This is a genomic window from Nocardia sp. Tas62D01, assembly GCF_055232035.1.
In genome coordinates this window covers 461,374-516,714 of record NZ_JBUYUZ010000001.1, presented here as the reverse complement: position 1 = coordinate 516,714, position 55,341 = coordinate 461,374, and the positions used below count along the sequence as shown (strand labels likewise).

58 protein-coding genes (1 of these 58 only partly in view) are annotated in these 55,341 nt (G+C 67.8%); 42 read left to right on the top strand and 16 right to left on the bottom strand.

Translation table 11 applies throughout. The features are described 5' to 3' along the window. Together ilvA and ACV7NQ_RS02635 are read right to left on the bottom strand one after the other, a co-directional pair. On the bottom strand, positions 1–544 hold the 5' end (the start) of the coding sequence (gene ilvA / locus ACV7NQ_RS02640) for a threonine ammonia-lyase IlvA (protein WP_463358130.1). 812 nt of this gene lie to the left of the window's left edge; the window shows 544 of its 1,356 coding nt (coding positions 1–544); the start codon lies at positions 542–544; the stop codon falls past the left edge of the window. A gap of 125 nt (positions 545–669) precedes the next feature. Next, positions 670–1,104 (bottom strand): nitroreductase family deazaflavin-dependent oxidoreductase, encoded by a 435-nt coding sequence (locus ACV7NQ_RS02635; protein WP_463358129.1) that lies wholly within the window; start codon positions 1,102–1,104, stop codon positions 670–672. Positions 1,105–1,190: 86 nt separating this feature from the next. Here ACV7NQ_RS02635 and ACV7NQ_RS02630 point away from each other — a divergent pair, with 86 nt between their 5' ends. From ACV7NQ_RS02630 to ACV7NQ_RS02620, 3 genes are all read left to right on the top strand, one after another. Next, positions 1,191–1,433, top strand: coding sequence for a hypothetical protein (locus ACV7NQ_RS02630; RefSeq protein WP_463358128.1), 243 nt, complete (start codon positions 1,191–1,193; stop codon positions 1,431–1,433). A gap of 80 nt (positions 1,434–1,513) precedes the next feature. Then, positions 1,514–2,350 carry a methyltransferase domain-containing protein gene (locus ACV7NQ_RS02625; protein WP_463358127.1) on the top strand — a complete coding sequence of 279 codons (837 nt, stop codon included), beginning with the start codon at positions 1,514–1,516 and terminating at the stop codon, positions 2,348–2,350. A 257-nt stretch (positions 2,351–2,607) separates the two neighbouring features. After that, positions 2,608–3,843 carry a DUF2235 domain-containing protein gene (locus ACV7NQ_RS02620; RefSeq protein WP_463358126.1) on the top strand — a complete coding sequence of 412 codons (1,236 nt, stop codon included), beginning with the start codon at positions 2,608–2,610 and terminating at the stop codon, positions 3,841–3,843. On the opposite strand, the gene treY is transcribed toward ACV7NQ_RS02620, so the two are convergent. The 3 genes from treY to ACV7NQ_RS02605 form a co-directional block, all read right to left on the bottom strand. After that, complete coding sequence (gene treY / locus ACV7NQ_RS02615) at positions 3,763–6,123, bottom strand: malto-oligosyltrehalose synthase (RefSeq protein WP_463365507.1); 2,361 nt, start codon at positions 6,121–6,123, stop codon at positions 3,763–3,765. The genes ACV7NQ_RS02620 and treY overlap by 81 nt on opposite strands. 74 nt (positions 6,124–6,197) lie before the next feature. Further along, positions 6,198–8,318 carry a glycogen debranching protein GlgX gene (glgX, locus tag ACV7NQ_RS02610; protein WP_463358125.1) on the bottom strand — a complete coding sequence of 707 codons (2,121 nt, stop codon included), beginning with the start codon at positions 8,316–8,318 and terminating at the stop codon, positions 6,198–6,200. 10 nt (positions 8,319–8,328) lie between these two features. Further along, a complete protein-coding gene (locus tag ACV7NQ_RS02605; protein WP_463358124.1) occupies positions 8,329–8,928 on the bottom strand; it encodes a cupin domain-containing protein in 600 nt (199 codons plus the stop codon). On the opposite strand from ACV7NQ_RS02605, the gene ACV7NQ_RS02600 reads away from it, so the two are divergent. From ACV7NQ_RS02600 to bioD, 4 genes are all read left to right on the top strand, one after another. Next, entirely contained in the window at positions 8,910–9,329 is a 420-nt protein-coding gene (locus ACV7NQ_RS02600) for a MarR family winged helix-turn-helix transcriptional regulator (protein ID WP_463358123.1), read from the top strand. The two genes, ACV7NQ_RS02605 and ACV7NQ_RS02600, sit on opposite strands and share 19 nt — an antisense overlap. A gap of 193 nt (positions 9,330–9,522) precedes the next feature. Beyond that, positions 9,523–10,791: an adenosylmethionine--8-amino-7-oxononanoate transaminase gene (locus tag ACV7NQ_RS02595; protein ID WP_463358122.1), complete on the top strand. Its 1,269-nt coding sequence runs from the start codon at positions 9,523–9,525 to the stop codon at positions 10,789–10,791. A gap of 176 nt (positions 10,792–10,967) precedes the next feature. Then, complete coding sequence (locus ACV7NQ_RS02590; RefSeq protein WP_463358121.1) at positions 10,968–12,122, top strand: 8-amino-7-oxononanoate synthase; 1,155 nt, start codon at positions 10,968–10,970, stop codon at positions 12,120–12,122. Next, positions 12,119–12,793, top strand: a complete 675-nt coding sequence (bioD, locus tag ACV7NQ_RS02585; RefSeq protein ID WP_463358120.1) for a dethiobiotin synthase — start codon at positions 12,119–12,121, stop codon at positions 12,791–12,793. Before ACV7NQ_RS02590 ends, bioD begins: the two co-directional genes overlap by 4 nt. Positions 12,794–12,918: 125 nt before the next feature. Here bioD and ACV7NQ_RS02580 read toward each other — a convergent pair whose 3' ends face one another. Further along, positions 12,919–13,431 (bottom strand): DinB family protein, encoded by a 513-nt coding sequence (locus tag ACV7NQ_RS02580; protein WP_463358119.1) that lies wholly within the window; start codon positions 13,429–13,431, stop codon positions 12,919–12,921. Between the two features lie 51 nt (positions 13,432–13,482). On the opposite strand from ACV7NQ_RS02580, the gene ACV7NQ_RS02575 reads away from it, so the two are divergent. Then, positions 13,483–13,950: an SRPBCC family protein gene (locus ACV7NQ_RS02575; RefSeq protein WP_463358118.1), complete on the top strand. Its 468-nt coding sequence runs from the start codon at positions 13,483–13,485 to the stop codon at positions 13,948–13,950. A gap of 172 nt (positions 13,951–14,122) precedes the next feature. Here the strand turns inward: ACV7NQ_RS02575 and ACV7NQ_RS02570 are convergent, their stop codons facing one another. Beyond that, the gene (locus ACV7NQ_RS02570) at positions 14,123–14,350 is read right to left on the bottom strand and encodes a hypothetical protein (protein ID WP_463358117.1); all 228 of its coding nucleotides are present in this window, start codon (positions 14,348–14,350) and stop codon (positions 14,123–14,125) included. A 117-nt stretch (positions 14,351–14,467) separates the two neighbouring features. Further along, positions 14,468–14,590: a hypothetical protein gene (locus ACV7NQ_RS02565; protein ID WP_463358116.1), complete on the bottom strand. Its 123-nt coding sequence runs from the start codon at positions 14,588–14,590 to the stop codon at positions 14,468–14,470. A 209-nt stretch (positions 14,591–14,799) separates the two neighbouring features. Here ACV7NQ_RS02565 and ACV7NQ_RS02560 point away from each other — a divergent pair, with 209 nt between their 5' ends. The 5 genes from ACV7NQ_RS02560 (at position 14,800) to ACV7NQ_RS02540 (ending at position 20,152) form a co-directional block, all read left to right on the top strand. After that, on the top strand, positions 14,800–15,960 hold the full coding sequence (locus ACV7NQ_RS02560) for an alpha/beta fold hydrolase (protein WP_463358115.1): 1,161 nt from the start codon (positions 14,800–14,802) through the stop codon (positions 15,958–15,960). Between the two features lie 76 nt (positions 15,961–16,036). Then, positions 16,037–17,131 (top strand): ABC transporter substrate-binding protein, encoded by a 1,095-nt coding sequence (locus ACV7NQ_RS02555; protein WP_463358114.1) that lies wholly within the window; start codon positions 16,037–16,039, stop codon positions 17,129–17,131. Beyond that, positions 17,131–17,997 carry an ABC transporter permease gene (locus ACV7NQ_RS02550; RefSeq protein WP_463358113.1) on the top strand — a complete coding sequence of 289 codons (867 nt, stop codon included), beginning with the start codon at positions 17,131–17,133 and terminating at the stop codon, positions 17,995–17,997. Before ACV7NQ_RS02555 ends, ACV7NQ_RS02550 begins: the two co-directional genes overlap by 1 nt. Continuing rightward, positions 17,973–18,806, top strand: coding sequence for an ABC transporter ATP-binding protein (locus tag ACV7NQ_RS02545; RefSeq protein ID WP_463358112.1), 834 nt, complete (start codon positions 17,973–17,975; stop codon positions 18,804–18,806). Before ACV7NQ_RS02550 ends, ACV7NQ_RS02545 begins: the two co-directional genes overlap by 25 nt. After that, positions 18,803–20,152, top strand: a complete 1,350-nt coding sequence (locus tag ACV7NQ_RS02540) for an LLM class flavin-dependent oxidoreductase (RefSeq protein ID WP_463358111.1) — start codon at positions 18,803–18,805, stop codon at positions 20,150–20,152. Before ACV7NQ_RS02545 ends, ACV7NQ_RS02540 begins: the two co-directional genes overlap by 4 nt. A 43-nt stretch (positions 20,153–20,195) precedes the next feature. Here ACV7NQ_RS02540 and ACV7NQ_RS02535 read toward each other — a convergent pair whose 3' ends face one another. Next, positions 20,196–20,780, bottom strand: a complete 585-nt coding sequence (locus tag ACV7NQ_RS02535; protein ID WP_463358110.1) for a TetR/AcrR family transcriptional regulator C-terminal domain-containing protein — start codon at positions 20,778–20,780, stop codon at positions 20,196–20,198. A 138-nt stretch (positions 20,781–20,918) separates the two neighbouring features. Between ACV7NQ_RS02535 and bioB the strand changes: the two genes are divergently transcribed. The 5 genes from bioB (at position 20,919) to ACV7NQ_RS02510 (ending at position 24,178) form a co-directional block, all read left to right on the top strand. Further along, positions 20,919–21,932 (top strand): biotin synthase BioB, encoded by a 1,014-nt coding sequence (bioB, locus tag ACV7NQ_RS02530; protein ID WP_463358109.1) that lies wholly within the window; start codon positions 20,919–20,921, stop codon positions 21,930–21,932. Positions 21,933–21,966: 34 nt separating this feature from the next. After that, entirely contained in the window at positions 21,967–22,194 is a 228-nt protein-coding gene (gene bsaP, locus ACV7NQ_RS02525; RefSeq protein WP_463358108.1) for a biotin synthase auxiliary protein BsaP, read from the top strand. Positions 22,195–22,247: 53 nt separating this feature from the next. Further along, positions 22,248–22,892: a DUF2567 domain-containing protein gene (locus tag ACV7NQ_RS02520; RefSeq protein ID WP_463358107.1), complete on the top strand. Its 645-nt coding sequence runs from the start codon at positions 22,248–22,250 to the stop codon at positions 22,890–22,892. Between the two features lie 108 nt (positions 22,893–23,000). Beyond that, positions 23,001–23,537: a DUF1353 domain-containing protein gene (locus ACV7NQ_RS02515; protein ID WP_463358106.1), complete on the top strand. Its 537-nt coding sequence runs from the start codon at positions 23,001–23,003 to the stop codon at positions 23,535–23,537. A gap of 455 nt (positions 23,538–23,992) precedes the next feature. Beyond that, entirely contained in the window at positions 23,993–24,178 is a 186-nt protein-coding gene (locus tag ACV7NQ_RS02510; protein WP_463358105.1) for a hypothetical protein, read from the top strand. Between the two features lie 271 nt (positions 24,179–24,449). Here ACV7NQ_RS02510 and ACV7NQ_RS02505 read toward each other — a convergent pair whose 3' ends face one another. Beyond that, positions 24,450–25,208 carry an NUDIX hydrolase gene (locus tag ACV7NQ_RS02505; RefSeq protein ID WP_463358104.1) on the bottom strand — a complete coding sequence of 253 codons (759 nt, stop codon included), beginning with the start codon at positions 25,206–25,208 and terminating at the stop codon, positions 24,450–24,452. Positions 25,209–25,332: 124 nt separating this feature from the next. Between ACV7NQ_RS02505 and nadA the strand changes: the two genes are divergently transcribed. The 4 genes from nadA to nadC all read left to right on the top strand — a co-directional run bounded on the left by nadA (position 25,333) and on the right by nadC (position 29,366). Further along, on the top strand, positions 25,333–26,340 hold the full coding sequence (gene nadA / locus ACV7NQ_RS02500; RefSeq protein ID WP_463365506.1) for a quinolinate synthase NadA: 1,008 nt from the start codon (positions 25,333–25,335) through the stop codon (positions 26,338–26,340). Beyond that, positions 26,337–26,525, top strand: coding sequence for a hypothetical protein (locus ACV7NQ_RS02495; protein ID WP_463358103.1), 189 nt, complete (start codon positions 26,337–26,339; stop codon positions 26,523–26,525). Before nadA ends, ACV7NQ_RS02495 begins: the two co-directional genes overlap by 4 nt. Beyond that, on the top strand, positions 26,522–28,207 hold the full coding sequence (locus tag ACV7NQ_RS02490) for an L-aspartate oxidase (RefSeq protein WP_463358102.1): 1,686 nt from the start codon (positions 26,522–26,524) through the stop codon (positions 28,205–28,207). Before ACV7NQ_RS02495 ends, ACV7NQ_RS02490 begins: the two co-directional genes overlap by 4 nt. Positions 28,208–28,505: 298 nt before the next feature. Beyond that, entirely contained in the window at positions 28,506–29,366 is an 861-nt protein-coding gene (nadC, locus tag ACV7NQ_RS02485) for a carboxylating nicotinate-nucleotide diphosphorylase (RefSeq protein WP_463358101.1), read from the top strand. Between the two features lie 468 nt (positions 29,367–29,834). Here nadC and ACV7NQ_RS02480 read toward each other — a convergent pair whose 3' ends face one another. Then, the gene (locus ACV7NQ_RS02480) at positions 29,835–31,013 is read right to left on the bottom strand and encodes a winged helix DNA-binding domain-containing protein (protein ID WP_463358100.1); all 1,179 of its coding nucleotides are present in this window, start codon (positions 31,011–31,013) and stop codon (positions 29,835–29,837) included. 339 nt (positions 31,014–31,352) lie between these two features. On the opposite strand from ACV7NQ_RS02480, the gene ACV7NQ_RS02475 reads away from it, so the two are divergent. The 3 genes from ACV7NQ_RS02475 to ACV7NQ_RS02465 all read left to right on the top strand — a co-directional run bounded on the left by ACV7NQ_RS02475 (position 31,353) and on the right by ACV7NQ_RS02465 (position 35,786). Next, the gene (locus ACV7NQ_RS02475) at positions 31,353–32,219 is read left to right on the top strand and encodes an arylamine N-acetyltransferase family protein (RefSeq protein WP_463358099.1); all 867 of its coding nucleotides are present in this window, start codon (positions 31,353–31,355) and stop codon (positions 32,217–32,219) included. 114 nt (positions 32,220–32,333) lie between these two features. Next, positions 32,334–34,070, top strand: a complete 1,737-nt coding sequence (locus ACV7NQ_RS02470; protein ID WP_463365505.1) for a penicillin-binding transpeptidase domain-containing protein — start codon at positions 32,334–32,336, stop codon at positions 34,068–34,070. 87 nt (positions 34,071–34,157) lie between these two features. Beyond that, complete coding sequence (locus ACV7NQ_RS02465; RefSeq protein WP_463358098.1) at positions 34,158–35,786, top strand: serine/threonine-protein kinase; 1,629 nt, start codon at positions 34,158–34,160, stop codon at positions 35,784–35,786. A gap of 116 nt (positions 35,787–35,902) precedes the next feature. On the opposite strand, the gene ACV7NQ_RS02460 is transcribed toward ACV7NQ_RS02465, so the two are convergent. Further along, the gene (locus ACV7NQ_RS02460) at positions 35,903–36,139 is read right to left on the bottom strand and encodes an MmyB family transcriptional regulator (RefSeq protein ID WP_463358097.1); all 237 of its coding nucleotides are present in this window, start codon (positions 36,137–36,139) and stop codon (positions 35,903–35,905) included. 79 nt (positions 36,140–36,218) lie between these two features. On the opposite strand from ACV7NQ_RS02460, the gene ACV7NQ_RS02455 reads away from it, so the two are divergent. The 5 genes from ACV7NQ_RS02455 to hisH all read left to right on the top strand — a co-directional run bounded on the left by ACV7NQ_RS02455 (position 36,219) and on the right by hisH (position 40,566). After that, positions 36,219–36,641, top strand: coding sequence for a hypothetical protein (locus ACV7NQ_RS02455; protein ID WP_463358096.1), 423 nt, complete (start codon positions 36,219–36,221; stop codon positions 36,639–36,641). A 111-nt stretch (positions 36,642–36,752) separates the two neighbouring features. Next, the gene (gene hisD, locus ACV7NQ_RS02450) at positions 36,753–38,090 is read left to right on the top strand and encodes a histidinol dehydrogenase (RefSeq protein WP_463358095.1); all 1,338 of its coding nucleotides are present in this window, start codon (positions 36,753–36,755) and stop codon (positions 38,088–38,090) included. Continuing rightward, positions 38,087–39,220 carry a histidinol-phosphate transaminase gene (locus ACV7NQ_RS02445; protein ID WP_463358094.1) on the top strand — a complete coding sequence of 378 codons (1,134 nt, stop codon included), beginning with the start codon at positions 38,087–38,089 and terminating at the stop codon, positions 39,218–39,220. Before hisD ends, ACV7NQ_RS02445 begins: the two co-directional genes overlap by 4 nt. An 81-nt stretch (positions 39,221–39,301) precedes the next feature. After that, on the top strand, positions 39,302–39,934 hold the full coding sequence (gene hisB / locus ACV7NQ_RS02440; protein ID WP_463358093.1) for an imidazoleglycerol-phosphate dehydratase HisB: 633 nt from the start codon (positions 39,302–39,304) through the stop codon (positions 39,932–39,934). Then, entirely contained in the window at positions 39,931–40,566 is a 636-nt protein-coding gene (hisH, locus tag ACV7NQ_RS02435) for an imidazole glycerol phosphate synthase subunit HisH (protein WP_463358092.1), read from the top strand. Before hisB ends, hisH begins: the two co-directional genes overlap by 4 nt. An 84-nt stretch (positions 40,567–40,650) precedes the next feature. Here hisH and ACV7NQ_RS02430 read toward each other — a convergent pair whose 3' ends face one another. Continuing rightward, positions 40,651–40,860, bottom strand: a complete 210-nt coding sequence (locus tag ACV7NQ_RS02430; protein ID WP_463358091.1) for a nuclear transport factor 2 family protein — start codon at positions 40,858–40,860, stop codon at positions 40,651–40,653. Between the two features lie 484 nt (positions 40,861–41,344). On the opposite strand from ACV7NQ_RS02430, the gene priA reads away from it, so the two are divergent. The 5 genes from priA to hisI all read left to right on the top strand — a co-directional run bounded on the left by priA (position 41,345) and on the right by hisI (position 45,282). Continuing rightward, positions 41,345–42,076: a bifunctional 1-(5-phosphoribosyl)-5-((5-phosphoribosylamino)methylideneamino)imidazole-4-carboxamide isomerase/phosphoribosylanthranilate isomerase PriA gene (gene priA / locus ACV7NQ_RS02425; RefSeq protein ID WP_463358090.1), complete on the top strand. Its 732-nt coding sequence runs from the start codon at positions 41,345–41,347 to the stop codon at positions 42,074–42,076. Between the two features lie 6 nt (positions 42,077–42,082). Continuing rightward, complete coding sequence (locus ACV7NQ_RS02420; RefSeq protein ID WP_463358089.1) at positions 42,083–42,892, top strand: inositol monophosphatase family protein; 810 nt, start codon at positions 42,083–42,085, stop codon at positions 42,890–42,892. 37 nt (positions 42,893–42,929) lie between these two features. Next, entirely contained in the window at positions 42,930–43,703 is a 774-nt protein-coding gene (gene hisF, locus ACV7NQ_RS02415) for an imidazole glycerol phosphate synthase subunit HisF (RefSeq protein ID WP_463358088.1), read from the top strand. A gap of 234 nt (positions 43,704–43,937) precedes the next feature. Continuing rightward, positions 43,938–44,882, top strand: coding sequence for a TIGR03564 family F420-dependent LLM class oxidoreductase (locus ACV7NQ_RS02410; RefSeq protein WP_463358087.1), 945 nt, complete (start codon positions 43,938–43,940; stop codon positions 44,880–44,882). A 52-nt stretch (positions 44,883–44,934) separates the two neighbouring features. Next, complete coding sequence (gene hisI, locus ACV7NQ_RS02405; RefSeq protein ID WP_463358086.1) at positions 44,935–45,282, top strand: phosphoribosyl-AMP cyclohydrolase; 348 nt, start codon at positions 44,935–44,937, stop codon at positions 45,280–45,282. Between the two features lie 65 nt (positions 45,283–45,347). Here the strand turns inward: hisI and ACV7NQ_RS02400 are convergent, their stop codons facing one another. The 3 genes from ACV7NQ_RS02400 to ACV7NQ_RS02390 form a co-directional block, all read right to left on the bottom strand. Further along, a complete protein-coding gene (locus ACV7NQ_RS02400) occupies positions 45,348–45,857 on the bottom strand; it encodes a MarR family winged helix-turn-helix transcriptional regulator (protein ID WP_463358085.1) in 510 nt (169 codons plus the stop codon). 146 nt (positions 45,858–46,003) lie between these two features. Further along, a complete protein-coding gene (locus ACV7NQ_RS02395; protein WP_463358084.1) occupies positions 46,004–46,612 on the bottom strand; it encodes a permease in 609 nt (202 codons plus the stop codon). 78 nt (positions 46,613–46,690) lie between these two features. After that, the gene (locus tag ACV7NQ_RS02390) at positions 46,691–47,152 is read right to left on the bottom strand and encodes a peroxiredoxin (protein ID WP_463365504.1); all 462 of its coding nucleotides are present in this window, start codon (positions 47,150–47,152) and stop codon (positions 46,691–46,693) included. A 367-nt stretch (positions 47,153–47,519) separates the two neighbouring features. Here ACV7NQ_RS02390 and ACV7NQ_RS02385 point away from each other — a divergent pair, with 367 nt between their 5' ends. From ACV7NQ_RS02385 to ACV7NQ_RS02355, 7 genes are all read left to right on the top strand, one after another. Beyond that, positions 47,520–49,079 carry an anthranilate synthase component I gene (locus ACV7NQ_RS02385; protein WP_463358083.1) on the top strand — a complete coding sequence of 520 codons (1,560 nt, stop codon included), beginning with the start codon at positions 47,520–47,522 and terminating at the stop codon, positions 49,077–49,079. Next, positions 49,076–49,876, top strand: coding sequence for a TIGR02234 family membrane protein (locus ACV7NQ_RS02380; RefSeq protein WP_463358082.1), 801 nt, complete (start codon positions 49,076–49,078; stop codon positions 49,874–49,876). Before ACV7NQ_RS02385 ends, ACV7NQ_RS02380 begins: the two co-directional genes overlap by 4 nt. A gap of 139 nt (positions 49,877–50,015) precedes the next feature. Then, positions 50,016–50,834, top strand: coding sequence for an indole-3-glycerol phosphate synthase TrpC (trpC, locus tag ACV7NQ_RS02375; RefSeq protein WP_463358081.1), 819 nt, complete (start codon positions 50,016–50,018; stop codon positions 50,832–50,834). 5 nt (positions 50,835–50,839) lie between these two features. Beyond that, positions 50,840–52,105: a tryptophan synthase subunit beta gene (trpB, locus tag ACV7NQ_RS02370; RefSeq protein WP_463358080.1), complete on the top strand. Its 1,266-nt coding sequence runs from the start codon at positions 50,840–50,842 to the stop codon at positions 52,103–52,105. After that, positions 52,102–52,902 carry a tryptophan synthase subunit alpha gene (trpA, locus tag ACV7NQ_RS02365; RefSeq protein ID WP_463358079.1) on the top strand — a complete coding sequence of 267 codons (801 nt, stop codon included), beginning with the start codon at positions 52,102–52,104 and terminating at the stop codon, positions 52,900–52,902. Before trpB ends, trpA begins: the two co-directional genes overlap by 4 nt. A gap of 242 nt (positions 52,903–53,144) precedes the next feature. Further along, positions 53,145–54,335 carry a prolipoprotein diacylglyceryl transferase gene (lgt, locus tag ACV7NQ_RS02360; protein ID WP_463365503.1) on the top strand — a complete coding sequence of 397 codons (1,191 nt, stop codon included), beginning with the start codon at positions 53,145–53,147 and terminating at the stop codon, positions 54,333–54,335. Positions 54,336–54,675: 340 nt separating this feature from the next. Further along, positions 54,676–55,182 carry a TM2 domain-containing protein gene (locus tag ACV7NQ_RS02355; protein WP_463358078.1) on the top strand — a complete coding sequence of 169 codons (507 nt, stop codon included), beginning with the start codon at positions 54,676–54,678 and terminating at the stop codon, positions 55,180–55,182. Positions 55,183–55,341: the final 159 nt, after the last annotated feature.

The window sequence follows — 55,341 nt, the reverse complement described above, 5'->3', positions numbered from 1 at the left end:
GGATTTCGGCGGCGATGGTGCCCTGTCCGGCGGCGGTGCGCGCATCGTCGAACGGCGGCACCATGGTCGCGCCGGTGCGTTCGACATCGGCCGCGGCCGCCGCAGCTGCGGCGTCGTAGGTTTCGCCGACCGCGATCAGTTCCACGAATTCGCCGCCGTGCACCCGGATGCGGTCGCGCTTCTGGTTCGGCGTGGTAGTCGGAACGTAGATGCGGCCGGTGATCCCCATGGCTTTGCAGGCGAAGGCGACGCCCTGTGCGTGATTGCCCGCGCTGGCCGCGACCACGCCCGCGGCCCGCTCGACCTCGGTGAGCTGCACGATCAGGTTGTAGGCGCCGCGCAGCTTATAGGAACGGACGGCGGTGAGGTCCTCGCGCTTGAGGTAGACCTCCGCGCCGGTCAGTGCCGAAAGCCGGGCACTGAGCTGCAGCGGGGTCGGCTCGATAATGTCGGCAATTCGCTTGGCGGCAGCGTCGATCTCGTCCGCGCTCAGCACGGGACGAGAAGCGGACAGTTCGTCGAGAACATCAAGCGGATTGGACACCCGAAATATGCTGCCATCCGCTGCGTCGGCGCGACGCGGCGGGTAGGCCGCTGCGTGGAAATGGCCCCGCCTGCGCACGGCGAGCAAACGGCAGACAACCGAGCGCTCGGCCGCCGCGGTGTTGTCTACTGCGGTGTCAGGACGAAGACCGGGATTTGCCGGTCGGTTTTCGTCTGGTAGTTCGCGTAGTCCGGCCACGCCGCGACCGCGCGCTCCCACCACGGCGCCTTCTCGTCACCGAAGACCTCGCGCGCGATGTAGTCCTTGGTTTCGGTGCCGTCGCGCAGTTCGACATGCGGATCGGCCTTGATGTTGTAGTACCAGACGGGGTTCTTCGGCGCGCCGCCCAGCGAGGCGACGACCGCGTACTCACCGTCGTGCTCGATTCGCATCAACGGGGTCTTGCGCAGCTTGCCGGTCTTCGCGCCCCGCGTGGTGAGCAGGATGATCGGCTTGCCCTGCAGTGAGGTACCGTCGGTGCCGCCGGAGGACTCGTAGGTCTCCGCTTGCTTGCGGGCCCAGTCGGATGTGCTGGGTGCATATTCTCCTGTGAGTGGCATACCCCGGGTAACGCGGCAGGCTTCGGCGGTGTTCCCGACCGAAGTGTTCGGTAGACCGAACTTCGTTGTCCGTATATCCTGACGAGATGGCAATGGTTCACCCCATCACCGTCGACATCGCGGGTACCGCGTGGCCGACCTATAAGCTCGAGGCACTCGCCGCCGGGCTGGTGACCTGCCTGATCCTGGCCCTGATCACCGGCTCGCTGCAGATGGCGGTGCTGGTCGCCGCAACGGTGGGCGGCGCCCGCTGGATCATCGGCCGAGTCGGCACGCAGCGTCGGTCGGACTCGACGCGTCGAGCGGATCGGTTGCTCTCCGCAGGCTGATCGCGGTGACCGTTCCGGTGTCTTCATCGGCTCGCCAATGATCAGACCGGCGGTGCCGTGGCGCAGGTATCGTCGGGCCTATGGCACACGGAGATACCACCGACCAGGCGCCGTCGTTTCACGCGCCGTCGTTTCACGCTGACCAGGTCGATTCCGCACAGATCGACCTGCTCGTCGCCATTCTCGACATGCAGGCAGCGCTACCCGGGATTGAGCGCATGCGGCAGTGGGCGCACGAGGCGCTCGCGGTCGCGGCAGGGGAGCGCGCCCTCGATATCGGGTCGGGCACCGGCTCGGAGGTCATGGCTTTCGCGGAGCGGGTCGGGACCGATGGTGAGGCGGTCGGGATCGATCCGAATCCCGCCATGCTGACCATCGCGCAGCGTCGCGCCGAGGCAGCCGGGTCGCCCGCGCGGTTCGTGCACGGCTCGGTCTACCAATTGCCGTTCCCGGACGGACATTTCGATGCGCTCCGCTGCGAGCGGGTATTTCAGCATCTCGACGATCCGGCCGCGGCCACCGCCGAGATCGCCAGGGTGCTGCGCCCCGGGGCCCGCGTGCTGCTCATCGACAGCGACTGGCACACCGCGGTCACCCATCCGGGCGATCCGGCGGTGGTCCAGGCGATGTCGGCGTCGCTGCTGAGGGCCACACCCAATCCGGGATCCGGCCGCCGGCTGCGCGGCTTGCTGGTGGGCGCTGGGTTCGCGATCGATGACATGGGCTCGCAGGCGGTGATCTGGGACCCGGAAACGGCACGACCGCTTTTCGGCCAGATGACCAAGCAGGCCATGTACAACGGGGCGATCACCGAACAGGAGCACGACGCGTTTCACGCCGACCTGGACGCCGGGTTCGCCTCGGGTGACTACCACCTGTCGGTGACGATGTTCGCGGTGCTGGCGCATAAGCGGTAACCGCTGGGCACGACACACAGTGCGGCGGGGTCTCAGCCGCTGTCGTAGCCGTGTACCGAAGATAGCTCTGGTGCTGGCGCGGACCCTGTCTCGCCGCCTTCCCCTCGGCGTCCCGCGCCACTGCTGACGTCCCCAACCTGGTGGCGGTTCCGCTACTGAAATGCGCTATGTTCATTAACATCCCGGGTCTGGACGTCGATGATTCGAGTAGTCCAGTACGCAGGTTTCGAACGGGGATGTGGCGGGAGAATTTGCCCATGAAACGCCTGGTGGTTTGTTGTGACGGCACCTGGAAAGCCGAGTCGAGCAGCACGGTATCGAACATCATCAAGATTGCGCAGACGATCAGCTTCGAAGCGAAGGGACCGTCCGGCGAGACGATCCAGCAGTGGGTGAGCTACGTGTCCGGGCCGGGCGCTCGCGGATTCCTTGCCGACCGCCTGATGGGTGGCGCATTCGGGCTCGGACTCGAGGCGAATCTGTCGTCGGCCTATTGGCATCTGGCACTGAACTGGGAGCCGGGCGACGAAATTTATATCTTCGGCTTCAGTCGCGGCGCGTTCACCGCCCGCAGCCTGGCCGGGCTGATCAGCCGTATCGGCATCATGACGCCCGATGCGATGATCGCCGGTAAGTATCCGGACGCCTTGCGGATTCATCAGGAACCCGCGCCGGAGAAGACGAAGGAGAATCCGGATCCGCCGGATCCGCAGGAATGGATCGACTTCCGCCACGAGTACTGTCGGCATCCTGCCAAGATCGACTTCCTCGGCGTGTTCGATACCGTCGGCGCTCTCGGGGTACCCGGGTTGACCTCACTGCGGCACCGGTTCCACGATGTGAAGCTCTCGGCGAATGTGCATTGCGCGCGCCAGGCATTGGCGATCGACGAGCGGCGCCGCGCCTTCGAGCCGTGCCTCTGGGAGGTGCCGATCGAACCGAATGTTAAGTACCGCCCCAACTTCCAGCGGGTCAAGCAGGTCTGGTTCGAGGGCGTGCACAGCGATATCGGCGGCGGCTACGTGGAATGCGGGCTGTCGGATATCACTCTGCAATGGATGGTGGCCGAGGCCGAGTCGGTCGGTCTCAGCTTCGATCGGCAACGGCTGGAACGGCTTTCGCAGCTCTGTCGGACCGCGGGCGGCGCCGAGCACATGGAGCTGCACAAGTCGCTGACCCTCGGCTACCGAATCCTGAATCTGCTTCGGGCGCTGCGCCATCCGCGCAACCCCCGCTTCCTGTGGAACTCCTGGCGGCGGCTGGAAACGCCGATCGACCAGTGTGTCCGGTTGGCCTCCAGCACCCAGGACGCGCTCGCCTATCAGCCCTCGAACCTGCGGCGCTGGCGCGAGGAGTTCGGCGGGATGTTCCCGGAATTCCTCTTCGAGAAGACCGGCGCGGGGACCGCGCTGTCACCGGACGAGCAGGGCGACGGGCAGGCGGGCGAAGAGCTTCTCCGGCCGGGCGCGACCCTGGAAGGTGTGGCCGGTTAGCCGGTCGGTCCAGCTGCCCTGCGGCAGCTCCAATGCAGTGTCGCCCCAGCCGGATTCGGCGAGTCCCACGCTGTGCCGGGTGGCGGCCACGATCACCTCGGGGGCCTCGCCCGCCCGGCCGCGGGCGTAGCTCACCAGCCTGCCTGCCTGGTCGCCGGTGGCGAACAGCGGCAGGTAGGTGCCGCCGACGAAGCAGTCCGGCCGCTCCCTGCGCAGCCACAGCGCATAGGCGACGATCCACATCTTCGCCGCGCCGTTGGTGTTCAAAGCCGGTGTGCCGGTGAGCGATTGCAGCAGCCCGGCGCGGGCCGCGAAATCCACCGGGCGCCGGTTGTCCGGGTCGACCAGGGAGTCCTCCCACAGCTCGCAGCCCTGGTAGATGTCCGGGATGCCCGGACCGCACAGTTGCAGCAGCTTCTGCGACAACGAGTCCGACCAGGCGTGCGGGGCCAGTTCATGGACGAGGTCGCCGATTTCGGAGCCGACCGGTCCGTCGATCACCGCGTCCAGCCAGCCGTGCACCTTCGTCTCGAACTCGGCGTCCGGCTCCTCCCATGAGGTGTGCACACCCGCCTCGCGAATCGCCTTCTCCGCGAACCGATGCAGCCGCTCACGCAGCCCGGACACCGACGAGGCGGGGCGGCCGTCGGCGGGCCACACGCCGAACATGTTCTGCAGCAGGAACAGTGTCGTCGCGCCGTCGGGACCCGGGGTGGACTCCTGCCAGGACTCGACCGCGCGCGCCCAGGTCTCAGCGACCTGCGACAGCACCCCGATCCGGGCGCGAACGTCCTCGCCGCGTTTGGTGTCGTGGGTGGACAGCGTGGTCATGGTGGCGGGCCAGCGCTGGGCGCGTTCGCTGTTGGACAGGTGGAATTCGTTGAGCGAGTGGCCGAATCGGGCCGGGTTGCCGCCGACGTCCTGCAGCGAGACCAGCCGCGCCGCCTGATAGAACATGGTGTCCTCGACGGACTTGGCGGTCAGCGCACCGCAGACCTGGCTGAACCGCACGGTGGCTTCGCCGTTGACGGCCAGCGCGGCCACCAGGACCGCCAGCGGCGCGGTGAGTTCGGTGTTGCGCTTTTCCACCTCGGCGACCACCGCGCCGGTCATGCCGGCCAGCGGAGCGTAGTCGACCCGGTATACCGGCATGAACGCCAGCACCTCGATGGCGGCGTTGGTCAGCGCCATGGTGTCGAAACTCTCGGCCCGCGCGTCGCATTTGATGGCGGCGACCAGCCGCCGGATCTCCGGCGCCAGAATGCTTTCCGCCACCGCGCGTTTGATCCGGTGTTCGGTCTCACCGATCCAGGCGCGGTCGCTGCCGTGCCCGGCGATATGCCGAGACAGTTCGGTGAGCGTGGCCTCGCCGTCCGGGTCGATCAGTACGCCGCCGATATCGGCGAGCGCGTCGTAGCCGGTGGTGCCGTCGATCGGCAGTGTCGCGTCCAGTGGCTCGCGATTGGCCAGGATCTTCTCCACCAGCAGCAGCCGCTGCGGGCCGATGAGCCTGCGCAGCTTCGCCAGATAGGCCGCAGGATAGGACAATCCGTCCGGATGGTCGACCCGGACGCCGTCGATGAGATCGTGCTCGCACCAGGCGGCGAGTTCGCGATGGGTGATTTCGAAAACCTCGGGGTCCTCCTGGCGCACCGAGGCCAGGCTGCTGACCGCGAAGAACCGGCGATAGGTGCACAGCCCGGCCTTCCAGCTGACCAGGCGATAGTGCTGCTTGTCGTGGATGCGCAGTGCATTGTCGCCGTCGGTGCCCGCGGCGATGGGGAAGCGCAGATCGTGCAGCGCCAGCATGGGTTCCGCGCCGGACCGATCGACGGTCAGTGCGGCCGGGTCGTTCTCACTCTGCAGCACCGGCAGCGCCAACCGCCCACCCGCCCCGTTGGCCGAACTCCAGTCGATGTCGAAGAAGTGCGCGAACTTCGATTCGCGGCCATTGCGCAGCACATCCCACCACCACGGGTTCTGCTGCGGATCGGCGACGCCGACATGGTTGGGCACCAGGTCGACGATCAAACCCATACCGCGGCTGTGGACCTCGTCCGCGAGCGCCTTGAGTCCGGCCGGGCCGCCGAGTGCCGCCGACACCGTGGTGGGGTCGGTGACGTCGTAGCCGTGCGTCGAACCGTGCGCCGCGGTGAGGATCGGCGACAGGTAGAGATGCGAGATACCCAGTTGCTGTAAGTATTCCGCGACGGTGCGGGCGTCGGCGAAGGTCAGTGCGTCGGGTCGCAACTGGAGCCGATAGGTGCTGCGGATCGTCATCTGCCGGGCCGGCGGGCGGCCGCGGGAGATGGGATCAGTGAAGTGTGTCTGCGTCTTGGTCATCGGTGTTTCGGTCATGCGGTGCAGCGGAGCACGAGCAGGCATCGGGCGGGGAGGCTGACGGTGACGGCCGCCGGGTAGGTGGCGTCGGACAGGCCGTCGGGTACCGAGCAGTCGAGCGCGACCGACCAATCGGCGCCGTAATCGCTGTCGGGTAGTGCGAAATCGAGGGCGGAGTCGTGCGCGTTGAAGCACAGCAGAAAGGAGTCGTCGGTGATGTGTTCGCCGCGCGGGCCCGGTTCGGGAATGCCGCGCCCGTTGAGATATACGGTCAACGACTTACCGAATCCACTGTCCCAGTCCGTGGGGGTCATCTGCTCGCCCGCGGGCGTCAGCCAGGCGATATCGCGGGCGTGTTCCTTGGACCGGATCGGCCTGCCCTTCAGGAAGCGCCTGCGCCGGAAGACGGGGTGCTCGGTGCGCAATGCGATGACATTGCGCGTGAAGTCGAGCAGGTCCGCATTCGTCTGCATCAGTGACCAATCCATCCAGGCCAGCGGAGAGTCCTGGCAGTACACATTGTTGTTGCCCTGCTGCGTCCGCCCTATCTCGTCGCCGTGCGCGAGCATCGGTGTGCCCTGGCTGAGCACCAGCGTGGCCAGCAGATTGCGACTCTGCTTGGCGCGTAACGCGAGAATCTCCGGGTCGTCGGTGGGGCCTTCTACCCCGCAATTCCAGGAGCGGTTCCAGCTCTCGCCGTCGCGGTTGCCCTCGCCATTGTCCTCGTTGTGTTTCTCGTTGTAGGACACCAGGTCCCGCAGCGTGAATCCGTCGTGTGCGGTGATGAAGTTGATGCTGGCGCTCGGGCGGCGGCCGGTGTCCTCGTAGAGGTCCGAGGAGCCGGTGAGCCGGGAGGCGAACTCGCCCAGGGTGGCAGGTTCGCCGCGCCAGTAGTCGCGGACGGTGTCGCGATATTTGCCGTTCCACTCGGTCCACAACCCCGGGAAGTTGCCGACCTGGTAGCCGCCCTCGCCGACATCCCACGGCTCGGCGATCAGCTTCACTTGGCTGACCACCGGATCCTGTTGCACCAGATCGAAAAACGTGGACAGCCGGTCCACGTCGTGCAGTTCGCGGGCCAATGTGGCGGCCAGGTCGAAGCGGAAGCCGTCGACGTGCATGTCCAGGATCCAGTAGCGCAGCGAGTCCATGATCAGCTGCAGCGTGTGCGGGTGGCGCACGTTCAGGCTGTTGCCAGTGCCGGTGTAATCCATATAGTGCGACGGATCGTCGTCCGTGAGGCGGTAGTAGGCGGCGTTGTCGATGCCACGGAAGGCGATCGTCGGCCCGAGGTGGTTGCCTTCGGCGGTGTGGTTGTAGACCACATCGAGGATCACCTCGATGCCCTCCGCGTGCAGGGCGCGCACCATGGCCTTGAACTCGGTGACCGCCGCGCCACCGCGCGGGCTGGCGGCGTAGCCGTTGTGCGGGGCGAGGTAGCCGAAGCTGTTGTAGCCCCAGTAGTTTCGCAGGCCCTGATCCAAAAGGACGCGGTCGTGCAGAAATTGGTGCACCGGCATCAGTTCGATGGCAGTGATGCCGAGGCTCTTCAGGTGTTCGACGATCGCCGGATGCGCGATGCCTGCGTAGGTGCCACGCAGCTCCTCCGGGATATCGGGGTGCGTCATCGTCATGCCCTTGACGTGCGCCTCGTAGATCACCGTCTCGTGGTAGGGCCGGTTCGGCGGGCGGTCGGCGCCCCAGTCGAAGAACGGGTTGATCACCACACCGGTCATGGTGTGCCCCAACGAGTCCAGGCCGTAGGTGTAGAGCGACGGATCGTTGTCGAACTCGCCGTCGAAGGCCTTGCCGTAGGGATCGAGCAGCAATTTGCTGGGGTCGCAACGCAATCCGTGATCCGGGTCGTAGGGTCCGTGCACCCGCATGCCGTAGCGCTGACCCGGTCCGATGGTGGGCAGATACGCGTGCCAGACGTAGGTATCGACCTCGTCCAGTCGGATCCGGGTCTCAGTGCCGTCCCTGGCTATCAGGCACAGTTCGACCGCGTCGGCGACCTCGGAGAACACTGAGAAATTGGTGCCGGCGCCGTCATAGGTCGCGCCCAAAGGGTAGGCGGTTCCGGGCCAGACACCGAGTGGTGTCACCTCACCGGGCGCTGTGTCGGGCTGAGCCATGTCAACGACACTAGCGGCAGCCGCGCGACGGTCTGTGTGGGTGGTTGCGGCCGGGCGCGTCAGCCCTGGTCGGAGCTGTTTTCAGCCAGCGGGTTTGGTAACCGGCCAGCCGGGCCAGCCCGGCGAGGCCGCCGAGTACGCCGCGCTGCAGCCATGTCGGGATGCCCGCCAGGTAGCCGTCCTGGTAATCCCACAGCAATGCCAGGGCGAGCGGGTCGCGCGGCATCCGGGAACGGCGGGTGGTCTTGCCCGCGACATCCAGGTTGTGCCACAGCTCGAACATTTCCCAATGCCGCAGCGGCGGGCGGATTTCGTGATCGAAGGTGGTGTCGGCCACTTCGCTCCAGAACTCGTGCACGGCGCGCGGCGGAGCCGTCACCGAGTCGCCGATGTTCACGATCGTCTCGGCGCCGTCGATCCTGAAGCGCAGCCGCCCCTGCCGGACGGTCCACGATTCGGCGAGGGCGGGGTGCCAGTGCGGGCCCGCCAGCCGGTCCGCGTCGGGCAGCACATGGCGCAGCCGCAGGTACGGGCCGCGCTCGTCGACGCCCTCCGCGACCTTGGTGACGCGGTGCCCGTTGCGGAAGGTGAGTGTCGCAGTGTCTCCCATATACCCACGCTTTCGAGCGGGAACTGAACCGGGAGTTGCGCGCCAGCCTCAGTGACGACCTGCGACCCGCGCACTACGCCGTCTTCCGCTATCTGGATCCGGCGGGTTCACGGATCACCGCATTGGCCGAGGCGGCCGGGATGACCCAGCAGTCGATGGGGGAGTTGGTGACGCACCTGGAGCGCGACGGGTACGTCGAGCGGCAGGTCGACTCGGCGGATCGACGAGCGCGGCGCGTTGTCATCACCGACGCGGGCCGCGCGGCACTGGCCGTGGCGGCGGACCGGATTCGAAGCATCGAGCGCACGCTCGCGGCGAGTTTGGGCGACAGTGGGTTGGCCGAGTTGCGGGATACATTGGCTCGAGTGCCCGAGGCGCTGTCCGATGCCTCGTCGGTGTAGGAATCGCTGGTATCGGCGTTGTGCGGTGCTCAGTCGGCCGGTGTCAGCTTCAGGTGCCAGGCCTGGCCCGTGAGGTCGTGGCCGAAGCTATGGTGCGGATTGGATTCGCCTGCCCAGCTTCAGTGCTAACTTGAACAGCGTTCAAGCTCGCCTCGGGGAGTCCGGGGCCGTCGCTCGACCGCGAGGATTCCCTGTGGCACTGACCCCCGACGAGATCACCGCCATTGATGCCGAACATGTCTGGCATCCCTACGGCGGGTTCCCGGCAACGACCGAGCCACTGGTGGTGGCCGCCGCGTCCGGCACTCGGCTGACCTTGGCCGACGGCCGCGAATTGATCGACGGCATGAGCTCCTGGTGGGCCGCCATTCACGGCTACCGGCACCCGGTACTGAACGCGGCGTTGGTCGCGCAGTCGCAGCGGATGAGTCACGTGATGTTCGGCGGGCTCACCCACGAGCCCGCGGCCCGGCTGTCCGAACTGCTCGTCGAGCTCACTCCGGCGGGTCTGGACAAGGTGTTCCTGTGCGACTCGGGGTCGGTATCGGTCGAGGTCGCGGTGAAGATGTGCCTGCAATACTGGCGGGCGATGGGCAAGCCGGGCAAGCGGCGGCTGCTCACCTGGCGCGGCGGCTACCACGGCGACACCTTCACCCCGATGAGCGTGTGCGACCCGGACGGTGGCATGCATTCGCTGTGGACCGACGTGCTGGTCGAGCACATCTTCGTGCCGGCCCCGCCCCGCGACTACCAACCCGACTATGTCGCCGAACTCGATCGGGCGCTGGCCACCCACGCCGACGAGCTCGCGGCCGTGATCGTCGAACCGGTGGTGCAGGGCGCGGGCGGCATGCGCTGGCACGACCCGCGCTACCTTGCCGACCTGCGCCGCAGCTGTGACGAGCATGGTGTGTTGCTGATCTTCGACGAGATCGCCACCGGATTCGGCCGTACCGGAGCCTTTTTCGCGGCCGACCACGTGGGGGTGAGCCCGGATGTCATGTGCGTCGGCAAGGCGTTGACCGGCGGCTACCTGACCCTGGCCGCGGCACTGTGCACCTCGCGGATCGCCGAAACCCTCAGCGCCGCACACGGTGGCTTGATGCACGGCCCCACCTTCATGGGCAACCCACTGGCCTGCGCCGTCGCGGTGGCCTCGATCGAGCTACTGCGGCAACGGGATTGGCGCGGCGAGGTCGCCCGCATCGAATCCGAACTGCACACCGGCCTCGCCCCCGCCCGCGACCTGCCCGGGGTGGCGGAGGTGCGGGTGCTCGGCGCGATCGGCGTCGTGCAACTCGACCACCCGGTGGACATGCGCAAAGCCGGCGACGCCGCGGTGGAGGCAGGTGTCTGGTTGCGGCCCTTCCGCAATCTCATCTACACGATGCCGCCGTTCATCAGCACCACCGAGGACGTCGAGCGCATCGGCGCAGCCATGGTCGCGGCCGCGGGAGCATGACCGGTACCGGCCTCGCGCGGCTCTGGCGGACGTGCTGAGAGGGACGTCCCGGTGCGGCATGAGCGAGGATCGGGGGCTGCCACCGTGGGCGGCGCGATGCGGCTCAGCAATCGCGAAGCGGCACATGGCTATCACGCAGATGCATCTTGAACGGTGTTCAAGTATGCTCCGCAGCTGTGACTACCGATCCATTGGGCTGGTTGGACGAACGGGCCGCCGAGCGGGTGACGGCTGGGTTGCGCCGTGAGCTACGACCCCGCGCGCCGCTGTCGCCGTCGATCGATTTGGCGTCCAACGACTACCTCGGGCTCGTTCGCCACCCCGAAGTGGTCGAGGGTGCGATCGATGCGGTGCGGCGGTGGGGCGCCGGGTCGACCGGGTCCCGTCTGGTCACCGGTACCACGACCGAGCACGAGCGGCTCGAGGCCGAGTTCGCCGAATTCGTCGGCGCCGAGGCCGGTTTGGTGTTCGCATCCGGGTACGCCGCGAATCTCGGTGTGGTGACGGCGCTGGCCGGGCGTGGGTCGCTGGTCGTCTCCGACGCGGGCAGTCACGCGTCGCTGGTGGATGCCTGCCGGTTGTCGCGGGCGCGGGTGGAGATCGCCGCGCATCGCGATGTCGAGGCGGTGGATCGGCTGCTTGCCGTGCGTCCCGAGGAGCGTGCGCTGGTGCTCACCGATTCGGTGTTCAGCGCCGACGGCGATCTGGCCCCGCTGGCCGAATTGCATCGGGTCACCCGGGCCAATGGCGCCGTCCTGATCGTCGACGAGGCGCATGGGCTCGGGGTGCGCGGCGCGGGGGGACGCGGCCTCGTGCACGAGGCCGGTCTGGCCGGGCAACCGGACCTGGTGATCACCGCGACCCTCTCGAAAGCCTTTGCCGCACAGGGCGGTATCGTCCTGACTGGCGAGCGGGTCCGCGCACACCTGATCGACGCCGCCCGCACCTTCATCTTCGACACCGGCCTCGCCCCGGCGGCCGTCGGCGCCGCGCGGGCCGCTCTGCGACTGTTGCGCCGCGAGCCCGAGATGGCGCCGCGGGTGCTGCGGCGGGCCGCCGACATCGCCCGCATTGCCGGTGTGGCGGAACCGGATTCGGCGGTGGTCTCGGTCGTGCTCGGTGCCGCGCAGGTCGCCTACGATGCGGCTCAGGCCTGCCGAGCGCGCGGCCTCGACGTCGGCTGCTTCCGGCCACCATCGGTGCCGGAGGGCACCTCGCGGCTGCGGCTCACCGCTCGCGCCAATCTCATGCCCGCCGAACTCGACACTATCGCAATGGTTCTCGGCGAGGTCCTGGCCGAGGCTCGGGGATTGGACGTGGTGCCCGGATGAGCGTCCTGTTGGTCACCGGAACCTCCACCGACGTCGGCAAAACAGTGGTGACGGCAGCGATCGCCGCTGCAGCGCGGGCTGCCGGTCGTTCGGTCGCCGTGTGCAAGCCGGGCCAAACCGGTTTCGCCCCAGGCGAACCCGGCGATCTCGCCGAGATCGAGCGCCTCACCGGCGTGAGCAGAACGGTCGAACTGGCCCGGTATCCCGACCCGTTGGCGCCGGACACCGCGGCCCGTCGCTGCGGTAAACCGCTGCTGACTCTGGGCGAGACAACCGCCGGCATCGACACGCTCGGCGACGCCGACCTCACCCTGGTGGAGGGCTCGGGTGGCCTGCTGGTCCGCCTCGGCGACTTCACCCTGCTCGACCTGGCCGAGAAACTCGGCGCCCCGGTCCTGGTGGTCGCTGCCGCCGGACTCGGCACGCTCAACCACAGCGAATTGACCACCCGCACATTGCACTCGGCGGGCGTCCACTGCGCCGGGCTGGTCATCGGCTCGTGGCCCGATGAACCCGACTTGGCCGCCGAGTGCAACCGCACCGACCTCCCGAACGTCACCGGCGTAGATCTGGTCGGCGCGGTTCCCGCCGGAGCGGGCTCGTGGGATCGTGACCGCTTCACGGCCGCGGCCCCCGGCTGGTTCGCCCCCACATGGGAGCTGCTCGACTGACGGGGTCTGCGTGGCGGTCATCCCCGTACGCTCGCCAATCCGAGCGAAGCGCGCACACCGTCGAATGCGCGGGCCGGCGGATCACCGACCCATGGTGCGGGTGAATTGTCGACCCCGTCGAATGCCTAACGTCGATGCGGCGACCGCGAACGAGATCCCAAGGCGCGCACGTCGTGTGAGCAGCTGCCGTGCGCTGGATGTGCGGGCCGAACACGGCCCAGGTAGGCGAGCAGTTGATCGCCCGCCCCGGCGGTGCACGAAGAGAGCGGTGGATCGAACAGGGGCTGACGTCCGTTGATCGGGACGAGCTGCGGCGCCACGGCGAGCAGCTCATCGGCGAGTCCGTGCGGGATCTGGGCGGATGGTGTGCGCACCGCCGCGATATCCCAGGCGTGCACGGTCAATTCGAGTGCCCCGATCGCGCCGAGTGCCTCGATGGGCAGTGGTCTGCCGGACACCAGAACGGGATCGGGGCGTAGGTGGGTCAGGTTGCCGAGCAGACCGGTGGCGGCGGCCTGGATGTGCGCGACCGCCGCGGCGTCGGGATGGCGGCCCGACAGCATCGCGCAAATCCGGCCGCCCGCAATGCCTTCGCGCAGCGTGGTGATCGATTCGTCAACATGCTCGAGCAGGGTCACCGCTGCCCGGATCCGTGCACGATTCGGCCGCTTCTCCACTACTGTTCAGCTATGGGCAGCACTCGGATCGGTTGGCACGTCAACGCGCCTCGCTCGGTCGTGTACCGCCTGCTGTTGGATGCGCAGGCGGTGTCGGTCTGGCAGGTGCCCACCGGCATGACCAGCGAGGTGCACGAGTTCGATGCCCGGGAAGGTGGCGTATTCCGGATCTCGCTGACCTACGACGAGCCGACCGATACCGGCAAGACCACCGCACAGACCGACACCTTCCGCGGCCGCTTCGTGACGCTCGTGCCGGACGAGCAGGTGGTGCAAATCGTCGAATTCGAGACCGACGACCCGGACATGCGTGGCGAGATGACCATCACCTATCGACTCGCCGACGCCGACGGCGGCACCGACATCATGGCCCTGCATGAGGGACTACCGGCGGGCGTGCCCCTGGCCGACAACGAGCTCGGCTGGCGCATGTCTCTCGGCAAGCTCGCCGCCCTCGCCGAACCCGGCACCGTGCCCTGACGTCCGCGGTCCATTCGATCCTCGGGTGCGGCTCGCTGGCGAAAAGGTTGCGTGAACAGCGCGGGCGTGCCTTCGGTGGCTCCAGAATCGCTTGGGGTGCACCGAATTTGCCGCTGGAGAAGATGGTGTCGCCAGCGTTATCGAACACGAAGATGGTCGGCTTGCGTTCCGGTCACGGCGCGGCGGTCCCTGCCGCGAGTCTGCGATCGAGGTCGGCGTTGACTTCGGCGGCGCGATCGGCGTGGCCGGTGATGGCGCCGAGGTCCATCAAGTCGGTGCATAGCGCGGTCCACGGTTCGGTGATGCCGCGCGGGCGTGCACCATCGTGCCGACGGCAGCTTTCGGTGAGCGCGTAGGCGGCGACGCCGTCCTTGCGCAGCGAGTCCGGGGTGAGACTCACGCAGTGCGATTGCCGGTGGTTCGAGCGGGCGGGCACGGCCCTTGTGTAGCACCAGAATTCGATCGCAATGCCGATCGGCCGGCGAAAGATCGTGCAGCGTCATCACAATGGTGCGATTCAGGATGTGAGCCAGTGCCAGCAGCGCTCGTTACCGGAGGCCCCGGCCAGCGCATCGCCGGACAGTGCCCATACCCCGGCGCCCGCGAACAGCCCGGAGGCGATGACCGCCGCTGCGCCCACTTCCGCTCCGCAGGACACCCCGAGCACGGGGAAGGTCTGACGTTCGCCGTGAGGGCGATCACAGTGGCGCGACCGTTCCGGAATTACCCCGAATTCCCGCGCCCGCCTGGGATTACGGCCCGGGCTCTACCGGTCGGTCGTGTTTCCGGCGCCGCCGGGTGGCCCGCGATCGGCTGCAGGGCTTCGCGAAACATGCTTACAGTGAACAGATGTCGCCGTTGGAGGAACGGCACCCCTCCACCGTCACGGACTGGGACGACGCGCGACGCCAAACCCGCCTGCGGGAGACCGGCCTCGGTCACGGGTGGAAGTCGTTGCGCCGGACCAGACTGACGCTGCTGCGGGTCGTCGCACTGCTGATCGCCGGGCTCGTGCTGTTCGCCCAATACTGGGTGCACGATGTCGCACCGGAACAGGCGCGGCTGGCCAGGACCGAGCCCGCCGTACTTCCTGTCTCCATTCCCGCCGACAACCAGAACTGGGACACGGTCGTCGTCGACATGGTCGGCCTCGGTGGCCTGAACGCCGGCAACACCGCGGCGGCCCTGCCCTCGCTCAACCGGATGGGCGTGGTGTGGGCGATCAAATACGACAATCGCGGTATCGACACCAAGGTGATCGCGGACCTGATCATCCGCGCCGCCGAAATGTCCGGCCTGAAGAACGTGGTGCTCGTCGGGCACAGCATGGGCGGGGTGGTCGCGCTGGAGGTCGCCAGGCACATACACACCGACAGCGACCGGCGGCTGGTCGGGGTGATACTCGATTGCACGCCGATGGACCTGAACGCGGTACGTCCGGAGAGTCGTGGGGCCGGTGAGGACATGGTGCGCTGGATGTCCTGGCTGCCAGGGGCGCGAGAGAGTCGGGTGCTGCGGTTGTTGGTGGAAACCTACGCGCGCCGGGATCGTTTCCTCGATCGCGAAGAGGTGCCTGGCATCCGATTCGACAAGCTGCGCGTCGTGATGTCGGATGTGTTGCGCGAGAAGATCTTCTCCCGCGATGCGGCGAGCAATGGACTCATCGAATCGCAATTCCTGGCGATCGTGGCCGGTGGCGCGATCAATGACCTGCGTGCCCTGTCGCGCCCCGCGGTCGGCAAGCCGCGCCCGGCCATCGTCTTCATTCGCCCGCGCGATCCGGCGAACGATCGGGTCGTCGATGTCGAATATTCGCACCAGGTGCTGATCGAGCGCGCAGGTGGTGTCGACGGCACGCTGCTGGTCGTGATGGCGCGAAACACCGGCCACGCCAATCCGATGCAGCGCCCCGACGAGTACAACAAGGTCATCGAGCAGCAGATCCTGCCGTTCGTGCAGCGTTTCCAGGAGCAGGTCCGGGCGGCGAGCAGCTCGGCCGCACCACGCTGAGACCGGCAGGGACACCCCTCGAATCAGCCTGAAGGTAACCGTATTCACGCCGGATTCGTCCTGCTTCAATGCCAAGATGCACCGACCACGCACGTTCTTCACCGGCCTCCGTGGCCGCACCGTCGCCGCGCTGCTCGTCGCGGCGAGCGCTGCGACGCTCGGCTTGACCGGCTGTGCGAACCATGACCAGACGGTCGGTAACACCGCTGCCGACGCCCCGCTGCCCACCGAGGTACCCGCCGGGACCAAGCTGGTGATCGGCGATCAATCCGAGCGAGTGCAGTCGGCGCTGCGGATCTCCGGTGAACTCGACAAGCTGCCCTTCAAGGTCGAATTCGCCAACTTCGTCGGCGGGCCCGCGATCCTCGAGGCATTCCGGGCGGGCGCCGCCGATGTAGCGCAGGTGGGAGATGTCCCGCCGATCCACGCGCTGATTGCCGGGCAGGACGTGCCGATCGTCGCGGCCTACCAAACCAGCACCAGCTCACTGAAGCTCGCGGTGGCGCCGGGCAAGACGGTCACCACGCTGGCCGACCTGAAGGGCAAGAAGATCGCCTATGCCGAAGGCACCGCCCAGCAGGCGGCGGTGCTGCGGGCAATGGCGAAGGCCGGGCTGAAAACCGGTGACGTGCAATTGGTTCGGCTGCAACTGGCCGAATTCCTGGACGCGGTGCGGACCGGGCAGGTCGACATCGCCCCGCTGAACGAGCCGAATATCACCCGGCTGCTGCGCACCCCGGGCGCGTCGCTGATCCCGGATTCCGAAACCGAGGGCATCTCCACCGGGCTCAATTACCTGTACGCGCGGCGCGCCGTGGTACAGGACCCGGCCAAGGCTGCCGCCGTGCGCGCACTGGACGCCGCGTTCGTGCGGGCCGTTCAGTGGGCCAATACCCACCAGGACAAGTGGGCGCGCCGGTATTACGTCGAGAACCAGAAGGTCAGCGCGGACGATGCCACGCGCATTGTCGATTCGCTCGGCATCGTCACCTTCCCACACCTGGATCAGGCGCTGGTCAACCGGCAGCAGGCCACCATCGACGTCATCGACAAGGCCGGTGAACTGCCGAAAAAGGTCCACGCCGCAGGCAGTTTCGATCTCCGCTTCGATGCTGCCATCACCCAGGCCGTCACCGAAAGCGGCGCCGCGTTCGAACCGAAGGCACGCTGATGGCCACGCTTGATGCCGGAGTTCTCGGTCGATTCGGTCGCACGACCCGCGGCGCATCCGCGCCGGTGCTGGTGCGGCGCAAGCCCGCTCGGCCTCGACTCGGGCCGGGCCGCCCGATCCCGTTCGGGATCGCCGTCGGGCCGGTTTTGCTGATCGCCGCGTGGGTGCTCGGATCCGCTTCCGGCGCACTCGATACCGAGACGCTGCCCGCTCCGTGGACGGTCGCCCAGACGGCGGGTGATCTGCTGGCGGACGGAAGGCTGCAATCGAACCTGCTCACCTCGGTCAAGCGGGCCGGAATCGGTTTGACGCTCGGTACCGGCATCGGTCTGGTGTTCGCGCTGATCGCCGGGCTGAGCCGGGTCGGAGAAGCCTTGGTGGACGGGCCGATTCAGATCAAACGGGCCATTCCTACGCTCGCTTTGATCCCGCTGTTCATCGTGTGGTTCGGCATAGGTGAGGAGATGAAGCTGCTGGTCATCACCACCAGCGTGGCGATTCCGATCTATCTGAACACACACGCGCACCTGCGCAGCGTCGACGCCAGATACGTGGAACTAGCCCAGACGGTGGGGCTTTCGCGGTGGGGGTTCATCCGCCGGGTCGCGCTGCCGGGATCGCTGCCCGGCTTCTTCACCGGGCTGCGGCTCGCGGTCACCATTTCCTGGCTGGCGCTGGTCGTGGTCGAACAGGTCAATGCCACCAGTGGTATCGGCTATCTGATGACACAGGCCCGTACCTACGGGCAGATCGACGTCATCGTCGTCGGGCTGGTGGTGTACGGGTTGCTTGGGTTATTCGGCGATCTCGCGGTACGCACGGTGGAACGGAGGGCGCTGGCATGGCGGCAGACACTGGCGGACTGAGCGGTTTGGAACTCGGCGGTCTGGAACTCGGCGGTCGAGAATCCAGCGGTTCGGGATCCGGCGTAGTCCGCACTCGTGGGCTGTACCGCGGGTTCGGTGAGCGAGTGGTGTTGCGCGGCATCGACCTCGACATCGCGCGCGGCGAATTCGTGGCCCTGCTCGGCCGCAGTGGTTCGGGCAAGAGCACCCTGCTGCGAGCTCTGGCCGAGTTGGATTACGACGTGCCCGGCTCCGGTGAGCTGACCGTGCCATCCGAAAGGGCCGTGGTGTTTCAGGATTCGCGACTGCTGCCGTGGATTCGGTTGCTGGACAACGTGACTCTTGGACTGCGCGGTCGCGACGCCGCCGGACGCGGCCGTACCGCGCTGGCGGAAGTCGGCCTTGCCGGGCGGGAAAACGCGTGGCCCAAGCAGCTTTCTGGTGGCGAGCAACAGCGGGTGGCCTTGGCCAGGTCGCTGGTTCGTGAGCCGAAACTGCTGCTGGCCGACGAACCGTTCGGGGCGCTGGACGCGCTCACCCGGATCAAGATGCACTCCCTACTTCAGGACCTGTGCGCCCGGCACACTCCGGCGGTGCTGCTGGTGACCCACGATGTCGACGAGGCGGTGTTGCTCGCCGAGCGTGTCCTCGTGCTCGACGAGGGCCGGCTCGTCGTGGACCAGCGCATCGAGCTGGAACGTCCACGCCGCCACAGTGATCCGGCGTTCATTCGTTATCGGAAATTGCTGCTGTCCGCGCTCGGTGTCGACGCCGAGACAACCGGGCCCGTACTGAATTACCATCGCGAGGAAGCGAAACAAGCATCATGAGTGCACCCCGTCAGCTGAGTCTCAACGCGTTCATCTACCCGTCCGGTCATCACGAAGCGGCCTGGCGGCACCCCGAAAGCCAGCCCGGCCGGATCTACGATGTCGCCTACTACCAGGAGATCGGCCGCACCGCCGAGGCCGCCAAACTCGACGCGGTCTTCTTCGCCGACGGGCCGGCGCTGCGCACCAACGTCAAGCACAACGCGGGCTCCGGCTTGGAACCGATCACGCTGCTGACCGCCATCGCCACGGCGACAACACATCTCGGCCTGATCGCGACCGCCTCGACCACCTACTACGAGCCCTACAACCTCGCTCGGCTGTTCTCCACGCTGGACCACATCTCCGGCGGCCGGGCCGGGTGGAACATCGTCACCACCGGAACCGACCTCGCCGCAGCTAATTTCGGACTCGACGCACACCCCTCGCACGCCGAGCGCTACGCGCGAGCCCGCGAGTTCGTCGACGCCGTCGTCGCGCTGTGGGACAGCTGGGAGGACGACGCGATCGTGCTGGACCAGGCGGCGGGTATCTACGCCGACCCGGACCGGATCCACCCGATCGACTTCGTCGGCGAATACCTCAGGGTGCGTGGCCCATTCAACGCGCCGCGCACTCCGCAGGGGTATCCGGTGCTGGTGCAGGCCGGCGCCTCCAATGACGGCCGTGCGTTCGCGGGAAAGTACGCCGAGGCCATCTTCACCGCGCACCAGCGCCTCGAAGACGCACAGGCGTTCTATGCCGACATCAAGGCGAAAGCCAGGGAATTCGGCCGCGACGCCGACCACATCAAGATCCTGCCCGGCATCAGCCCGTTCATCGCCGACACCGAAGCCGCCGCCAAGAAACTCGAGCGCGAGTTCAACGAGCTCACCGTCCCGGAGTACGGCCTGAAGCAGTTGGAGGGCATCGCGGGTAAGAGTCTGCGCTATCTGCCCCTCGACGAGCCGGTGCCAGTCGAACTCTTCAGTGACGCAGGCGATGTCACCGACAATGCCCGGAGTCGCCTGCAGGTGGTCGCCGGAATCGTGCAACGCGAACGCCCCACTGTCCGCGGCCTGCTGCACCGCCTCGCGGGCGCCCGCGGCCACCGGGTATTCGCCGGAACCCCAGAGCAGGTAGCCGATACTATCGAAGAGTGGTTCCGCAACGGCGCCGCCGACGGCTTCAACGTAATGCCGCCCTACTATCCGGGCGGTCTCGAGGTCTTTGCGCAAACCGTCGTGCCAATCCTCCAGCAGCGCGGCCTCTTCCGCACCGAATACACCGGCACCACCCTTCGCGACCACTTCGGCCTCCTCCGCCCCGAAAGCCAGTTCGCCCGTCGTCCGGCGCTTACGCAGTGAGCGGGGACCGGCGTGTCGTCGCAGCCGGGTGCCATTGGCGAACTCAGCGGATGCGGGCGCCGAGGAGGTGGCGCACGCCGCCGACGAAGAGTTGCAGGCCGAAGTCGAAACGGGCGGTGGCGTCGGGGGTTTCGCGGAGAGGGGAGGCGTCGTCGGTCAGGGCGCCTACCGAATCCATTTGCATTCTGGATTGTTCGTCGACGGTTTGGCCGAGGACGTAGTACAGCAGGGTGTATGCGGCGAGTTCGGCCTCGTGGCGGGGCATGCCTGCGCGAATTGCGGCGCTGACGAGGCGTTCTCGCCCCTTGTTGGTGGTGAGGCGTGAGGCGTAGGTGGCCGAGACGAGTTCGGCGCCGTCGCGGTAGGCCAGTAGGCAGTCGCGCAGGCGGTGCGCCAATTCGGTGATCTGACCGGACCATTCGGTGGCCTCGATCGGATCGTCCATGGGCCCGAGGATCCTGTCGGCGACCGCACCGAGCAGCGCCTGTTTATTGGGGAAATGCCAGTACAGGGCGCCCGGCTGAACCTGAAGGGAACCGGCCAATCGGCGCATGGTCAGGTCGGCGAGACCGTACTGATCGAGAATGGCGATGGCGCCGTCGACCACGTCCGCCCTGTGCAGCTGCACCGGAATTCCTTCCCCGTCATCTTTTGACTCACTCTTACCACTACCCTAGCCTGAACACCGTTCAAGTTGCACGGCCACCTCGGGTTCGAAGCCCGGAGCGCACGGCCGTGTACTGCATCGGACGAAGGGATTCGTGCCGTGACCCAGGCACCCGTACAGACCGACATCTTGGCCATCGCCCGTGAGCTGGTGCTAGAGCGTGGCGTCGGCCTGGCCCAGGAGCAGACCCTCGAGGTGCTGCGGCTCGGCGACGACCAGCTCGAGGACCTACTTGCCCTGGCGCACGAGGTGCGCATGAAGTGGTGCGGCCCCGAGGTGGAGGTCGAGGGCATCATCAGCCTCAAGACCGGCGGCTGCCCCGAGGACTGCCACTTCTGCTCGCAGTCGGGCCTGTTCCAGTCGCCGGTGCGCGCGGCCTGGCTCGACATCCCCAGCCTGGTCGAAGCGGCCAAGCAGACCGCCAAGTCCGGCGCCACCGAGTTCTGTATCGTCGCCGCGGTCCGCGGACCGGATGAGCGGCTGATGGCGCAGGTCGCGGCCGGTGTCGAAGCCATCCGCAACGAGGTCGACATCCAGGTCGCCTGTTCGCTTGGCATGCTCACCCAGGAACAGGTCGACCAGCTCGCCGCGATGGGCGTGCACCGCTACAACCACAACCTGGAGACCTCGCGCTCACACTTCCCGAACGTGGTCACCACGCACAGTTGGGAAGAGCGCTGGGACACCCTGCGCATGGTCCGCGAAGCGGGCATGGAGGTCTGCTGCGGCGGCATCCTCGGCATGGGCGAAACTCTGGAGCAGCGCGCCGAATTCGCCGCCAACCTGGCCGAACTCGAGCCCGACGAGGTTCCGCTGAACTTCCTCAACCCGCGCCCCGGCACGCCCTTCGGTGACCTCGATGTGCTGCCCGCCTGCGACGCGCTGCGCGCCGTCGCCGCGTTCCGGCTCGCGTTGCCGCGCACCATGCTTCGCTTCGCCGGTGGTCGCGAGATCACCCTCGGCGATCTCGGCGCCAAGAAGGGCATCCTCGGCGGCATCAACGCCGTCATAGTCGGCAACTACCTGACCACCCTCGGTCGGCCCGCCGAGCAGGACCTGGATCTGCTCGGCGAGCTGAAGATGCCGATCAAGGCCCTCAACGAAACGCTCTGATCGGGCCCACCTTGCGACGGAAGAGGCTGGCGTCATGAGTACTGTCATGGATATGGACGAGCCCTACAACCCGTTCACCGGCAAGCGGATCGTGCCCGGTCTGGATGACCCGGTGCCGACCGCCGCCGCGCTGGGCCTGGAACCGCCGCGCTTTTGCGAGCACTGCGGCCGCCGGATGATCGTGCAGGTCAGCCCGGACGGCTGGTGGGCGAAATGCTCGCGGCACGGCGTGATCGACGCGGCGAACCTGGAACTGCGCTAGTGGTGGCGGGCGAGGCGCGTCCAAGAGGGATTCGGCGTGAGCTGCGCGCGGCGGTGGTCATTGTCATCGCCGTGCTGCTGCTCAGCGTCCTCAGCGGTGTGGTGTGGGGTTGGCTGGCGCCGACCGAGCAGCTACTGGTGACGCAACCCGGGCGTGGCGCCACGCTGACCGGGGAGAGCGTGCACCAGTTCGACGCGATGGCGATCTTCGTCTGCATCGGCGCGGTGACGGGGCTGTTGTCCGCGGTGGGTGCGTGGCGGTGGCGTGCGATGCGTGGACCGATCCTGCAGGCGGGGTTGTTGATCGGGTCCGTGGTCGGCGCGATCGCCATGTCCCGGCTCGGCGAGCAGGTCGCCAAGTGGCATCATCCGCGCCCGCACAACCCGCCCGTCGGGCAGATCGTGGTGCTGCCGACCGCGGTGGGCAGCTGGCTGGCGCTGATCGTGCAGCCGTTGGTTGCCGCACTGGTGGTGCTGTTGCTCGCCGCGCTCTACCCGTCGGACGATCTCGGCACCGGGTTCGGTGGACCGTACGGGGAGTCCCGGCCGGTCGATGATCGATCCTTCACTGCGGCAACCGTTTACACGCCCTACGGCGCCGATGGACGTGCGGCCGACGGTGCGGTCGCTTACGGTGGGTACGAACCGACCGGGGACGCCGGTTCCGGTTCGGTACCTGGGTCTCGTCCAACGCACTGACGAAACCTCAACGGCGCGTTGGCCGAACCGTTGCGTGTGCGGCGGTACGGATGTATCAGAATGACCTAGAATTGTGGGACACGTTGTGCGTTCGGAGAGGAACGGATCGTGGCGTTCGTCGGTAGCGGGCCGGTCGTCGAGGAACTCGACGCCCAGTTCTGGCGAGTGGTCGCACCGGTCGTTTACCACGGTGCGACCGAGGATTTCATTGTCCCGGAAGGGTTCCGCACCGATTTCGCCTCGGTGCCTCGCGCGCTCGTCTGGCTGATACCGCGCTATGGTGCCTACACAAAGGCCGCCATCCTGCACGACTACCTGCGCAGATCAGGCGTGGTGGACGCCGCCGACGCGGACGGCATCTTCCGGCGCGCACTGCACGAACAAGGCGTGACCGTGCCGCGCCGCTGGATGATGTGGGCCGCGGTACGCCTCGGCAGTCGCCTGCGCGGCGCAACCGCGGGCGATGTTGCACTCTTCTTCCTCATCGCGGTGCCATCGGTGTTCTTCCTCGCCATTCCGGCGACCGTGGTGCAGATTTTTCTGTTCCTGTTCTGGCTGGTGGAACTGCTGTTCTGGGCGGTCGCGCAGGTGGGACGTCGCGCGCCCGCGCCGCCACCGCCCAGTCCTCAGATGAAGACCGCCTGACGGCTGTTACCGCGCGATAGGTTGCCCGTCGACGGAACGACGACTCGATCCGACGGATCGAATGTTCCGGCTTGGAAACCTCTCTCGGTTCTTCTACCTGCACGTTCGTCGGATTGCTTCGGCGGAAGCCCGGTGCGCCGGTAATCTCGATGCAGCTCAGGGGTATCGGCCCGGACATCGAAAGTGTCCACGACCCTTTCGGTGCCGAATACCTATACGGTGCCAGGGTTTTCGAGGATAGCCCCTGCCGTCGCGGCTTCCGCCGATCCCGAGAACACAGGGGGTTTTTCGGGATCAGCGGGATCCGGCACGACCCGCCATGCGAATAGGTCTGGGTAGGCGGGCGTTGCACCTGACGGCACGGGCGCGCGGGCAGTAAATGACTGGAATGCCCGGCGATTCCACGGATACCGTGAAGCGCACAGCCGAATCGACAGGGAAAGGAGGTGTTGGCAATGAACGAACGTGACCAGGCGTTGGTGCTCGCGGGGATGTACCCGGAGCAGGGTGGGGAGCGGCCGGATTTGGTGGCGTGGCGGCGGCGTAATGCGCTGCGCCGGTCCAGTGCTGCGCAGCCCATTCCCAGTAAGCGGCAGTATCGGCGGAACCGGAAGCATAAGAATCAGGCTCAGGATTCATGAGGCGGGGCGGATCCGGTAGCGCGGTCGACTGACCTACGCCGAGATTCCGCCTCATCACAGAAGCTATAATCTGATGCGACCGGTTTGAGGTGCCGAGGTCCTGCGGGACCTCTGCGTCGGGTGATCTGTTCTCCTGCAGGATGATCAGCACCAGTGTGGTCCGCGTCGGTTGGATCTCCGTCGATGGGGAGTGCGGTGGCCATGTTGATCACGGCATGGTGCCCTGGACTGCTGCTGTCAGGCCGTCTCGGTCGAAGAGTCCACCCGCCGATCAGGTCGGCGGGCGCAGCGCCGCGAATTCGTCTGTGACGCGCAGGCCGGAGTCGGTGAAGCGGTAGACGGCGGCCGGGCGGCCGCCCGCGCGGCCGGGCGCGGCGGTGGCACCGGTGGGGGTGATCACCTTGCGGCGGCTGAGGACTCGTTGCAGGTTGGTGGTGTCGACGTCGTAACCAAGGGCGGCGCAATAGATTTCGCGCAGGGTCGACATGGTGAAGCGATCAGGGGCCAGCGCGAAGGCGATATTGGTGTAGGAGAGTTTCGCGGCCAAGCGGGTGCGGGCGTGGCCGACGACGGTGCCGTGGTCGAAGGACATGTGCCCGAGTGCGGAGACCGGGTGCCAAGCGGTATCGGGTGGTAGCTGCGGGTCTGCGGTCAGCGGGACGAGCCCGAGGTAGGCCGACGCGATGCGGCGCGGGTCTGGGACACGATCCGGGTCGCTGAACACCGACAGCTGTTCCAGGTGCGTCAGCTCGCGCACATCGACTTTCTCGGCTAGCTGACGCCGGACCGAGACGTCGAGGTCTTCGTCGTCGCGCAGGCGGCCGCCGGGCAGCGACCAGGTGCCCTTCTGCGGGTCGAGTGCGCGCTGCCACAGCAGCACCGCAAGTTCGGTCCGCTGATCGGGCGGGCGGCGCCGGATGACCTCGTCTGAGCGCTCTGCGGGGCCGGGACCTGCGGTGATGTCGGAGGGGAAGCGCCGAACCTGGAACACCGCGGTGAGCGATTCGTGGATGGTGTTACCATGGAGCATGTTTTCGATTATAAGTCGAAAACCTGGTTTGATGCGAATCGGCGGTATTGCCGAGCGCATGGAGGAAGGAGCCATCATGGCGACGATGGGAGCAAAGCTCGCAACCGCGCCTGGCGCCACGCTGATGGAGCAGGTCACCGACGGACCTTCGGGATTCACCGGAGTCGAGGGCACCCCGGACTGGGCGCGGGAGATCAAGCGACTCGCCCGCGAACGCAACGCCACGATTCTCGCGCACAATTACCAGCTGCCCGAGATCCAGGACGTGGCCGATTACGTCGGGGATTCGCTGGCGCTGTCCCGGATCGCGGCCGAGGCCCCCGAGGACACCATCGTGTTCTGCGGCGTGCACTTCATGGCGGAGACGGCGAAGATCCTCAGCCCCGAGAAGACCGTGCTCATCCCGGACCAGCGGGCAGGCTGTTCGCTCGCGGACTCCATCACCGCCGACGACTTGCGTGCCTGGAAGGCCGAGTTCCCGAATGCAGTGGTCGTGTCCTACGTGAACACCACGGCCGTGGTGAAGGCGCTCACCGACATCTGCTGCACCTCCTCGAACGCCGTCGACGTGGTCGCCTCCATCGACCCGGACCGCGAGGTGCTGTTCCTGCCGGACCAGTTCCTCGGTGCGCATGTCAAGCGGGTCACCGGCCGCGAGAACATGCACATCTGGGCGGGCGAATGCCACGTGCACGCCGGTATCAACGGTGACGAGCTGCAGGAGCAGGCCCGCACTCACCCGAACGCCGAGCTGTTCGTGCACCCCGAATGCGGTTGCGCCACTTCGGCGTTGTACCTCGCGGGCGAGGGCGCGTTCCCGGCCGACCGGGTGCACATCCTGTCCACCGGCGGCATGATCGATGCGGCCAAGAACGCCAAGTCCAGCCAGGTATTGGTGGCCACCGAGGTCGGTATGCTGCATCAGCTGCGAAAGGCCGCACCCGGCATCGACTTCCGGGCCGTCAACGACCGGGCGTCGTGCAAGTACATGAAGATGATCACCCCGGCCGCGCTGCTGCGCTGCCTGGTCGAGGGTCGCGACGAGGTGCACGTCGATCCGGAAACCGCCGCATTGGGCCGTGGTTCGGTGCAGCGGATGATCGAGATCGGCAATCCGGGCGGTGGGGAATGAGCGCCGCGCGGGCACTGTCTGCCAGAGATAGCCAGCTGAAAACGGCTGTGCTGGAACGTGGGCCGGTGTGCCCGGCCCGGATCGGCGGTGGGGAAATGATCACCATGCAGGCCGGATTCGGCGGTAGCGCGGTGATCGGCGAGGACGAGGCACGCATGCTCGCCCGGAGCGGTAGGGGCGCATGACCGCCGCACCGCCGCGGATCGATTGGGAGGCAGACGCCGACCTGGTCGTGATCGGCGGCGGTGTCGCAGGATTGACCGCGGCGCGGACCGCGGCGCTGCGCGGGTTGCGGGTACTCATCCTCAGCAAGGGCGGGGCGACCGACACTTCGACGCAGTACGCCCAGGGTGGGATCGCTGTCGTTGCGCCGCACCAGGATTCGGTCGAGTCACATGTTCAGGACACGGTGGAGGCCGGGGCCGGGCTGTGCGATGTCGAGGCGGCGCGGTCGATCGTCGAAGGCGGTCAAGCCGCCGTCGCTGCCCTGACCGATCTGGGTGCGGTATTCGATCTCGGTCGTGACGGCCAGATTTCGCGCACCCGCGAGGGCGGGCACAGCACGCGGCGGATTATTCATGCAGGCGGCGACGCCACCGGCGCCGAGGTGCAGCGTGCGCTGAACGCAGCCGGACTGCCGGTGTTGTTCGGCACCGCGGCACTGGAGATCGTCACAGGTCCCGGCGGTGTGCAGGGCGTCATCGCGGTGTCCGAGCGTGGATTCGGGGTTGTGCACGCACCCGCGGTGCTGCTTGCTACCGGCGGCCTCGGCCAGCTCTACGCGCTCAGCACCAACCCGCCGGGGGCGACCGCAGACGGGATCGCGCTGGCCCTGTGGGCCGGGGCGACGGTGACCGACCTCGAGTTCGTGCAATTCCATCCGACGGCGCTGTACACGCCGGGCGGCACGGGTCGCAGGCCGTTGATCAGCGAGGCGGTCCGCGGTGAGGGCGCGACACTGGTGGATTTCGAAGGCAATTCGGTGACCGCGGGTGTGCACCCGCGCGGCGACCTGGCGCCACGCGATGTGGTGTCGCGGGCCATTGGCGACCGGATGCGCGCCCTGGGAACCGACCACGTATACCTCGACGCTCGTTCCATCGACGACTTCCCGCAACGGTTTCCGACGATCACCGCCTCCTGCCTGGCGGCGGGCATCGACCCGCGCACCGATCTCATCCCGGTTGCCCCGGCCGCGCACTACCAATGCGGCGGGGTTGTCACCGACACACACGGACGCACGGCGGTTCCCGGCCTGTACGCCGCGGGCGAGGTGGCGCGCACCGGTCTGCACGGTGGCAACCGGTTGGCCTCGAACAGCCTGCTCGAGGGCCTCGTGGTCGGTGAACGGGCCGGGGTGGCGGCAGCCGAACGACTCGGTGAGGAAGTGCCGATCACGGAGATTCCACTGCGTTCGGTGCCGCGCGCCGATCGAACGCTGGTGCAGCAGTTGATGACCGCGCACGGTTCGGTCGTTCGGGACGCCGACGGTCTAGCGGATGCGGCACGCCAGCTGGAGAATGCGGTGCTGCAGCGATTGCCGAGGTCCGGCGGTGGATTCGGCCGTTCGGCAGTGCGTGACGATCCTGCGGAAACGGCGTCGACTCCGGATAGTGCTGCGGCGCAGCGCATCACCGCATTCGAGGATGCCTCACTGACGTTGGCCGCCCGGGTCCTCCTGCTCGCGGCGGCCGCCCGCACCGAAAGCCGAGGCTGTCACACGCGTTCCGACCACTCACACCCGACCGAGCGGCAGCGACACAGCGTCGCCTTCCGCCTGGGCTCGGAGGGCCAACCCGTCCCCGCGCCGGACGGATTCGCCGTCGCCGACCTATGGTCCCTGGACCCGCTACCGACCGCGTCATGACCCCACCCCACCTCCCACCCGCTGGTACCGGGCTCGCAGCGACAGACATCGGGCGCGAGTGGCACAAGGCTGCGGCGAACGCCGAGAAGCACTCTCGGTGGTGTGCCACTCGCGGGAACAGTTGTCGGGTGGATGTGCTGTCGAGCGCTGCTCGCGACGGTGGGGTGGCAGCGGGCGAGTGCACGGGTTCGGCGTGGGCCGTGCGGCGCGGTAGACAGACAGCGGCATCGGAGTCGGGCTCCGGTGCCTTGGACATCGCCCGCGAGTTGGTGCGGGCAAGCGAAGTAGGAGTGCACTGATGGCTCTCGATTCCGGACTCGAACGTGACGAGGTACTCGCGCTCATCCGTACCGCGCTGCACGAGGATCTGCGCTACGGGCCCGACATCACCACTGCGGCAACGGTTCCGGCGGACGCTGTGGTGAAAGCGTCGATGGTGTCCCGACAGCCGGGCACCGTCGCCGGACTGGATGTCGGGTTGCTCGTGCTCGACGAGGTACTCGGCGCGGGGAACTACGAACTCACCGACCGGGTCGTCGACGGAACGCGGGTGACGCCAGGGCAATCCGTGCTGGGGCTGGTCGCGCCGACGCGGGGGCTGCTCACCGCCGAACGCACCATGCTCAACCTGGTCTGCCATCTGTCCGGCATCGCCACCGCCACTGCCGCCTGGGTGGACGAGGTCGCCGGCACGAACTGCGAGATCCGCGACAGCCGTAAAACCCTGCCCGGCCTGCGCGCCCTGCAGAAGTACGCAGTCCGGGTCGGCGGGGGTGTCAACCACCGCATGGGCCTGGGCGACGCCGCCCTGATCAAGGACAACCACGTGGTCGCCGCCGGTTCGGTGGTCGAGGCCCTGCGCGCGGTCCGTGCATTGGCCCCCGATATCGCCTGCGAGGTCGAGGTGGACAGCCTCGAACAACTCGACGCCGTCCTCGCCGAAAACGTGGAACTCGTACTGCTGGACAACTTCCCACTCTGGCAGACCCAAGCCGCGGTCCAACGCCGCAAAACGAAGTCGCCGAACACCAAACTCGAATCCTCCGGCGGCCTCAGCCTCGACGCCGCCGCCGACTACGCCCGCACCGGCGTCGACTACCTGGCCGTGGGCGCTCTCACCCACTCGGTGCGGGCACTCGACCTCGGCCTGGATATGTAGCAGAACCGTCCGCGCGGCGGTTCGGTCGATGATGTTCGAACCGGGCCGCGCGGACGGCCGGCGGAATAGAGCCGAGCATGCTGAGCGGCATTGCGGCGCAGGCGGAAACCGACAGGCGCAGGCCCCGATGACGTCATGTGGCGTGCGGTGACGCGCCGAGCACGTCGGTAACGATTTCTTCCTCATCGTCGGGTCGGAAACCGTGCAGCTTCCGGCGGTCGTGGCGGTCGTCGACGTACAGCCGTCCGCGTAGCACTGCCAGATGCCGCGCCGGACACCGAGGAGGCGATGGGCCCGGTTGTAGGCTTCCTCGCGGCTCATCGCCTGTGCGGCAACCGCATCGATCAGGGCCTCGATCCGTTCGAGAAGGTCGAACAGCTGCGCGTCAGGGATCATGTGCCCCTTGTTCGGCAGACTGTCGCCGCCGTCGTGAATCGTTGCGCCGCACCGACAATGGATCTTCATTGCTCAGGCCGTGAGTTCGCGCTCGAGGGGCGTGCGGAAGCGGGGGATGGCGCGGATGTCGCCGAACCAGGTGGTGGTGCGGGCAGCTTCGGCTTCGATCATGGCCGTGGCGTCGGCGCCGACGTCTTCCAGCAGGCGGTAGACGATTTCGCCGTCTTTGCGTTGCGCCCAACCGCCGACGATGCGGCCGCTGTGCCAGATGGTGGGGCCGACGTTGCCGTTGCGGTCGAACAGGGTGGGGGCGTGCGGGCCCAGGTACCAGTCGCGGGATTGCCAGCCCATGGGGGTGGGGTCCAGGGCGGGCAGTAGGGCGACCCAGGGGTCGGGGGTGGGGACCGGTTCGAGGTCGTCGGCGAGCACGATGCCGGGGGTGCCGTCGAGGTCGACTTCGACGATGTCGAGTTGGGTGAGGGTCTTGCGGACCTCGGCCAGCGACCAGCCGGTCCACCATTTGAGGTCGGCGACCGGGGCGGGGCCGAAGGCGGACAACCACTTTCGGGCCAGCTCCGCGCGGGCGAGGTCGGCGGGGATCGTCGCGACGCCCTCGGGCAGCCAGGATTCCACTGGCGCCCAGGAGTATTGGCTGCTGGACCAGGAGCCGTTCGGGCGACCGCGCACGATGCGTCCTTCGACGCCGAGGATGACGAGCACCCAGGTGGTGATGCTGGTCGGCTTCGAATAGGACTTGTCCGGAGCGGGATTGACCTGCGTCCGCAGCCGCGGCACCTGCTTGCTCAGCTGGGCGCCGGTCGCGGCGCCGAGGGTAAGCAGCGCCTTGTGGGTCTCGTCTTCGACCTCGGCGAGCCAGTCGCGCGCATTGCCGTCGACCACGCCCGCCAGCTCGATGAACCTGCTGTAGGTGCGCCGCTGCTTCTCGGCCAGCGCGTCCGCGCACGATGCCTGCAGCACCGGCACCAGCTCCACCGGCGCGACGAACATGGTGCGCCGCATCGCCAGCATCCGCAGCAGCGTGCGGTCCTCGTAGAGCGCCTGCTCGACGTGCGCCGGGGTCGCGGTAAGGCTGCGCGCGCCGAGCGAGAGGAACACCGTGGCGGGATCGGTCGCGTGCAAGACGACGAGAGACCGGGCGATATCGGTCGCCTCGTCGGTGCGCGCGGTCGGCGCGAGCCGATGTCGGATCGCGAGCCGGGCCCGCCGCTGGGCCGCATCAATCGAACGCATAGGCGAAGCCTAGTTGCGAGGCGGAGGTTCTCGGCACTTCAGCCACCGGCTCTGTCGACGGAAGTCGGGCGGTAGAGTGCGGCGGCGATTCGGGCGAACGAGTGGATCAGTGGGCTGTGGTCGGCGCTGTTCCAGGCACCTGAATTTGCGTCACCCGGTGCTACGGCGCGACCGACGGCGAACTCGGCGGGACCGCGGCCGCAGCGCGGGGAGCATGCCGTGCGGGAACTCGACCGTCGCCGGGACGGATCGGCGGACTCGTGCCGTTTCGATATTGCGCCGGAACAGTCCGGGCATGCGTGTGGTTGCCTCGGGCAGACGAACATGAGGAGAGGTGCGATGACCAAGCCGAACGACCCCGCCTATCACTGGAACGGCGAAGAGCTGGACCTGGACGCCTACCTGGCCAGGATCGGCTTCGACGGCGACCGCAGCCCGAGTCCGACGACGCTGGGGGCGCTGGTGTACGCGCACACCACCACGATCCCCTTCGAAAATCTGGAGATCATCCTCGGCCGTTCCATCCCGCTGGATCTGGAGTCGTTGCAGGACAAGCTGATCCGGCAGCGCCGCGGCGGCTACTGCTACGAGAACGTCGGGTTGTTCGCGGCCGCGCTGGAGCGGCTCGGTTTCGGTGTCACCGGCATCAGCGGCCGCGTGACCATGGGCGCGGACGGCGGCCTGCGGCCCGCCACGCATGCCCTGCTGCGCGTGACGACCAGTGACGACGACCGAGTGTGGCTGTGCGACGTAGGTTTCGGTTCCGGCCCGCTCGAGCCGTACGAGCTGATCGAGGATCGCGGTGAGTTCGCCCTCGGGCAATGGCGATTCCGGCTCGAGCGCACCAGCGGCGAGCTGGACAGCGATCTGTGGGTGCTGCACCAGTTCGGCGGTGAGGGTTGGATCGATCGGTACACCTTCACGCTGAACCCGCAGTACCGGATCGATTTCGCGGTGGGCAATCACTTCGTGTCCACCTCGCCGCGTTCGCCGTTCACCACGCGGCCGTTCGTGCAGCGGTTCCTTCCTGAGGTCCACCACGTCCTGGACGGCACAACCCTGACCTCCGAACGTCCCGACGGGTCCAGCGATGTCCGCGAGCTGGAACCCGCTGAGCTGCCGGAAATCCTGTCGGAAATCTTCGACATCGACCTGACGGACGCCGACGCCGCAATGCTCGTCACAGCGCCCTGGAGCAAGGACTGACAGCGCCATGGAGAGCAAGGACTAGACGGTGACCGACGCGGTCGCAGGGCGAACACGGCCTACCCGGGTGTGCCGCCCGAGCCCGATACAGTCGGCTGGGTGCGCACTCACCGGATGCTCCTCGTCCTGTTCGCGGCGCTGGCCCTGGCGCTGACCGGCTGCAGTTCCGGCCCGGACCAGCCCGACACCGTCGCCGGACAATTCGCCGACGCACTGAACCACGACGACATCGCCGCGGCGGCGGCCTTGACCGACGACCCGACCAAGGCGTCGGACTCGCTGAAAGGGCTCTACGACGGCCTGGGCAAAGCGGTGAAGTTCGATGTCCGCTCGGCCGACAAGAATTCCTTCACCCTCGCCGCCTCCTGGAAGCTCGGCCCGGACGGTAAGAACGAGTGGACCTACACCACCACCGGCACCGCGAACGACACCGGCAACGGCTGGAAGGTCAAATGGGATCCGGCCGCCGTGGCTCCCGGCCTGGCCGCCGGTCCACTGACCTACGCGCCGGTCTATCCCAATCCCGCCCGCATCCTCGACGCGTCGGGCGGTGAACTGATGACCCAGCAGGTGGTGACGCTGGTGAATCTGAGCCCCGGCGCCGACACCACCGCGGTCGCCGGGCTGATCGGCCCACTGTCCTCAGGGATCACCGCCCAGTCGCTGCAGTCGGATCTCGCGGCGGCCCAAGGCAAATTCGTCACCGCTATCACGCTGCGCGCCAACGACATCGCGCCGATCCAGACCGCACTTGCCGCGATCCCCGATGTCACGCTCGCGCCGCAGACCCGGCTGCTGACCAACGACAAGGCACTCGCGTCCCCGACCCTGTCCGGGCTGGCGGATCTCTGGCAGAAATCAGCGGATGCGGCGGCCGGGTGGGCCGTACGCGCCCAAACATCCGATGGCACCCAGCGCATCGCCGGTCAGGACCCGCAACCGACCACCGATATCTCGACCACGCTGGACATCGGCCTGCAGCGTGCCGCCGAGGATGCGCTGACCCCGATCACCCAGCCCGCCACCATCGTCGCGCTGCAACCCTCCACCGGCAATGTGCTTGCCGTCGCCCAGAACGCCGCCGCCGACGGGCAGGGGCCGATCGCACTCACCGGTCTGTACCCGCCCGGTTCGACCTTCAAGACCGTCACGGTCTCCGCCGCACTGCAAGCGGGCACCGTCACGCCGGACACCGTGCTGCCGTGCCCGGGCGTCGCGGACATCGAGGGCCGCAAGATCCCCAACGATGACAACTTCGATCTCGGCCAGGTGCCGCTGCACACCGCCTTCGCGCGCTCGTGCAACACCACCATGGCGGGCTTAGCCGTGAAATTGCCGGCGGACGCGCTGACGAAAGCAGCCGCACAGCTCGGCCTCGGTGTCGACTACGTCACACCCGGCCTGACCACCGTCACCGGCAAGGTGCCGCCCGCCGATACCCCGGCCCAGCGCGTCGAGGCCGGCATCGGACAGGGCCAGGTGACGGCCTCGCCGTTCGGTATGGCGTTGGTCGCGGCGTCGCTCGCGCACGGCACGGTGCCCTCTCCCGCAATCGTGAAGGGCCAGCCCGGAGTTGCCGACCAGAAGCAGGAAGCCCTGCCGCCGACCATCGCTGACCAGGTGAAATCGATGATGCGCGAGACCATTACCGCGGGCACCGCGACCTCGTTGCGCGACATCCCCGGCCTGCTCGGCAAGACCGGTACCGCGGAATACATTGATGACAAGCACGCACACGGCTGGTTCGTCGGTATCGACGGGGATGTGGCGTTTGCCGTATTCATCAGCGACGCGGGCAGTTCGGGACCCGCGGTGGAGGCTGCGGGCCGTATGCTGCGAACGCAGCGATAGCCGTTGTCGCGGTGTGGCCGACGGATATGTCCCCGCTGCCGCATGCCCGGGTTTCCGGCCCGCTACACTCGTCCCGGAAACGCGTGAGTGATCAATACGCGGTATATCACGATTTCGAGAAGGTTCGGAGTAGGCGCCATCGATACCGGTCAGTTGATCGCGGAACACTACCGCCTGGTCGAGCGGATTGGTAGCGGCGGCACAGGTGTCGTCTGGCGTGCCATGGACGAACGGCTGCAGCGCTCGGTAGCGGTCAAGCAGATCCACATCCAGCCCAGCCTGCCCGCGGTGGACCGCGATGTCATGCGGCAGCGGGCGATCCGCGAGGCCCGCAATGCGGCCCGTTTCCAGCACCCGAACGCCATCGTGGTGTTCGACATCACCGAGCACGACGGCGATCCGTGTCTGGTCATGGAATACCTGAAGTCCCGCAGCCTGGCCGCGGTGATCTCCGCGCAGGGCATGCTGCCCTTGCCGCAGGTTTCCCGCATCGGCGAGCAGGTCGCCTCGGCGCTGATCGCCGCGCACCAGGCGGGGATCGTGCACCGCGACGTCAAGCCGGGCAATATCCTGCTCGACGACCACGGCACCGTGAAGATCACCGACTTCGGCATCTCCCGCGCCACGGGCGATGTCACCCTCACCGAGACCGGCCTGATCTGCGGCACCGCCGCCTATCTCGCGCCGGAATGCGCCCGCGGTGCCGACCCCACCCCGGCCTCGGATGTATTCGCCTTGGGCGCAACCCTTTTCCATGCGCTGGAGGGCGAACCGCCCTACGGTTCGAGCGCCAACCCGCTCGCGGTGCTGTACGCCGCGGCCAACGGCCAGGTAAGCGAACCGCGACACGCGGGACCGGCCACCGATTTCCTGCTGCAGCTGCTGAGCCCCGAACCCGAGGACCGGCCGACCATGCGCGCCGCGCGTGAACATCTCGCGGCGCTCGCGGACTCCGGTTCCACGCCGGTGCCCGCCGGATTCGTTCCTGCCAGCGAGGCTTTCGGCAGGCGGCACACCGGCGAGCCCGAATTGGCGACCCGCGCACTGCGTCACTCGGCGAACGCGTCGCCGCAGTACGCGCCTACCGAACGGCAGTCGCGTCCGGCGCCGCCGCGAAATACCGTGCAGCCACGCACCGCTGCCCATCCGAGAACCGCGGCGCATCCGCGAACGACGGCGCAGCCGGGGCCGGTGCCGCGTAAGTCGGGCGGCAAGCGCAAGGCCGTGCTGATCGGCGGATCGATCGGCGCTGTGGTGGTGGTGGTCGCCCTGCTGATCGGTGTGCTGAACCAGTCGAGTGGCAGCACCCCCTCGGTGCAGGCCAGTCCGCCGTCGGCGAGCACGCAGGCGGGCAGCATGAGCACTCCGGCCAACCCGGGCACGCTCGGTCAGACCGTCAGCGTCAGCACGGTCGACTGGGGACCGGCCGGGCAGCTGGTGGTGGACTTCTACAGCAACCCGGGTGGATCCTGGTCGTTGCTCACGCCCGCGGCGCAGAAGGTGTACGGCAGCGAGCAGGCTTTCCGGCAGTACTGGAGTTCCCGCACCATCGACACGTTCTCCAGCATCGACGCGCCCTCGGGCAAGAACAACGCGGACGGGTCCATCGATATGCGCCTGGGCAGTCTGACCGTCAACGGCCAGACCAAGGAGCTGATGCTGCGGATAATTGGCACCGGCGGCGGCAAGCTGCTCATCGACAGCGATACTCGCTGATAGAAGTGACCGCGCAGTCCTACCGCCGCCACCTTCATCGCGGTTTGCGGCCGTAACCGGCTGAGCGCGGTCGTTCGTGCGAATTCCCTTGTGCGCCCGCATGACTGCCGGTCGGGTCAGCCCGCCGTCGAATGTGTCGACGTCGCTGCCCAGGTCGCCAGCAGCCGCAAAGCGGTCGCGCTGGGCGAATTCGGCTCGGTGGTGTGCATGATCAGCGCCTGATCCGGGTCGTCGGGCAGTCGCAGCGTCTCGAAGCCCAGATCCAGCCTGCCCACCACCGGGTGCAGGTACACATACCGGCCGTGGGTTTTGTCCTCGAGGTCCATCGATCTTTCGGCTGCGGCATGTCGCACCGCGATTCGTTCGACAATGCCCGAACATCCGACGCGGGTCGCACGAATGTGCGCCCCTGGAATCGAGGAGGTTGGCAGGATGCAGCAGAATTCCGCGCTCACGCGGCTCGACGTTTTGATCGGCGAGTGGGAATCCGAGAGTCCGCAGTTTCCGGGGGCGAAGGGGCACACCACGCTCGAATGGATCGAGGACGGCGCCTTCGTACTGCTGCGTGACGCGGTACCCGAGCCCGCGCCCAGCGGTAGCTGGATCATCGGCGCGGACGACAACGAGCAGGGGTTGACCGTCTTGCATCATGACTTGCGCGGCGTCCACCGGGTCTACCGGATGGCGTTCGGCGACGGTTGCTGGCGAGTCTGGCGGGATGCGCCGGGTTTCTCGCAGCGTTTTACCGGAACCCTGGATCCCGATGGCGCCACGCTACTGGGTAGCTGGGAGAAGTCGGTGGACGGGGCGAGCTGGGAGCACGACTTCGACCTCATCTATCGACGGATTACCTAATCGGGGCGAGCATGGTCTCTATGCGGCGATCAACCGGTGGTGGTCGCCCGATAGGCTGGTGGCCGAACGAAAGCATTCGATCGACCAGCACAGACAGGACTGCACACCGAGATGACAAGCCGCATCGAGCTCGCCCGCGTTGATCTGCGCGGTCGCACTCCTTCCGCTGCCGAGTTGCGCATCGCGCTGCCGCGCGGAGGGGTCGACGTCGACTCGGTGCTGCATCAGGTGCGGCCGGTGGTGGAGGCGATCCGGTGTCGCGGTGTCGCGGCGGCGCTGGAATTCAGCGAGAAGTTCGACGGCGTGATCCCACCGAGCGTGCGGGTGCCCGTCGCCAAGCTCGATGCCGCGCTCGAAAACCTCGACCCCGCCGTGCGGGCCGCGCTCGAGGTCGCCATCGAACGCACCCGCAAGGTGCACGGGGATCAACGCCGCACCGACACCACCACCGAGGTGGTTCCCGGTGGTACGGTCACCGAGCGGTGGGTGCCGGTCGAGCGCGTCGGCCTCTATGTTCCCGGCGGCAATGCCGTCTACCCGTCCAGCGTCGTCATGAATGTGGTGCCCGCGCAGGCGGCTGGTGTCGAGTCCCTCGTCGTCGCGTCGCCGCCGCAGGCGCAGTTCGGCGGGCTGCCGCACCCGACGATCCTGGCGGCCGCGAAGCTGCTCGGTGTCGAGGAAGTGTGGGCGGTCGGCGGTGCGCAGGCGGTGGCGCTGCTGTCCTACGGCGGCCTCGATACCGATGGCGCCCAGCTCGAGCCGGTCGACCTGATCACCGGCCCGGGCAATATCTATGTGACCGCCGCCAAGCGACTGTGCCGCGGCCTGGTCGGGATCGACGCCGAAGCGGGGCCCACCGAGATCGCGATCCTCGCGGACGCGACCGCCGATCCGGTGCACGTCGCGGCCGATCTGATCAGCCAGGCCGAACACGATGTGCTCGCGGCCAGCGTGCTCGTCACCGACAGCGCCGAGTTCGCCGCCGCGGTCGACGCCGCGCTCACCACGCAGATGGCCGTGGTCAAGCACGCGCACCGAGTGTCGGAAGCCTTGCAGGGCAAGCAGTCCGGCACCGTGCTCGTCGACAATATCGACCAGGGTCTGCGCGTGGTGAATGCGTACGCGGCCGAACACCTGGAGATCCAGACCGCCGATGCCGCCGCCGTCGCGGCCCGAGTGCGCAGTGCCGGAGCGATTTTCGTCGGCCGGTACGCGCCGGTCAGCCTCGGCGACTACTGCGCGGGCTCCAATCACGTGCTGCCCACCGCCGGATGCGCCAGGCACTCCTCGGGTTTGAGCGTGCAGACCTTCCTGCGCGGCATCCACGTCGTCGAATACACCGAGGCGGCGTTGAAAGACGTTGCCGGACATGTGGTCGCGCTGGCCAATGCGGAGGATCTGCCCGCGCACGGTCAGGCCGTGCAGGCGCGATTCGAGGCGCTGTCATGACACCGGAAATCACCGTGCCCGGTTCCCAGGTGAGCCTGGACGACCTTCCGCTGCGCGAGAACCTGCGCGGCAAGAAGCCGTATGGCGCACCACAATTGACGGTGCCTGTGCAGCTGAACACCAACGAGAACCCGCACCCGCCGAGCCGGGCGCTGATCGATGATGTCGCCGAATCCATTCGCGCCGCGGCAGCCGATCTGCACCGCTACCCGGACCGGGACGCGGTGGCGCTGCGCTCGGATCTCGCCGCGTATCTCAGCGGCCAGACCGGCGTCGCGGTGGACACCGCCAACGTGTGGGCGGCAAACGGCTCCAACGAGATCCTGCAACAGCTGCTCCAGGCGTTCGGCGGACCCGGCCGCAGCGCACTGGGTTTCGTGCCCTCGTATTCGATGCACCCGATCATCTCCGAGGGCATCGACACCGAGTGGGTCGAGGCCGAGCGCAACGCGGACTTCTCCCTCGACATCGACTACGCGCTGGCCGCCATCGCCGAGCGCTCGCCGAACGTGGTGTTCGTGACAAGCCCGAACAACCCCACCGGACACAGCATTCCGCAGGACGACCTGGCGCGAATCCTGGCGGCGGCCCCCGGCATCGTGGTGGTGGACGAGGCGTACGGCGAGTTCTCCGCGCAACCGAGCGCGATCGGGCTGATCGATCGGTACCCGACCAAGCTCGTGGTGACCCGGACGATGAGCAAGGCCTTCGCCTTCGCGGGCGGCCGGCTCGGCTACCTGGTCGCCGCGCCCGCGGTGATCGACGCGATGCTGCTGGTGCGACTGCCCTATCACCTGTCGGTGGTCACCCAGGCCGCCGCGCGTGCGGCACTGCGGCACGCCGAGGAAACCCTCGCCAGCGTCGCCGAATTGGCCGCCCAGCGCGACCGGGTCGCGGCGGCGTTGCGCGACATGGGTTTCGAGGTGATCCCCAGTGACGCCAACTTCCTGCTGTTCGGCCGGTTCACCGACGCTGCCCGCACCTGGCAGCACTACCTGGACCAAGGCGTGCTGATCCGCGACGTCGGCCTTCCCGGCTACCTGCGCACCACCATCGGCCTGGCCGCCGAGAACGACGAACTCCTCCGCGTCAGTGCCGCGTTGGCCGGCGCCGACCTCACCCCCCGATGAACAAGCCCTCGGACCCGAACGTCACGTTCGGTGACTACAAAGAACCGAACGTGAGGTTCGGTCGCGCGAATGGAAGTGAGCATGAGTAGGACAGCGCGCGTGGAGCGGATCACCAAGGAATCCAGCATCGTTGTCGAGCTGGATCTGGACGGAACCGGCAAGACCGAGATCTCCACCGGTGTCCCGTTCTACGACCACATGCTCACCGCGCTCGGCACCCACGCCAGCTTCGACCTGACCGTGCGCGCCGAGGGCGATATCGAGATCGAGGCGCACCACACAGTGGAGGACACCGCGATCGTGTTAGGCCAGGCGCTGGGGCAGGCGCTCGGGGACAAGTCCGGTATCCGCCGCTTCGGTGACGCGTTCATCCCGATGGACGAGACCCTCGCGCATGCCGCGGTCGATGTGTCCGGGCGCCCCTACTGCGTGCACACCGGCGAACCGGATCACCTGCTGCACGCGGTGATTCCCGGCTCGCCCGTCTCCAGCCGCGGCGCGGCAGGCGCACCGTATTCCACCGTGCTGAACCGGCACGTCTTCGAGTCGATCGCGCTCAACGCCCGGATCGCGCTGCATGTGCGCGTGCTCTACGGCCGCGACCAGCACCACATCACCGAGGCCGAATTCAAGGCGGTGGCACGGGCTTTGCGCGCCGCCGTCGAATTCGACCCGCGAGTGCAGGGCGTGCCGTCGACGAAGGGGACACTGTGACAACGAGATCCGTCGCGCTGCTCGACTACGGCTCCGGCAACCTGCACTCCGCCGAGCGTGCCCTGGTGCGCGCGGGCGCGCAGGTCGAGGTCACCGCCGACCCCGAGGTCGCCCTGGCCGCCGATGGTCTGGTGGTGCCCGGTGTCGGCGCCTTCGCGGCCTGCATGGCGGGCCTGCGGAAAGTGCGCGGCGAGCGCATCATCGGCCAGCGCCTGGCCGGTGGCCGCCCCGTGCTCGGCATCTGCGTCGGCATGCAGATCCTGTTCGAACGCGGCGTCGAATTCGGCGTCGAAACCGACGGCTGCGCCGAATGGCCCGGCGTGGTCGAACGTCTTTCTGCCCCGGTCCTGCCGCACATGGGCTGGAACACCGTGTCAGCCCCGCACGACAGCACCCTGTTCGCAGGCATGGACGCAGACACCCGTTTCTACTTCGTGCACTCCTACGCCGCCCAAACCTGGGACCTCCCGCCCAGCGAACACCTCGCCGCCCCCAAGCTCACCTGGGCCGAACACGGCGTCCCCTTCCTCGCCGCGGTAGAAAACGGCCCCCTCGCCGCCACCCAATTCCACCCGGAAAAATCCGGCGACGCGGGCGCCCACCTCCTCCGCAACTGGGTGCAGTCGCTGTAGGCGAAATCGCTGACGCACGAAACCCCCGCCCCGAGTGGGAGTTTCGCCATTTCCGCCAGCTTCCGGGCTCAGCGTTCAACTGAGTTACGGGCGGGTGCCGGTGGACCAGAGCGGCGTGGTCTCGACCCGGGACAGCCGCCAGCCCTCGGCGGTGCGGACCGCGACGAAATGGTAGATCTCGCCGAGGGTGAACTCGGGTTCCGGCGCGGTCCTTGTCTCGGTGGTGGTGGCCGGGGCGAAGGTGGCGATGAGGTTCGCTCGGACGTCTGCGGCGTCGCCGCGCAGATCGGGCACTCGCCATCTCGAGGAGCTCGACCGTCGACTGGAGGCCGCCCAGGACGAGCTCCTTGCCGCGCTCTCGACGACCGAGCGACGCGAGTTCGTCCAGCTGCTGACCCGGATCCTCGACGATCACTCACGCGGTTGATCGGACGTCGCGGGCGTGGTGGTCGGTCTGCTTACTTCCGGGTCGGGCGATTTTGCTTGCCCACGATCGAGGCTCCCTTCTCGCCGCCCGGCATTGTCCAACCCGTGCACGATAGGGCCACCGGCCGACAACGCGCGCGGTACCTATGTCGCCATGACTCGCCATTCCGGGAATCCGAACCATCGGTGGCACGGGGCACAGGACTACCTGCGCGGCCTCCACTCCGCAACCGAACGCTCGGTTCGCGCGGACGTCGCCGCGGATCCTCGATGATCGCCAACACGGGTGGCCGACACCGCATATCCGCAGGCCGGAGGTGGGGCGCGTGGAGCGAGCTACTAAGCTGCTGGCGTGAGTCTTGTGCTGCTGCCTGCTGTCGATGTCGCCAATGGAGAGGCCGTGCGCCTGGTACAAGGGGAGGCGGGCAGTGAAACCAGCTACGGCTCCCCCCGCGACGCGGCACTGGCATGGCAGCAGGCCGGCGCCGAGTGGGTGCATCTGGTGGACCTCGATGCGGCGTTCGGCCGCGGCTCTAACCGCGAACTGCTCGCCGAGGTCGTCGGCGAGCTGGACGTACAGGTGGAGCTGTCCGGTGGCATCCGCGACGACGAGTCCCTCGAGGCCGCGCTCGGCACCGGCTGCGCCAGGGTGAACCTCGGCACCGCCGCGCTGGAGGACCCGCAGTGGTGTGCCCGCGCGCTCGCCAAGTACGGCGACCGCATCGCGGTCGGCCTGGACGTGCGCATGATCGACGGCGAGCACCGGCTGCGCGGCCGCGGCTGGGTCAGCGACGGCGGCGACCTGTGGGAGGTGCTGGAGCGCCTGGAGCGGGACGGCTGCACCCGCTACGTGGTCACCGACGTGACCAAGGACGGCACCCTCACCGGCCCCAACCTCGACCTGCTGCGCGAGGTCTGCGCCGCCACCGACGCGCCGGTCATCGCCTCTGGTGGCGTGTCCACCATCGAGGACCTGATCGCGATCGCCGAACTGGTGCCCGAGGGCGTCGAGGGCTCGATTGTCGGTAAGGCGCTGTACGCGGGCCGCTTCACGCTGCCCGAGGCGCTGGCCGCGGTGCGCTGAAACCCGATGCCTGCCAACAGCTCCGACCTAGCCGCCCTGCTCGCCATCGCGAGCGACATCCTCGACGCCGCGAGCCCGCGATTCGTCGAGGGCGTCGGCGCGCCCAGCGCGGTCGCCAAGGGCCGCAACGACTTCGCGACCGAATTCGATCTGGAGCTGGAACGCACCATCTCGGCGAAGCTCGAGCAGCAGACCGGAATCGAGGTGCACGGCGAGGAATTCGGCGGACCGCAGCTCACCTCCGGCACCGCGTGGGTGCTCGACCCGATCGACGGCACCTTCAATTACTCGTCCGGACACCCACTTTCGGGCATGCTGCTCGCGCTGGTGCGCGACGGTGACCCGGTGCTCGGGCTGACCTGGCTGCCGGTGCTCGGCCAGCGGTATGCCGCCATGGCCGGTGGCCCGGTGCTGCTCGACGGAAAGCCGTTGCCGCCGTTGCCGCAAAGCAAGCTGGGCGAGGCCATGATCGGCTTCGGCGCGTTCAATGTGGATTCCGCCGGGCGTATCCCCGGCCGTTTCCGTTTCGACCTGCTCGGCCCGCTGAGCAGGCTGTCCTCGCGGGTGCGCATGCACGGCTCCACCGGCATCGACCTCGCCTACACCGCGTCGGGCGTGCTCGGCGGCGCGATCGTCTTCGGACACCATCCGTGGGACAACGCCGCCGGCGTCGCGCTGGTGCGGGCCGCGGGCGGTGTGGTGACCGATCTGGCGGGTGCGCCGTGGACCATCACCTCGGGTTCGGTGCTGGCCGCCGCGCCGGGAGTGCACGAAGAGCTCCTGGACATGATCTGCACGGTCGCCAAAGAAGCATGAGCAGCAGGACAAGCAGGATTCGAAGAAGGGTGAGCCGATGACGTTGGCCGTACGCGTGATTCCGTGTCTGGACGTCGACGCGGGCCGAGTGGTCAAGGGCGTCAACTTCGAGAACCTGCGCGACGCGGGCGATCCCGTCGAACTGGCCGCCGCCTACGACCTCCAGGGCGCCGACGAACTGACCTTCCTCGACGTCTCCGCCTCCACCGGCGACCGCGGCACCATGATCGATGTGGTGACCCGCACCGCCGAGCAGATCTTCATCCCGCTCACCGTCGGCGGCGGCGTGCGCACCGTCGAGGACGTCGACCGGCTGCTGCGCGCGGGCGCGGACAAGGTCTCGGTCAACACCGCCGCCATCGCCAGGCCGGAGGTGCTGCGCGAGATGTCAGAGCGGTTCGGTTCCCAATGCATCGTGCTGTCCGTCGATGCCCGCACCGTGCCGCACGGCCAACCCGACACCCCGTCCGGCTGGGAGGTCACCACGCACGGCGGCAAGCGCGGCACCGGCATCGACGCCGTCGAATGGGCCGTGCGCGGCGCCGAACTCGGCGTCGGCGAGATCCTGCTCAACTCGATGGATGCCGACGGCACCAAGGCGGGCTTCGACCTGCCGATGATCCGCGCGGTGCGCGCCGCGGTGACGGTGCCGGTGATCGCCAGCGGCGGCGCGGGCGCGGTCGAGCACTTCGCCCCTGCCGTGCACGCGGGCGCGGACGCGGTGCTGGCCGCCAGCGTGTTCCACTTCGGCGACCTGAGTATTCCGCAGGTCAAGCGCGCGATGCGCGAGGAAAAGATCATCGTCCGGTAGGTCCGGCGACCTGGCTGCGGGTGGTGCCTCGAGCTAGGGTGCTGCTCGACCGGTGTTGCGATGGGAGGGGCGTGCTGCACGACGGCGAGGTGTTCGCCGGTTACCGCATCGAGCGCGTACTCGGCCGCAGCGGCATGGGTTAGGTGTATCTGGCCAGGCATCCTCGACTGCCCCGATCGATGGCGCTGTAGCGAATCCAGGAATGCGCGCCGATGACCCGCCGTTGCACGAGGGATGACCATTGGAATCGCGTTGTCCCCCTTCGCCCTCGACGCCACCGACAATGCCGTCGACGCCGCCGTCGCATACGGCCGCGAGGCCGTCGACGTCGGGCTGAGCTCGGTATGGTTCGGCCAAACGTTCAGCCACGACAGCATCGCGGTGGCAGGCATCCTCGGCCGCGAGGTCCCCGAACTCGAGGTGGGCACCTCGGCGGTGCCGATCACGGGACGGCATCCGCTGCTCATCTCCAGTCAGGCGCAGACCGCCCAGGCGGCGGCGCACGGCCGGTTCACGCTCGGCCTCGCTCTCGGCACGCAGGCCCACGCGCAGGCGGCCTTCGGCGTTTCCCATGATCGGCCGATCACCCGGCTGCGCGAGTTCCTCACCGCGCTGCGCAGCCTGCTGGACACCGGCGCGGTCGATTTCCATGCTGAAACCCTCACTGCCGCAACGCCGTTGCCAGGCGCCGTCGCAGGAGCGAAGCCGTCGGTTCCGGTGTTGGTCGCCGCCATGGGCCCACAGGCATTGCGCGTGACCGGTGAGCTCGCCGACGGCACCCTGCCATTTCTGGTCGGCCCACAGGCGTTGTCGCGCCACATCGTCGCGCCGATCAACGAGGCGGCCGAGCGGGCCGGTCGGCCCCGGCCGCGCATCACGGTCCTCGTCCCCGGTGTGGTCACCGCGGATGTCGAGGCGGCGCGGAAAGCCGCGGTCGCGCAGATGGGGTTCTACGACGAAATCCCTTCGTACCAGCGGATAATCGAGCTGTCGGGTGTATCGAGTGCCGCCGATCTGGCGGTGATCGGCGACGAGCAGACCATCGCGGCCCGTGTCGCCGAATATTTCGAAGCCGGCGCCACCGACGTCGTACTCTCCCAGACCGACCTGACCACCGTCGCCGACCGGCAGCGGACCTGGCAGCTGGTCGGCGAGCTGAACCTCGCACGCACGTCCTGACCCGCAGCCCGCGGCCCGACCGCCGCGGGCACACCCCCTGTATAACGGTGGAATGACTCTCGACCCCGCTATCGCCGCCCGGCTCAAGCGCAACGACGCCGGACTCGTCTCCGCCGTCGCGCAGGAGCGCGGCACCGGCGATGTGCTGATGGTCGCCTGGATGGACGACGAGGCGCTGGCTCGCACGCTGGAGACCCGGAAGGCGACCTACTATTCGCGCTCGCGCCAGCAGTACTGGGTCAAGGGCGAGACCTCCGGCCACACCCAGTACGTGCACGAGGTCCGCCTCGACTGCGACGGCGACACCATTCTCCTGGTCGTCGACCAAGAGGGGGCCGCCTGCCACACGGGCACCCACACCTGCTTCGACTCGGATCTCCTGCTCGCCGACAACGTCTGAGCTCGTCGGCACACCACGGGGAAAGCTGTTCGGGCAGTTGTAAGTTCGCGGTATGTCGCGGGGTTCTACGCCTGAGGCGGATCCTCGGTTCGGTCCTGCGCCGCCGTCGGGCCGTCGGAGTTGGTCAGGGCATCGGTGACCCGGACGGCGAGGACATCGCTGAGATCGGCCAGCTGCGCCTTCTGCCCGGCGTCCAGGCCGTCGAAGACCAGGCGGCGCACCGCGTCCAGGTAGCCGGGAGCTGCCTCGACGACCTTCGAGTAGCCGTCGTCGGTGAGCACGGCCTGCACGCCGCGCCGCCCGGTAGTTGCTGAGCGTTGCGCCCAGCCCATGCGCTCCATCTTCGAAACGACATGCGAAAGACGCGATAGCGATGCATTTGCTTTGTGGGCCAGCTCACTCATCTGCAGTCGATGACCAGGTTCTTCCGAGAGCAGCGTCAATACACAGTACTCGAAATGCGTCACGCCGGACTCGCGCTGCAGTTGGGTATCCAAAGCGCCTGGTAGGCGGGTCATGAGCGCCACGATCGCACGCCAAGCTCGTTGTTCGACGGGGTCGAGCCACTTCGTCACTGGTTGCCTTCTTTCAAGCCAAGTGACGTTGATTTTGGTTAGCGAGCCTAGCGATCATTGAAATTCATGTTCACAGTCACTTGCGACAATGAGTTTGCCACGACTTCGCTCGACCGTCATGAAGTTGCTGTGTGTCGTGAGCTCACTCATACACTGTCGTGGCGTGTCGCGGTCGTTTCCGACGTCATCTTCGGCGACTGCGGTGCGACTGCCGACGGCGTAGCCTGAGTCATCGGCTTCGCCGGATGCTTGCGCCGCCACCCGTGCCGCAGTACGACGAAGACCACGAGCAGAAACATGATGGCCGCGGCGATGGCGCCCACCAGTGACGCACCACGGAAAGCCGGCGCGTCGACATCGAGAATCCGCTGGCCCGCATGCGCGGCGTTATTGCCGCCGAGCACGATGCTCAGCGTCATAAGGTTCGGGATCGCGATAAGCACCGCCAGCACCCCGGCGCCGCCCGCGATCACCTTGCCCGCGCGCCGCCGCCACACCAGTGCCGCCAGTAGCAGCAGGAAAAGCGGTATGGCAGTGCACAATCCGCCGTAGACCAGACCCCAGCCGATGCCCTTGCTGAAGCTGCCGTGCACCATCGCCGCGATGCGCTGCGCCCACCAGCGGGGGATGAACGCGGCCAGGATGAAATAGGCGACGACCAGGGCGGCGATGACCGCCACCCCGCCGAGGATCCGCGTGCGCCACGTGGCCAACGTGGATTTCTGACCGTCCGGCCGACCCACAGTCGAAGTCATGGATTCAGCGTAGGCCGGGTGACCGGCAGGCACGCGATCATCGACCCGGCGTTTTGATACGGCCGTCTCGGATGGGTTCTACTTCGCGTGCTCGCGCAGGAACTTCAGCGCCTCGTCGGCATGCACGTTCGCGCGCAGCTCACCGGTGACGACCTTGCGCACGGTGCGGTCGGGATCGATGACGAACGTCTGCCGCTTCACCGGCGCGAGCTTGCCGAGCAGGCCGCGCTTGACGCCGAACTGCGCGGCGACCGTGCCATCGCTATCGGAGAGCAGGGGATAGCCGAGATTCTGTTTGGACGCGAACCCGGCCTGAGTGTCGACCGCATCCGTGCTGATGCCGACGCAGGAGGCGCCGAGCGCCGCGAACTCGGCTGCCAGATCGCGGAAGTGACAGGCCTCCGCCGTGCAGACCGGGGTGTTCGCGGCGGGATAGAAGAACAGCACCACCGGACCGTCTGCGAGCAAGGCGTCGAGCGAGCGGGGCGTGCCGGACTGATCGGGAAGCTCGAATTGCGGTGCGAGCCGGCCTGTCTGCATGATACTGGACAGTACCGGGCGAATGCCGCGCCCGGTATCAGCCACGGGAGGGGCTACACGCCGATGAGCGCGGCGACCTCGGGGTTCTTGATCTCCATGACATCGAGAATGCCGTGTGCGCGCAGGAACGGCTTCAGTTCCTTGATGCGGTCGCTGTAGTGATGCCCACCACAGCATGATCAGCCGCGTCCGAACCGGACGCGCTGTTTCTGATTGCCGCGCGGCGCTGTGGACGGCGCTCGTAGGACTCGCGTGTTGTGGTTGCGTCGGTGGTGAGTTGTCCCTGTGGTGCTTGCGTCGGTGGTCAGAGTCACGCCCTGTGGTGGTCGCCTGTATCGGTGTCAGTGCGACCTGGGATGATGGTGCAATGCCTGGCGCGTCGACTCCCACCACCACGACCCGCGAACAGTTCCATCTGCTGGCCGCGGAGCATCGGGTGGTCCCGGTGACCCGAAAGGTGCTGGCGGACTCCGAAACTCCGCTGTCGGCCTATCGCAAGCTGGCCGCCGATCGGGCCGGGACCTTCCTGTTCGAGTCCGCGGAGAACGGGCGGTCCTGGTCGCGGTGGTCTTTCATCGGCGCCGGCAGCCCGTCGGCGCTGACCGTCGTCGACGGCGAGGCCGCCTGGCTCGGCAACATTCCGGTCGACGCCCCCTCCGGCGGTGATCCGCTGGTGGCGCTGCGCGAGACCCTGCAACTGCTGCGGACCGAACGGCTGCCCGGCCTGCCCCCGCTGACCGGCGGTATGGTCGGCTACCTCGGCTATGACGCGGTGCGCCGGATCGAGCGGCTGCCCACCCTGACGCTGGATGATCTGCAACTGCCGGAAATGTTGCTGCTGCTGGCCACCGATCTCGCGGCATTCGATCACCACGAGGGCGCGATCACCCTCATCGCCAACGCGGTCAACTGGAACGGCACCGCCGAGCGGGTCGACGAAGCCTACGACGACGCGGTGGCCCGGCTGGACCGGATGACAAGCGCGTTGGCCGCGCCATCGGAGTCGACCGTGTCGGTCTTCGACCAGCCCGAGCCGCAGTACACGCGCGGGCGCACCACCGAGGAGTTCGGCGCCGGGGTGCGCCGCCTGGTCAAGGAGATCGAAGCGGGCGAGGCATTCCAGGTGGTGCTTTCGCAGCGCTTCGAGATGGACTACGACGGCGCACCGCTTGATCTGTACCGGATGCTGCGCGCCTCGAACCCGAGCCCGTACATGTATCTGATGCACATTCCCGACGGCGACGGCGGCACCGCGTTCTCCATCGTCGGCTCCAGCCCGGAATCCCTGGTGACCGTGAAAGAGGGTGTGGCGACGACACATCCGATCGCGGGCACCCGCTGGCGCGGCGTCACCGAGGAGGACGACCTGCTGCTGGAGAAGGGGCTGCTTGCCGACGAGAAGGAGAACGCCGAGCACCTCATGCTCGTCGACCTCGGCCGCAACGACCTGGGTCGGGTGTGCCAGCCGGGCACGGTACGGGTCACCGAGTACCGGCATATCGAGCGCTACAGCCACGTGATGCATCTGGTGTCGACGGTGTCGGGCCGACTTGCCGCAGGAAAGATCGCGCTGGACGCGGTGCGCGCTTGCTTCCCCGCGGGCACGCTGTCCGGCGCACCGAAGGTGCGGGCGATGGAACTCATCGAGGAACTCGAGCCCACCCGCCGCGGCGTCTACGGTGGCGTCGTCGGATACCTCGACTTCGCCGGCGACGCGGACACCGCGATCGCCATTCGCACCGCGCTGCTCAAAGACGGCACCGCCTACGTCCAAGCCGGCGCGGGCGTCGTCGCGGATTCCGATGCGGACTACGAGGACGTCGAATCCCGCAACAAGGCGATGGCGGTGCTGCGGGCGATCGCGGCCGCGCGGACGGTCCGGGCCTATGGCGCGGAATCGGGAAGCGAGAACGGCAGCGCGGAATGACGGAAGCGGAAGGATCGGGTCCCGACCTTGGCACCTCGGCGAGATGCGGGGCGACGTCGGAGCAGTCGAACGATGCGTCTTCGGCGAGTACGGGCGCTCGCCGCAAGTACCCCGTCGGCGCGATCGTGCTGCTGGCTGTCGCGGCGGCAGCGCTGTGGGGCTCGTCGCGGATGACCTGGGCGACGGTGTCGTCCACCGACGGGCTCACCGAGCCACGGACCGACCACCTCGACGGCGGGGTCTGGTTCGGGGCGCTGACGCCCCTGGCGCTGGTGCTGCTTGCCGCCATCGCGGCGGTGCTGGCGACCCGCGGCTGGCTGCGGCGGATGTTCGGGGTGCTGATCGGCTTGGTCGCCGCGGTGACCGCCGTACCCGCCTTCGCACTGCTGACCAAGTCCGGCGCGACCGCAGCGCGCGCCGCCACCCTGGCCGAGCTACCGGGTCGCGCAACGGTGACCGAGGTGGTCACGGCGCCCTTCCCCGCTGTGCTGGCGTTGGCGGGCGCGCTGGCCGCGTTTACGGCGGCTGTGCTGCTTGCCCGGATGCCGGAGGACTCCGCGCGACTGACCGGCAAATACGACAACCCGGTGTTCCGACGGGCCGCCGCCACCGAGGAGGTGGCGCAGCGACGCACCGAAGAGGCTGTGGGCGGCGCGAATTCGGCCACCGGGCAAATCTCCGAGCGGGTGCTGTGGGACGCGCTGGACGCGGGCACCGACCCGACCGAGGAGGCGGCGCGATCGCGCGGCACCGCCGCGCAACCGGGCGACGATGATCAGGGCAAACGTGCCCGCTGAGGAATCCGGGCAGGTCCAGGCAAGCCCCGGCGCACCTGCGCCGCAAGCAGCCATTTATTCTTTGTCAGCATCGGTGAGACAGCGCCTGGGGGATTTCTCAGGCAGCATGTTGCGTCTCCCCAGAAAGGATTCGAGCCAGATGACGGTACTCGACTCGATTCTCGACGGGGTCCGCGCGGATGTGGCCGCTCGGGAAGCCCTCCTGGACTTCCAGGCGATCAAGGCCGCCGCGGCGGCGGCGGTCTCGCCGCTGGACGCCCGCGCCGCGCTCCTCGAAGACGGCATCGGCGTCATCGCCGAGGTCAAGCGGGCCAGCCCGTCCAAGGGTGAACTCGCCGACATCCCGGACCCGGCCAGCCTGGCCAAGGCATACGAGGATGGCGGCGCCCGAGTCATCAGCGTGCTGACCGAGGGCCGCCGTTTCCACGGCTCGCTCGACGATCTCGACGCGGTCCGCGCCACGGTGAACATCCCAATCCTGCGCAAGGATTTCGTCGTCGGGCCCTATCAGATCCACGAGGCCCGCGCGCATGGCGCCGACGTCATCCTGCTGATCGTCGCGGCGCTGGAGCAGGACGTGCTGGCCTCGCTCATCGACCGCACCGAATCGCTCGGCATGACCGCGCTGGTCGAGGTGCACACCGAAGAAGAGGCCGACCGTGCGCTGGAGGCGGGCGCTTCGGTGATCGGCGTGAACGCCCGCAACCTGAAGACGCTCGAGGTGGATCGGGATGTGTTCGCGCGCATCGCGCCCGGCCTGCCCACCGAGGTCATCCGCGTCGCCGAATCCGGCATCCGCGGCACCGCCGACCTGCTGGCCTACGCAGGTGCGGGTGCGGACGCCGTGCTGGTCGGTGAGGGCCTGGTGACCAGTGGTGATCCCCGTGCATCCGTGTCCGAACTGGTGACGGCGGGCACCCACCCGTCCTGCCCGAAGCCGGCGCGGCGGGGCCGGTGAGGCCGGTGGCCGCGCTACCCAAGGCCAGCGACGGCGTCCACGAACGCAGCGCCCACGAACCGGACGCGGGCGGTCACTTCGGCGTCTACGGCGGCAGGCACGTCCCCGAGGCGCTGATGGCGGTGATCGAGGAGGTCACCGCCGAGTACGAGAAGTGCAGGCAGGACCCGACGTTCCTGGACGAACTGGATCGGCTGCAGCGCGACTACACCGGGCGTCCGTCACCGGTGTTCGAATGCACCCGGCTGGCCGAGCACGCGGGCGGCGCCCGCATCCTGCTCAAGCGCGAGGACCTGAACCACACCGGTTCGCACAAGATCAACAATGTGCTCGGCCAGGCGCTGTTGGCCAAGCGGATGGGTAAGACGCGGATCATCGCGGAGACCGGAGCGGGCCAGCACGGCGTCGCCACCGCGACCGCGTGCGCGCTGCTCGGCCTCGACTGCGTCGTCTACATGGGCGCCGTCGACACCGAACGCCAGGCGCTGAACGTGGCCCGCATGCGGCTGCTCGGCGCCGATGTCATCTCGGTGACCACCGGCTCGCAGACGCTCAAGGACGCAATCAACGAGGCGCTGCGCGACTGGGTCACCAACGCCGACGCCACCTACTACTGCTTCGGCACCGCCGCGGGCCCGCACCCGTTCCCGCTGATAGTTCGCGATTTCCAGCGCATCGTCGGCCTGGAGGCCAGGGCTCAGGTGCAGTCCTCGACCGGTCGGCTGCCCGACGCGGTCGTCGCCTGCGTCGGCGGCGGCTCCAACGCGATCGGCATCTTCCACCCGTTCATCGACGATACCGCCGTCCGGCTGGTCGGCTTCGAGGCGGCCGGCGACGGCGTCGAAACCGGAAGGCACGCGGCCACTTTCAGCGGTGGCACGCCCGGCGCGTTCCAGGGCGCTTACTCGTACCTGCTGCAGGACGAGGACGGCCAGACCATCGAATCGCACTCGATTTCGGCCGGTTTGGACTACCCGGGCGTCGGCCCCGAGCACGCCTACCTCAAAGACATCGGCCGCGCTGAATACCGGCCGATCACCGACACCGAGGCGATGGACGCGCTGCTGTTGCTCAGCCGCTCCGAGGGCATCATCCCGGCGATCGAGTCCGCGCACGCGGTAGCCGGCGCGCTGAAACTCGGCAAGGAACTGGGCAAGGGCGCGATCATCCTGGTGAACCTGTCCGGTCGCGGCGACAAGGACATGGACACGGCGGCGAAGTGGTTCGGGCTGTTCGACGAACCAGCCGGCGACAAGGAGAACCAGCAGTGAGTCAGCAGTCCCGCCTCGCCAACACCTTCGCCGCCTGCCGCGCCGAGAACCGGGCCGCGCTGATCGGCTACCTGCCCGCGGGTTACCCGGATCTGGCCGGTTCCATCGAGGTGGTCCGGGCTATGGTCGAATCCGGTTGCGACATCGTCGAAGTCGGCGTCGCCTACTCCGATCCGGTGATGGACGGGCCGACCATCCAGGCCGCCGCGGAGCAGGCGCTGCGCGGCGGGGTCCGGGTGCGCGACGTGTTCTCCGTGGTGGAGGCGATCACCCAGGCAGGTGGCAAGGGCGTCGTCATGAGTTACTGGAATCCGGTGCTGCAATACGGCGTCGACAAGTTCGCACGCGATCTGGTCGCCGCGGGCGGGTCGGGCATCATCACCCCGAACCTGATCCCGGAAGAGGCGGACGACTGGTTCGTCGCATCGGCCGCTCACGATCTGGATCGCATCTTCCTGGTCGCGCCGTCCTCCACCGAGGAGCGACTGGTGACGACACTGCAGGCCAGCCGCGGTTTCGTCTACGCGGCCTCGACCATGGGTGTCACCGGCGCCCGCGACGCGGTGTCGTCGGCCGCGCCCGCGCTGTGCGCGCGGATCCGCGCCCACTCCGACATCCCGATCGGCGTCGGTCTCGGCGTGCGCTCGGGTGCCCAGGCGGCCGAAATCGCCTCCTACGCAGACGGTGTCATCGTGGGCTCCGCGCTGGTGACCGCGGCGGGCGAGAGCCTGGACGCGGTGCGCGCGCTCACGGCGGAGCTGGCGGAAGGCGTTCGTTCGGCGACCGTCGCCTCGTAGCCCTACCGCTGCCATCGCGCTGAACCGTGCGGCTCGCGCTGTCCTATTAACAGCCATGAGCTGGTGGAGCCGATGGTCCGCGTCGCCGGACGGCGCCGGGTCCAGTCTGGTCGTATTCGTCGCTTTGCTGCCGGTGCATCGACCGCGAAACTTGCTGTGTGGCCGTGCTCCGCTACGGTGGCCACGTGACCTTAGGAGTCCTGGCAGACAGTGTCCTGGCCAACGGCATCGTCAATGGTGGCGTGCTGGCCTACATTCCCAGTCCCGCGCAGGGCGTGTGGCATATCGGTGTGTTCCCGCTGCGGGCCTATGCCCTGTGCATCATCATCGGCATCGTCGTCGCCATCTGGTGGGGTGAGCGGCGGTGGCGCGCGCGCGGCGGTGCGCCGGGCGCGATACTGGACGTCGCGATGTTCGCGGTGCCGTTCGGCCTGATCGGTGGCCGGCTCTATCACGTCGCCACCGACTGGCAGAAGTACTTCGGCGCCGACGGGCACCCGATCGATGCGCTGAAGATCTACCAGGGCGGCCTCGGCATCTGGGGTGCGGTGTTCCTCGGTGGTGTCGGCGCCTGGTTGGGCTGCCGGATCTATCGAATCCCGTTGCCCGCGTTGGGTGATGCGATCGCGCCGCCGATCCTGCTCGCGCAGGCCATCGGCCGCTTCGGCAACTACTTCAACCAGGAGTTGTACGGTCGCGAAACGGACCTGCCCTGGGGGCTGGAGATCTATCGGCGGGTCGGCGCCGACGGCCAGCTGGACATGATGAACGGCGTCTCCACCGGCGTCGTCGACCGGGTCGTGCAGCCCACCTTCCTCTACGAGATGCTGTGGAACCTGCTCATCGTGGTGCTGCTGGTGCAGCTCGACAGGCGCTACCGTATCGGCCACGGCCGGCTGTTCGCCCTCTACGTCGCCGGTTATTGCCTCGGCCGCTTCTTCGTCGAGCTGCTGCGTGACGACGAGGCAACCAAGATCGCGGGCATTCGTATCAATTCGTTCACCTCCGCCCTCGTATTCCTCGCGGCCGTCGCATATTTCGTGTTCGCGACAAAGGGCCGCGAGCCTGCCGAACAATTGCAGCCCGGCGCCCTGCGCGCGGCAACTGCGGCGTCGGCGGCCGGGGAGGCCGTGCCCGACGAGTGCGTGGCAGCGAAGAAAGACGCGGCACCGACGAAGGACCCGGAGCCGGGCAAGGACACGGAGCCAGGCGAGTACGCCGCGTCAGGCGACGAAACCGACGCCGAGAAAGCCGTCGAGCCGGACAAATCCGCAGGAGCGGATAAGGCCGATGAGTCGGCGCAGCCAGCCGAGTCCAAGCAGGCCGCTCAGCCCGAGGAGACCGTCGAATCGGCCGAGTCCGCCGGTTCGAAGGTCGTCGAGTCAGAGCAGGCAGCCGAATCAGGGAAGGTTGCCGAGCCGGGCAAGACGTAGTCCGATCCGCTGCGAGAATGCGGGGATCCGCCCTCCCGGAACCCCGGCCTTCTCCCGGACCGCAAGCAAATTCGGCGTGACCGGCAACACCGCAGGCGCTCCTCGCGATAACCACGAAGACCGGCGACACTGCGTCGCCGGTGACTGAGCCCGAGACATCGAGCGCGACAAGGCATTCGATTCGGGCAACAATGTCCCGTGATCGGCTCCCGAAAGGAAGACTGATTGCGTAAGGGCGTGGGTAACTCGCGGGGTACGGCAACGACACGGCGAGTCGCCCAACGTTCGGCAAGAGACGCGGGGAGACGGGCAAGTGCCCGCACGAATGAGGAGGACATGAGTGACCGACCCTTACCAGCAGAACCCAGGATTCGGCGGCCCGCAGTACGGCCCGCCCGGTACGGGTCCGGATCTGAACAAGCCGGCCGACCAGAGTCAGCCGCAGTATCCGCAGCAGCCTGACCCGTACGGCCAGCCGCAGTACGGCCAGCCCGCGGATCCGTACGCGCAACAGCCGGGCGGCTATGGCCAGCCGGGCGGTTACCCGCCCGCACAGTACCCGCAGCCGCAGGGCTACAACCCGAACGATCCGGAAGCGCCATGGGGCCGTGACCAGTTCGGTGTGCCCTTCTCCGACAAGCAGAAGTTGATCGCGGGCCTGCTGCAGATCCTCCTCGGCGCGTTCGGCGCGGGCCGGTTCTACACCGGCCACACCGGCATTGCCATCGCCCAGATCGCGGTCACCTGGCTGACCTGTGGCGTCGGCGGCATCTGGCCGTTGATCGACGGCATCATGATGCTGGTCGGCAACGTGCCCGACAGCGAGAACCGTCCGTTGCGCGACTGAGTTCGCATCGGGCTGGAACCCGGAGGGCGCCGCACCACTTCTATGGTGCGGCGCCCTCCGTCGTAAAGGTAAGTGCTACAAGCATTCAGATCACCATGATCGCGATACTGTGCATCGAAACAGTCCGGGCGTAACATGGCCCGACTGTGTGTCGTGTGT

What these genes read in the sequence shown, in the direction of transcription:
- ACV7NQ_RS02545 (WP_463358112.1), top strand. Translation starts at nt 17,973, where the DNA reads ATGGCGGCAGACACTGGCGGACTGAGCGGTTTGGAACTCGGCGGTCTG.
- ACV7NQ_RS02475 (WP_463358099.1), top strand. Translation starts at nt 31,353, where the DNA reads ATGACCAAGCCGAACGACCCCGCCTATCACTGGAACGGCGAAGAGCTG.
- ACV7NQ_RS02510 (WP_463358105.1), top strand. Translation starts at nt 23,993, where the DNA reads ATGAACGAACGTGACCAGGCGTTGGTGCTCGCGGGGATGTACCCGGAG.
- ACV7NQ_RS02395 (WP_463358084.1), bottom strand. Translation starts at nt 46,612, where the DNA reads ATGACTTCGACTGTGGGTCGGCCGGACGGTCAGAAATCCACGTTGGCC.
- hisD (WP_463358095.1), top strand. Translation starts at nt 36,753, where the DNA reads ATGACAAGCCGCATCGAGCTCGCCCGCGTTGATCTGCGCGGTCGCACT.
- ACV7NQ_RS02385 (WP_463358083.1), top strand. Translation starts at nt 47,520, where the DNA reads ATGCCTGGCGCGTCGACTCCCACCACCACGACCCGCGAACAGTTCCAT.
- ACV7NQ_RS02550 (WP_463358113.1), top strand. Translation starts at nt 17,131, where the DNA reads ATGGCCACGCTTGATGCCGGAGTTCTCGGTCGATTCGGTCGCACGACC.
- ACV7NQ_RS02490 (WP_463358102.1), top strand. Translation starts at nt 26,522, where the DNA reads ATGACCGCCGCACCGCCGCGGATCGATTGGGAGGCAGACGCCGACCTG.
- ACV7NQ_RS02470 (WP_463365505.1), top strand. Translation starts at nt 32,334, where the DNA reads ATGCTCCTCGTCCTGTTCGCGGCGCTGGCCCTGGCGCTGACCGGCTGC.
- hisB (WP_463358093.1), top strand. Translation starts at nt 39,302, where the DNA reads ATGAGTAGGACAGCGCGCGTGGAGCGGATCACCAAGGAATCCAGCATC.
- ACV7NQ_RS02445 (WP_463358094.1), top strand. Translation starts at nt 38,087, where the DNA reads ATGACACCGGAAATCACCGTGCCCGGTTCCCAGGTGAGCCTGGACGAC.
- ACV7NQ_RS02540 (WP_463358111.1), top strand. Translation starts at nt 18,803, where the DNA reads ATGAGTGCACCCCGTCAGCTGAGTCTCAACGCGTTCATCTACCCGTCC.
- ACV7NQ_RS02390 (WP_463365504.1), bottom strand. Translation starts at nt 47,152, where the DNA reads ATGCAGACAGGCCGGCTCGCACCGCAATTCGAGCTTCCCGATCAGTCC.
- ACV7NQ_RS02620 (WP_463358126.1), top strand. Translation starts at nt 2,608, where the DNA reads ATGAAACGCCTGGTGGTTTGTTGTGACGGCACCTGGAAAGCCGAGTCG.
- trpC (WP_463358081.1), top strand. Translation starts at nt 50,016, where the DNA reads ATGACGGTACTCGACTCGATTCTCGACGGGGTCCGCGCGGATGTGGCC.
- treY (WP_463365507.1), bottom strand. Translation starts at nt 6,123, where the DNA reads ATGACGATCCGCAGCACCTATCGGCTCCAGTTGCGACCCGACGCACTG.
- ACV7NQ_RS02575 (WP_463358118.1), top strand. Translation starts at nt 13,483, where the DNA reads ATGGGCAGCACTCGGATCGGTTGGCACGTCAACGCGCCTCGCTCGGTC.
- ACV7NQ_RS02555 (WP_463358114.1), top strand. Translation starts at nt 16,037, where the DNA reads ATGCACCGACCACGCACGTTCTTCACCGGCCTCCGTGGCCGCACCGTC.
- ACV7NQ_RS02605 (WP_463358124.1), bottom strand. Translation starts at nt 8,928, where the DNA reads ATGGGAGACACTGCGACACTCACCTTCCGCAACGGGCACCGCGTCACC.
- glgX (WP_463358125.1), bottom strand. Translation starts at nt 8,318, where the DNA reads ATGGCTCAGCCCGACACAGCGCCCGGTGAGGTGACACCACTCGGTGTC.
- hisI (WP_463358086.1), top strand. Translation starts at nt 44,935, where the DNA reads ATGACTCTCGACCCCGCTATCGCCGCCCGGCTCAAGCGCAACGACGCC.
- bioD (WP_463358120.1), top strand. Translation starts at nt 12,119, where the DNA reads ATGAGCGTCCTGTTGGTCACCGGAACCTCCACCGACGTCGGCAAAACA.
- ACV7NQ_RS02630 (WP_463358128.1), top strand. Translation starts at nt 1,191, where the DNA reads ATGGCAATGGTTCACCCCATCACCGTCGACATCGCGGGTACCGCGTGG.
- ACV7NQ_RS02455 (WP_463358096.1), top strand. Translation starts at nt 36,219, where the DNA reads ATGCAGCAGAATTCCGCGCTCACGCGGCTCGACGTTTTGATCGGCGAG.
- ACV7NQ_RS02635 (WP_463358129.1), bottom strand. Translation starts at nt 1,104, where the DNA reads ATGCCACTCACAGGAGAATATGCACCCAGCACATCCGACTGGGCCCGC.
- ACV7NQ_RS02625 (WP_463358127.1), top strand. Translation starts at nt 1,514, where the DNA reads ATGGCACACGGAGATACCACCGACCAGGCGCCGTCGTTTCACGCGCCG.
- ACV7NQ_RS02560 (WP_463358115.1), top strand. Translation starts at nt 14,800, where the DNA reads ATGTCGCCGTTGGAGGAACGGCACCCCTCCACCGTCACGGACTGGGAC.
- ACV7NQ_RS02380 (WP_463358082.1), top strand. Translation starts at nt 49,076, where the DNA reads ATGACGGAAGCGGAAGGATCGGGTCCCGACCTTGGCACCTCGGCGAGA.
- ACV7NQ_RS02495 (WP_463358103.1), top strand. Translation starts at nt 26,337, where the DNA reads ATGAGCGCCGCGCGGGCACTGTCTGCCAGAGATAGCCAGCTGAAAACG.
- ACV7NQ_RS02480 (WP_463358100.1), bottom strand. Translation starts at nt 31,013, where the DNA reads ATGCGTTCGATTGATGCGGCCCAGCGGCGGGCCCGGCTCGCGATCCGA.
- ACV7NQ_RS02505 (WP_463358104.1), bottom strand. Translation starts at nt 25,208, where the DNA reads ATGCTCCATGGTAACACCATCCACGAATCGCTCACCGCGGTGTTCCAG.
- ACV7NQ_RS02410 (WP_463358087.1), top strand. Translation starts at nt 43,938, where the DNA reads ATGACCATTGGAATCGCGTTGTCCCCCTTCGCCCTCGACGCCACCGAC.
- bsaP (WP_463358108.1), top strand. Translation starts at nt 21,967, where the DNA reads ATGAGTACTGTCATGGATATGGACGAGCCCTACAACCCGTTCACCGGC.
- nadC (WP_463358101.1), top strand. Translation starts at nt 28,506, where the DNA reads ATGGCTCTCGATTCCGGACTCGAACGTGACGAGGTACTCGCGCTCATC.
- nadA (WP_463365506.1), top strand. Translation starts at nt 25,333, where the DNA reads ATGGAGCAGGTCACCGACGGACCTTCGGGATTCACCGGAGTCGAGGGC.
- ACV7NQ_RS02420 (WP_463358089.1), top strand. Translation starts at nt 42,083, where the DNA reads ATGCCTGCCAACAGCTCCGACCTAGCCGCCCTGCTCGCCATCGCGAGC.
- hisF (WP_463358088.1), top strand. Translation starts at nt 42,930, where the DNA reads ATGACGTTGGCCGTACGCGTGATTCCGTGTCTGGACGTCGACGCGGGC.